The organism is Metasolibacillus sp. FSL K6-0083 (genome assembly GCF_038630865.1).
GTDB classification, from domain to species: domain Bacteria; phylum Bacillota; class Bacilli; order Bacillales_A; family Planococcaceae; genus Metasolibacillus; species Metasolibacillus fluoroglycofenilyticus.
The window spans coordinates 2,855,343-2,913,013 of sequence record NZ_CP152046.1 but is presented as its reverse complement, the minus strand read 5'-3'; the positions used below and the strand labels follow the sequence as shown (position 1 = coordinate 2,913,013).

Below are 57,671 nucleotides of genomic sequence, written 5' to 3'. Positions count from 1 at the left end.
TTTCTACGATAAAATTAACACCTTGTTCCAAATATTGGTCAAGCTCAATTTTCTCAATTGTCGGTGCTAAATATTTTGTGATTTCATTTTCATTTGGATTAATATTGAAATTCATAATTAAGTTGAAAAGCTGTGTCAGTTGCTGTGACACCATCGGTAAATATTTATAAACAACACCAACAACCCCTGCTACAAATAGCAAGTAAATAATAATAGTAATAACCGCCTCTTTTATCGGCACATATTTTTTTATTACACTTGTTAGCTTTGTGCTTAATCGATTCATTAAATATGTAATAATAAACGTAAACAAAATGAGGTTAATCATACTGCGCATTAAATACAATGCCACCCCAATACCTATTAAAATCATAAAGCGTTTAAAGCCATGACTTTTAAAAAAATCCCACACGAGCATTCTACTACTCAAAATATGGACAAAGCCCTATATGCAATTATAGGTGGCTTGTCTAGTAGCAGCGACCTCCCCTTTTGTTTTTAAGTTTTTTTCAGCTATCGTATTTCCTCGGTAGCTATGACACTTATGATTTTAGTATTACTTAACGTATTCATGATTCAAAAATTTATTCCACTTCCAATATGTTAATTACCCATTTATCGAAAATCCAATATTTGTATAATAAATAGACCTGATTTCACCTCTATCTATTCATTATTATAACGTGCATAACTATGATATCCAAAGCATTATTAGCATAAATTTATTTTTAGTTTTATTTAGAGAAAAAGAGGCTTTTAGTTTAGGTGTTACATTTCATTATTGACGTGAAATTCATCTTTATACCTAGCACACAAAAAGATACATCCAATTTCAACTGAATGCTGTAAAATATGTGTAACATAGTAGTCTATTATCAGTTTAAAATTTAGGGGGCATTGAGATGGGCAAAAAATTGCGTGAACATGGTATTATTGTTGGAAAATTACGAACAGGCGATAAAAACTGCATTACAGATGTCGATGGTGTCCAAGTTGGACATATTACGCTGGATTATCCTTTAAATGAGCAAGGAGATTATGCTTGTACAGGTGTGACGGCTATCCTGCCTCATTCTGGTAACCTATTTGAACAAAAAGTAACAGCAGCAAGCTATGTTCTAAATGGCTTTGGAAAAACAACAGGACTTGTACAAGTAAATGAACTTGGTATATTAGAGTCGCCTATTATGTTAACAAATACATTGAGCGTCCCTGCTGTAACGCAAGGGACGCTACAATATATGCTTGAGGCAAATGAAGCTATTGGTAAAACGACTGGCACAATTAATATCGTAGTTGGCGAATGCAATGATAGTCATTTAAACTCAATTCGTCATTGTGCTGTTACACCGAAGCATGCGATTGAAGCTATTCACACCGCTTCGACAGACACTGCTGCCGAAGGGGCTGTTGGAGCTGGCAAAGGCATGGTTTGTTTCGGCTATAAAGGTGGTATAGGTTCAGCATCACGCATCATCACAGTGAACGAGGCAATACAATATACAGTCGGTTGTTTAGTACTAAGCAATTTTGGGAGCAAGGATGATTTTTTAGCTACGCATTACATACCTAAACAACAGCAGGCTGCCAATACTGTTGCCCCAACAGATGGCTCCATTATCATCGTTTTAGCAACAAATGCACCGTTGAGTAGCAGACAATTGCTACGTGTTATTAAACGCTGCGGTATCGGTCTTGGCAGAACAGGCAGCCATTTTTCACATGGTAGTGGAGATATTGTTATTGGCTTTACAACAGCCCGAACTATTGCACACAAAACAGATGGGTTATTTGAAACACGCACCCAGCTACGTGAAGATCACCCTGTGATGAATCATTTATTTGCCGCAGCAGCAGAAGCGACTGAAGAAGCCATTTTAAACTCTTTATCACAGGCAGAAACAACTTCGGGACGCAATGGACATGTCGTACACGCTTATCGATTTGATTAGGGTGCTGATTTTTGCGGGTAAAATAGGTGAGTATTCGGGCGAATCCATTCATTTTTCGGGTGAACTTACCTACTAATTGGGCAAATCGCTACTTAAGACTTATAAAAATATCGAAATATAATCGAACTATTGTGAATCTTTAAATCAGAGCGTATGATAATAAAGTGAAACTTCAATCATTAAGGGTATACATCCTTAATGATTGGAAGCTTACATTTACTTGGCTAGTACGGGTTTTTCTTGTTCATTGCTAGTAAATACACAGACATAGGAGGATATTAAATGACTGTTATTCGAGTTGGTATAGTAGGTTACGGAAATTTAGGTCGCGGTGTAGAGCACGCAATATCTCAAAATTCTGATATGGAGCTGGTGGCTGTTTTTACACGTCGCGATCCAGCAACAGTGAAGATTGCTAGCAATGCGAAAGTATGTTTAATAGATGAGGCGAAAGAATATAAGGATGACATTGATGTCATGATTTTATGCGGCGGTTCTGCGACGGATTTACCCGATCAAAGCCCATATTTTGCACAATGGTTTAATATCGTGGACAGCTACGATACACATGCAAAAATTCCACAGTTTTTTGATGCTGTAGATGCTGTTGCACAAAAATCCGAAAAAATAGGCATTATTTCTGTTGGCTGGGATCCGGGTTTATTTTCATTAAATCGTTTAATCGGGGAGGCAGTTTTACCTGTAGGCTCCACATATACTTTTTGGGGAGATGGCTTAAGTCAAGGCCATTCAGATGCCGTGCGCCGCATTAAGGGTGTGAAATATGCTGCACAATATACATTGCCAATCAAAGATGCAGTGGAGCGTGTACGTAATGGGGAAAATCCCGAGCTAACGACACGTGAAAAGCATGCCCGTGAATGCTGGGTCGTATTAGAACAAGGGGCTGATGCTGCAAAAATAGAACAAGAAATTGTCACAATGCCAAACTATTTTGATGAATATGACACAACAGTTCATTTTATTTCGGAAGAGGACTTCAAATCGAATCATACGGGGATGCCACATGGTGGATTTGTTATTCGCAGTGGAGAAAGCGGTGCAAATGACAAACAAATTTTTGAGTTTTCTTTGAAGCTTGAAAGCAACCCAAACTTTACATCAAGTGTTATCGTTGCATATGCACGTGCAGCCTACCGCTTAAATAAAGCTGGTGACAAAGGAGCAAAAACTGTTTTTGACATTCCGTTTGGCTTATTATCACCAAAATCCGCTGCACAATTACGCAAAGAATTATTATAATTAAAAGCTGTCTAAAAGCATGTACTATCGCTATTACATGTCTTTTCAGACAGCTATTTTTTATTGCAGTATTCATTTATTAATTACACGTTGGCTAACTAATCTGCAACATCCGTCGAAGACTTAGGCTAACATCGCAAGATGCGATGTGCCTAGACTAGACTCCTCTTTGCCAGCCGGTGTTTGGACACCCACTGAAAGAAGTTAAAATCTAAATACGTGCAACAAGGAAATTTGAAGTATTCTTATACTTCTGATAATATTCTTGTCAAAATCTATGAAGCGAGGTATAAGCGATGTCATTATTCACAAAAGCATCTACAATTTCAGAAGAGATGATTTCGGTTCGTCAACATCTTCATCAGCATCCTGAATTAAGTAATAAGGAATTTGAGACGACGAAGCTAGTTGCTAGCTATTTATCAAAATGGGGTATTCCATATACAATTGCAGAAAGTGGCACTGGGGTTGTTGGCTTTATTGAGGCACCCAATGCAACAAAAACTTTAGCGCTACGGGCAGATATGGATGCTCTACCTATTTCCGAGGAAACAAACTTACCTTATAAATCTATACACTCAGGTATTATGCATGCCTGCGGACATGATTTACATACATCTGTATTACTTGGAACAGCGAAAATGCTTATCGATAATCAGCATTTACTGAAGGCGAATATTAAGCTACTGTTCCAACCTGCTGAGGAAATTATGAGCGGAGCAAAAGAGATGCTACAAGCAGGAGTATTAGAAAATCCAAAAGTTGACGCAGCCATAGCGCTTCATACTTCTCCAGACTTATCAGTAGGGGAGATTGGCATTCGTTATGGAGCAATGCTCGCTGCCTGTGATAATATTACCATCACAATTAGAGGTACAGGTGGCCATGCTGCACATCCACACAAATCAGTTGACCCTATTTTGATTGCAGGTCATGTACTTACATCCTTACAAACAATTGTAGCAAGGGAAATCCCACCAACAGAGCAAGCTGTTGTTACAATTGGGCATATTCAAGGTGGTGAGGCTCACAATATTATTCCAGAAAGCGTTATAATGAAAGGCACAGTTCGTACAACAAACCCAGCCATCAGAGAACAAATGCCAGCCATTATTGAACGCATTATTCAACATACTGCTGAAAGCATGCGTGGTAATGCGTCCCTACATTATGAACATGGCTGCCCTGCACTTCTATCAGATGCATCGTTATTGCAATTGTTTGAACAAGTTACGACAGAGCTGTTAGGCGAGAAGCAGGTCGTACATATGCCTGCCCCATCAATGGGAGGCGAGGATTTTTCTTATATTTTAGAGCAAGTACCTGGCTTCATGTTCAGAATGGGCACAGGCAGCGATAACGAAAATACACGCCGCGCACTGCATAATCATAAAGTAGAATTCGAGAATGAAGCCATCCAATACGGCATTGCCGCAATGGTTAATTTTGCGCTAACATACGGAGAGTAATCCATTAGGCCTCTAGCAAACTCACATCCTAATTTTTAAAGTTTGCCAGAGGCTCTTCTACTGAAGTTCCATTAAAATTCGTTTCATCTAAGCCTTCCTTTCGCATATTTTTCAAAATAATAAAAACAGTCACCCCACAATGTGATACGCTCTCAAGTGACGAGCCCTAAATTAACTACAAAAAGGAACTTTTTAAAGCTGTTATATAAATTGATTTTTTTACATAAATGGTATAATAGGTTAGGGCGGGAGGTATTTTATGAAACAGCTTTTAATTTTTATATTTGGAATATCATTTTTAGTTATTGCGGGATGTTCTTACGATGAAAACCAAATTTATAGCGGGGAAACATTAAAAATAGGTATCGTCGGGAATGCACCAGATGTCCAAGAAAAAAATATTATTTTTGATGAAATTGAAATTGAACAACTAACACAAAAAAATAGAATTTCATCATATGATGCTATTTTTATTACTGAAGAAAATTTGGAAGAGGCGTCTGAGCCCCAATATGCTGATATTTACGAAAAAGCAGAAATTCCTTTTTTATTTATCAAATCTAAAAAGTCCTATTTTCCATTTATATCGCGTGAACTAAGCTACAAGGATGCAAAAGAAGTAGAAACACAAGCATACGCTATACTTTATTTAAAACTACCTAACGGAGAACAATATACCTCTAAATTTAGTTTATATAATGATAAAGAAAGTGCAAAGAATATAGAAATAATGTATTCAAGTGTATTTCTTAAAATTGAAGAATTAAAAAAACCGAACTATGACTGAAAGACTAAAGAAATTAGTATTTCGTAACATAGTTCGGTTTTTCTTGAACCGCAATTTCTAGGTTCTGCCGTTTTATTATTTCAATGTTAAAATATAATCCGCTACAGCTTCTTCGTCGCCTTGCGCTGTATTAGCAGGCATTGCGCCTTTACCATTTTTTAAAATATCCACAATTTCTTCTTTAGACAATGCGAGACCGTGTAAATTTGGACCCATTCCACCTGTTAAATCGCCACCATGACAGCCAATACATTTTGATTTAGCAATACTTTCTCCAGCTGCTACAGTATCTCCTGCTGGCTCATTTGTAGAAGTAGATGGCTCTTCCTTCGCCTTATCTCCCCCACATGCTGCAAGGCCAAATACCGCTAACCCTCCTGCTAACAATACGTGCATTAAACGCTTTGTCATAATAACACCTCATTTTATTTTTTTACCCTACATTAAAACCATAGCATGGCTACAGAAACTACTTCAAGTATAACCCTGTAGAAAAGCTTCTATACATTGTGAACTATGGCAAAATTGTGCCTAGACTTCCTTTACATCTAACTCTTCCCATTTCTACTTACTATTAAACTTATAATAGAAACTCCTTGTTATTTTCATTAATATCGACCCTATCTTCCAATAATGAATGGCTATTGCTTTTCACATAAGAGAAAACCCTTTATCATAAAAATAGAAGTATAGAGAGGAGTAGGAATGAAATGAAGAAAAAACATTTTGCAGCAATCATTGCAGCAACAGCTATTACACCCGCTATTGTCCTACCGACAATGACGTATGCCGAGCAGCCAAACTTTAGTGATATTGTACCTTCAAGCCCTTATGCGAGCGCTATCAATCTACTGCATGATAAAGGCGCTATTACAGGTTTTTCTGACAACACATTTCGACCTCAAGAAACTATTACGCGCCAGCATGTATTAGTGGTATTAGAGCGCTTAATTGAGCTTCCTTCAATTAGAGAAGGAAAAGAATTTACTGATGTATCAGAGAAGCATTCTTATTATGAAACAATCCAAAATGCTTATAAGGCTGGCTTAATTGATGGACAACCTGATGGTAACTTCAATCCAAACACACCTATTACTCGTGGGCAAATTGCAAAAATTTTAGTACAAGCATTTGATTTACAAGCAACCGAAACAACATCTTTTTCAGATGTTCCGAAATCCCATTGGAGCTATCCGTATGTACAGGCATTAAGCAGCAATAATATTACGACCACTTCCAATCAGTTTCTCTTAAACGAGCCGTTAACACGTGGACAATTCGCTCTGTTTTTAGAAAGAATATTAGCATTAAATGAAATGGAGGAAAGCATATTGCCAATCGGTCAATGGGCAGGGAAAATTGATATTCCACAAAGCCCACTATCGGTTATTTTACAAATTGATGCAGATGGAAAAGCATATTTTTCTGTACCAGCTCAAGGTTTAACAAACTATCCCGTTAGCTCACTCACAACTAATAAAGAGCAATTACAGGCGGTTGTCGATATTGCAGGAACGACTATGACCATTGAAGGGAAAATCGAAGAAGACCGCATTACAGCGAATTTTTCACAAAACGGAATGACCTTCCCTCTTATTTTAACGCCTTATGAGCCGCCTGCTGTCACATACGAGGAACTAGCAGTCCCTGTTGAAAATGGACGATTAAAAGTTGCATTAGAAATGCCTAAAAATGCGACTGCACAAGTGCCTGTAGCCGTTATTATTGCAGGCTCTGGTCCAACAACTAAGGACGGCAACACCGTTATAGGTGAAAACAACAGCTTAAAAATGCTAGCTGAAGGTTTAGCACAGCAAGGCATCGCATCTATTCGCTTTGATAAACGCGGTGTTGGAGATAATATGGAATTACTTAAAGATGAGGGCGATTTACGCTTTACAAATTACTCACAGGATGTCGAGCAAATTATTGAATTTGTTCAACAAGACCCTCGTTTCTCATCGGTCCATTTAATTGGTCATAGTGAAGGTTCATTAGTTGGCATTATCGCTGCGCATACAGCCACAGTTGAATCGCTGACATCAATTGCCGGCGCTGGTCGACCAATTGACGAAATTTTGTTTGAACAGCTAACTGCACAATTGCCAGAGCCATTATTAGAAACGGCTTCAACTATTTTGGAGCAATTGAAAAAAGGTGAAACGGTAGATAATGTGCCAGAGGATTTATATGCTTTATTCCGCCCATCTGTACAGCCATATTTAATTTCTTGGTTAAAATACGACCCAGCAGCTAAACTAGCTGAATTAAAAGTGCCGACATTAATTATTCAAGGAAATAACGATTTACAAATAACAAAAGTAGACGCAGAGCGTTTACACACAGCAAAATCCGATGCAGAGGTTCTCTATTTTGAAACGATGAACCACGTATTAAAGGATGCACCAGCTGACCGCGAAAGTAATCTTGCAACATATGCAAACCCTACATTGCCATTAACTGAAGGGCTTGTAGAAAAAATCGCTACATTTATTTTAAAATAATAACTAATTATATTGGGGAGGGGCGTCCAAAAAGCCGTGCATAGCCGGCATTTTGGACGTTGGTGATGATGTTTTGGTAAAATGTTTGCTCCTTTAAAATAGAGAGAGCTTTCTTTGAAAATGTTAGAAACACAGGGTTTAGCGGTGCTTCTCCAAATGAAAGAGAAGAAGCAAAAATCCCCCTTAACATGCGATTTCTAGACAAAACCCTCTTTTTAGACAGCCCCCTGTGACGAATAACCGCAAGAACATTTTTTTAATGGGTATTTAATATTTCAATTTCTATATTAAATATTTGTTAAAAAATCAAACTATATACGCTACTCGCATCAAATATTTCATGGCATTTTTTGTGAAAATATATTGGCAGTAATAATAAAGGAAGTGTCTTGAAATAACCGCAGACAGTTCCTTTTTTCTATGTTTTTTGTTTCCGTTGCGTGCGCAACGCTTGCTGTTGCTGTATTTTTAGGATATGGAAATATACGATGAAAACGTACAAAAAGGAGGTACAACATGAAGCTAGGAGAAAAAATTCGCTTCAGACGAACGGAATTACAGCTAACACAACAACAATTAGCAGACAAAGTATTTGTCACAAGGCAAACAATTTCTAAATGGGAATTAGAAAAAAGTATACCTGACACCATCTCATTAAAGCTATTAGAAAATGCCTTAGACACGAAGCTAAGTTCTGTTGATGTTATTACTCAAACGAAAGGAGTGCTGAAAATGAAATGGCTACAAAATATAATCGGGGTATTTCTTTTTGGTCTTTTATTTTTACCATTTAGAATGGGCGCTGTCTTTATACGAAAAGGATGGTCTAACCCTTTTATAAGATTTGCCGTCATGCCATTATTTATTGTTATTTATCTACTCTATATTCATTCGCTCAATATGAAAGCTTTTTACCTTATTGTAGGGCTTTCTATTGTGATTTATTTGATGACGAGTGCTTATTTTTATTCCAATAGTAAAAATGCCAACGCCTATGAAGAAAATTAATTATAGCAACAGTATGTCTCTGCTTATTTATTGATTAGTATTATCTTTTTACTAATTGGCTTAAATGAAAATTTCACTTTCCTTTTAATCGGGGTTTTATTTATTAGGCTAGGGCTAAAGGAAAGCAATAAAGTGAAGCTTCAATCAGTGGAGGTTTTCCTTATCCCCCACTGATTATTGCGAGATAAATAATATCAATGATACCTCGGCTAACTTTAGACCAGATTTTTTTGAGCTGTTTGTTGGAATTTAACCTAAAACCGACATGTTCTGTGACAACGGTTAATCGACCTGCATCTCGCAAGCCTTTCTGCCAAGCTTGCGATATTCACCACCACGCTATCGGTACAAAAAACATCTGCTCCTACGGTTACTCGTCGCAGTAAACATTGCTGAAAGAAGTTAAAGGAGTTATCCGAAAAGTCCATTTTGTTTTGCCATCGCATTGAAATCAAGGTTTTCATCGCTTCCCTTTTACTGAAGGAGTACACTGCTAAAGCCAATGTTCATCCCATTTTTAAAAGTGGCGTTTTCTGTTTAGATGAATCAACATTTTGTGAAACATCCTCGCTACTGTCCAAAATGCCGGCTATGCTCGGCTTTTTGGACAGCCCCTCGCCTATATGAATATTTACATAATCTAAACGCTAGCTTTACACATGAGTAAATCAAAAGAACTGCTTTTTAGACATAATATTCTTTTTTTCGACACTATCTATATTGACAATGTCCTATTATTACATGATACTAACTTTAAGTTTCAAAGTTTGTCTATGCTTTTATTTGTCGACAAACCTCTATAATACTGAAATATAAAGGGGGATATTATCATGAAAAGCATTAAGAAAAGACTACTTTTTTTCACTTTAGGCCTATTATTAGTTTCCTCAGTTCTCAATGCTAGCCTAGCCGTCTGGATAGTAAACACAAAGAGTCAGGAAGTATTGATTGAGAAAGCACAAGAACAAGTTTTTGAAATAGCTAAGCAAGCCGAAACGATTCTAAATTCTGAAGTTGATCCTATTCCCGCATTACAAAAATTTGTAGATACTAAAGTACAGCAGGACAATGTAACATATGCAATTATTATTGATAAAAATGTTCAAGCTGTCGCGCATAGTGACCTTGAAAAACTAGGAAAAATATATGAAGACGAATATACAATCAACGGTGCTACCAAAGGTGTAAAGCAATTTACAAGGTGGTATGCAGAAGTTCAAGGTATATGGACTTATGATATTATGGAGCCCATTTACAAAAATGGAGAACTGTACGGTGTGATGGATATCGCTGTTCCTGAAAGCGGAATCAAATCTATCGTAGATACAGTTTTAATTTTTCAAATAATTATCGGTAGTGTTAGCTTTTTAGTTATTGGGGGGCTAATGTGGTGGATTATTGACCGCATCGTTCGAGCATTGAAAAACCTCGAAGCCACTTTACAGCAAACTGCTAACTTAGATTTCTATGAAAATGCAGAGTTAAATAGACTAGCAAATTATAGAGATGAAATTGGACATATGGCTAAGGGGATTTCAACAATGCGTTCGGCATTGAGAGATATAACGGTTAATATCCAAGGTACAAGTAATGAGCTAGTTGAATCATCGACTGCACTTTTACAAATTGCAGACGACACTATGCAAACAACCAATGAAATTAACCTAGCGATTAACGAAATTGCCAACTCTACAGAAGAGCAGGCACATGACACTGAAAAGGGCGCAGAGCAATTAGACCAACTTTCAAGTAATATTGATCGTGTGATTGAGCATACAGAGAAAATTGCCACAATGACAGCGCATATCGATGACTTAAGCAACCAAGGTGTAGGCACAGTTCAGCAGCTTTCTATATGGTCAGAAAAAAATCGAGACTCCTCACAGCAAGTTAGTGCTATCGTCCAAGAGGTGGATAAAACATCGTCAGACATTTCAAGTATAGTCAATACGATTACAGAAATTGCCTCGCAAACGAATTTACTTGCACTGAATGCATCAATTGAATCTGCTCGTGTCGGTGAAGCAGGAAAGGGATTTGCGGTTGTTGCAGATGAAATTCGAAAGCTGTCAGAACAAACCTCTAATGCAACTGAGGATATTAAAAATAAAATTACAGCAATTCAAGCTATTTCGAAAAGCGCTGTACAAGAAATTAAAACAAGTATTGAAGTCGTTGAGCAAAATGCGAAAGCTGCAACAGATACAAGCGATATTTTCAATACGATTAAAGCTGCATTAGACGAAACAATTGAGGTCGCTCATGAAGTTCAACATCTTTCAACAGAAATGACTCAAAGCAAGGAGCAAATCATTAGCGTCATTCATAATATTTCTGCCTCTGCCGCTGAAACATCTGCTGGCACAGAACAGGTTTCCGCTTCTGCTCAAGAACAACTAAAAAGCATTGAAACGGTATCCGAAAGGGCTCGCAACTTAAATATAATAGCTGATCAGCTAAGAAAAGAGGTAGAAAAGTTCACATTATAGCAATTCAAGTTGACGGAAACTGTTTATTATGAAAATATTAATTACAAAGGTATTAAATTATAGAAATACTAATCAAACTATTGATATGGAGGAGATTTCAATGAAGAAATTTAAAATGCTATGTATGAGTGTTATTGCAGTTTTTACTTTAGGAATGCCAGCAACTTTCTCAAATGTTTATGCCTCTGAAAATACAGAGCTGGTAAATGCTCAAGCAATGGACGAAATTTACGTCACAAGAACAGTACCTAAAACTCATACATCTGCTATGTGGGTGACTGAGACTAGGTATGGAAAAACATACTCAGGCTATATTTATAATGGAGGATTAACAGCTGACGGGAACTATTCCGTTTTCGCTGGATATATTAAAGCAGGCCCTATCGTAGAGCCATACATTTTTGAAAATAAATAAAACTCTCCCCCTTCAGTTGAAATCGCGATTAATTACGCAAAAAGACATGTCTGAAAATAATTTTCAGACATGTCTTTTACTTAAATATAAACTCTAATATCCACATAGAAGCGGTATAAAAAATAACAAGCAAAGCCAAACAACAATACGCCTGCAATAATCGACGTCCATTGAATCATTTTACGGTTCATCACCTTACGTGTTAGAGCAACGATTGATAGTAGGCCAATATCGTGTAATAAAATACCTACCAATATTCCTATAGCCGCAATTAAAAAGCTACTAGAATCCGCCGCATAAGAATCTGCTAGTACAACACCAAAAACAGATACCCAAAATACTAAATTACCTGGGGATAACGCCACGAGAAAGCCATTGCGATACGTTTTCCATAATGATTTATTGACCTTTTCTCCTGCCAATGAAATATCTTGGTCAGCATTTTTAATCGAATCATAGGCCAATAAAAATAAAAACCCTGCGCCAACAATCCATAATGGCATTTGTACATATGGTAGTGCCAATACTTGCGCAAAGCCTAAATAGAGCGCTACGATTAACATTAAGTCAATCGTCATACCGCCTAAGCCAACTGCCCAGCCGTGGAAAAAGCCATTTTTCAATCCTTGTTTTGTCATTTCGACAGTAATAGCACCAACAGGCATAGCAATTGCTAGACCAACAAGTAAAAACTTTAAAAATTGCTCCAAATGCATAACTTCCTAACTTCAGTAAACTGCACTTCTTTTCCATCCGTTTCAATTAATTATACGTAAACCTAAATTTTTATACAACATTTTTTATAAGGGTTTTAGTAGTAACTTCCGATTAATTTTTCCTAATTCGTTATAGGGAAGTGCTTCCACAAAATAAATTTTCTTCGGGCATTCATAATTTGCTAGATTCTGTTTACAAAAGGCTTGAATATCACGCTCACCGACACCATCTGCTACAACATAAGCAATAACTCGCTCGCCAAAATGCGAGTCTGCCTCACTTGTAATTACAGCATCCTTTATTTTCGGGTGCGTCTTTATTATTTGCTCAATATGCTGTGGAAAAACATTTTCTCCACCTGAAATAATCCTTTCATCTAGCCGTCCTTTTATGAATAATAACCCCTCTCTTTCTTCTACGATATCCCCTGTTCGTTTATTATTAACAATTAGTTCACCCTTATTAAACCTAATGCTTAGCCCATTGATAGGCGAGCCAATTGTTGTAGGATATAGGGCGCGTTCTTCTGGCGTTGCAATACTAATTAAGCCTACTTCAGATGTGCCGTATAAATTATATAAAATCGACTCAAAGCCCTCGCTATTTTGCAACGGTGCGCTACCACTTGCAATACAGCGCAATGATGGTGTTTTGCTAAAGCGAGTTAACAAAGTTGGAACAACCGTGATTGCTTCAATTGGATATGCTTCTAATAAGGAAGCATCAAAGCGTCTGCTTAAGACGACTGTATGTCCAGCAGCTACTGTTGCAGTTAGAAAGGCAAGTCCGTAACCGTGAAAAAAAGGCGTGGCGACATAAACATAACGATATGTATGAAAATGCATACGCTCTAGCAAAGCGCAAAATGGGGCAAGCAATGTATGCACTGCTGTATGTACAGCTTTAGGTTCACCAGTTGTGCCACTTGTTTGTAAAACAATTTTTCCTTGTCTACGTGGAAAATATACAGCCGCCGCCCTTGTTGGTAAAGCTTCAAGCTGCTGCTCTGTAAATAAAAAATCAAAATACCCCTTCACAGGACGCCCTGTATGTAATAACACAGCCGTCGCCCCTATTCGCTCTGTCGCAAACACGGCTCGTAATAACGAGATACTATTATCACACTGAAAACCAACCCGCTGTCCTGCACGAATACCATATTCACTTAAAGCATAACTCATATAAATAACCTCGTCATAAAATTGACCATATGTAGTTGTACAATGCTTTTCAATAAAAATAGGACAATGCGGCTGTTTTTTAGCATAAAAAGCGAGCAATGCATTAATGGAGAAGCCTTCCTTACTAATAGCTCTCATCAACTTGCTGAAGGGCATCCGTAAAAGGGCTTTAATTTTTAAGGTCTCAAATAGCGTAGAAATGGTAGCCACCACGGTTTATCCTCCTTCTTTTTCGTGTACAATAAACGAGCGATACGCTGAGCCGCCACCTCACTAGCCATTGCTGGTACATGCTTATATTTTTTCGTCGGTGCAATCATCGGTGTACGAACAAGCGGTAAATAGATTGTAGAAACCGTATGCTTTACCTCTGGTGCAACAGCTCGTAGCCATGTATCAAAGGCAGCCTTTGACGCTTGATAAGCAGACCATTTTGCCATAGGGCGAAATTTTGTATTAATCGTAGAAACATTTACAACCTGCCCCTTTGCTGCATCTAATAACGGAATAAAATGTAACATTAGCTCCACAGGTGCAAAATAATTAATGGCCATTGTCCGCGAAAAATCATGCGAGCGCTCTAAGGAATCATATATCGAGCGGTGAATGGACAAGCCTGCATTATTGATAAAAATATCAAGCTGACCAATTTCCTTGCATAGCTGGCGACGATTTTCTTCCTCACGCAAATCCATCCTATACATCCGAGCACCTGTCTTTACAGCAACATCACGCAAACGCTCCTCATCACGTCCAACAATTATTAAATTTGCCTCATAGCGAGCCAATAACAAGGCGACATCTCGCCCAATACCTGAGCTAGCTCCTGTAATTAATATACTTTTGCCTTGCACTGCCTGCCGAAGTCGTTGCTCCTGTAAACGCATACGAAATCCCCCCTTTCCTTTGACTGTAACGAAGCACTATGATAACTCATAAGACATTCTACTTGATAGTCTATTACACCTTTCTTCAAAACCTGTGACATCCGCTGCAAGTTTGGTCAACATGATTTATCTTAAAAAGCGATTTAGTTCTTATGATTTCAGCGTGCGTCTCGCCACCTATAGAGGTGGGAGACGCACGCTGAAAGAAGTTAAAGGTGCAACCAAATTTCCCCATAATCATCTCTTTTTGATTATTTCCGCCTCATATAAGGCTTCTGCTCCTCACTTGCTTTAAAATTATAAACAGGCTTAATTGCCTTGATAATATCAACGGTTTCGCCAATGACCGATGTAATTTCCTCCATCGGCTTGTAAGCCATTGGTGCTTCGTCAAGCGTATCCTCCGTTACTGATGTCGTCCATACACCTTGCATCGTTTCCTTGAAATCGACCATGCTCAGCTCTTTTTTCGCTGCGCGACGTGAATAAACTCGCCCTGCTCCATGTGGCGCTGAATAATTCCACTCCGCATTGCCCTTCCCAATACAAATAAGCGAACCATCACGCATATTCATTGGAATAACAAGTTTTTCTCCTTTATTCGCTCGCACAGCGCCTTTGCGTAATGTCATCGTATCTGTATCAATGTAGTTGTGAATTGTATCAAAGGTCTCTGTATATATCCACCCCATATGCTGTGCAATTGTTTCAGCAATCGTCCATCTATTCATTACTGCATAGCGCTGCGCAATTTTCATATCGTGAATATAATCGTGGAATGGCTGACCCTCTAAATAAGCTAATTCCTTTGGTATAACAGGGTTTTCCCCCTTGTATGCTTCGATTGCTGCTTGTATTTCCTGTTCGCGTCCCTCATTTTTAAGCTGCTCAATAATTTTAGAAACATCGTGATGACGCAATGCTTCAAAAGCTCTTTTTTGATGCCAGTTCGCCACTTTCGAACCGATATAGCGTGAGCCTGTATGAATTAATAAATAATATTTATCTTCGTTGTCTTTCGCAAGCTCGATAAAATGATTACCCCCGCCTAATGTGCCAAGCGATAAATTTGTATAATCGTCTTTTATACCTGCTGCGATAAAATTATCCCTTTCAAATTCCTTAAATTGCCTAGCTGGCGATAGCTCCATATGTAAGTCCTGACCACTCGGTACATGCGCTCGAATGGTTGCATCTAGCTTGGCATAATCAATCGCAGAAGTATTAAGCTCAGCAACGAAAACGCCACAGCCAACATCTACACCAACTAAATTCGGTACAACACGCTCCTGCAATTGTATCGTTGTGCCAATGACACAGCCCTTCCCAGCATGATAATCAGGCATAATACGAATTTTTGCCCCTTCCATAAATGCTTGGTCTGTCAGCTCTTTAATTTGCTCAATTGCTGCTGGCTGTGCTGTATTCGTATATATTTTTGCGTCAGTAAAACGCCCATTAACTTCAATCACCTAGCTCACTCCTTTTCACTTTAAACGATGGCGAAGTCTGTTTTGTTCCATATTGCAATTTGCTCAGGAACCGGATAATAACAAGTAGGCTGTAGGGAAGTGCAGACGACAACCCGCTTTCCCTACAGCCTTCGTTTAATTAAAGTTTAAACCTTTCCATATACTCGTGTAGCTCGTCTGCCATCTCCTGTAGAGCATGTGCTGCGGCTGCCATTTCATGCATGGATGCCAACGTTTGCTCTGTCGATGCTGCGACTTCCTCAGATGCAGCGGCATTTGATTTTGCGTGGTCTGATAATTCTAACGCTGTCGCCGATACTTCTTGCACTACGGCTGAAATTTCCTCAGAGGCTGCGGAAATGCCTTCGATTTTTGGTGCGATATTTTGCAAGCTCTCTACGATAGTTGCAAACTTTTCACTCGTTTGCTCTGTTAGCTTCAACCCTTCTTCAACATCTATTGATGCTTTATCCATCGCCTGAACAGACTGTGCTGTATCTTGTTGAATAGCAGCAATAAGTGTAGAAATTTGACTTGTCGATTGCAGTGATTGCTCTGCTAGCTTCCGCACCTCATCGGCAACAACTGCAAAGCCTTTGCCATGCTCCCCAGCTCTTGCTGCTTCAATAGCAGCATTCAATGCTAATAAATTTGTTTGGTCTGAAATCGCAGTAATGATTTCCAAAATAGAGCCTATCTGTTTTGTACGCTCATACAGTGATTGGATTGTTTCATCTGATTGTACAACAGATGCGTGAATCGATTGCATTTGATTGACTGTTTGTTGTACAGCCTCTCCACCTTCATCCGCTAGCTGCATCGCAAAGCCTGATAAGTCAGACACTTGCATCGTACTATCTGTCACCTCAACAATGCCCTTCGCCACTTCTTCGATGGAAATTGCATTTTGCTCAATGCTAGTTGTTTGCTTTTCAGTGCTGCTTGCAACCTCCTGCATTGCATCTGTTACTTGCTCAGAAGCAGCTATATTTTGCTCTGCGCTTGCCGCTAAATTTTGTGCCGAACTTTGTACTTGCTGCGCGCTTTGCCCCATATGTTGAAGTAATTTTTTCAAGCTAATTTTCATCGCTACGAACGCTTCACCAAGTTGGCCGATTTCATCCTTCGTATAAATATCAATGTATGTCGTTAAGTCCCCTTCACTAATTTTTAATGCATTTACTTGCAGCTCCTTGATTGGGCGAACAATTGAACGAACCATGAAAAGTATGAAGCCAATACCTGCAATAATAGCGAGCACAACGACGATAACAATTGTCATCAATATGCCTGATGCTGCTTGCTTAGCCTCTACTGTAAACATTGTGCCGAGCACTTTCCAGCCCGTTAGTTCATTTGTCGTATAACGAATATGTCGGTCTTTCATAATAATCGTCCCGTTTTCGTTATTATAAATTTCATTAACATATGATTCCGTTACTTCTGTGCCACTTTCTTTTCCATTTTGCGTAATATAATATTGGCGGTCATCGTACAATGCCGCAAAACCTGTTTCACCAATCTTAATATCATTTGCTACATTATCAAGCAGTGAAATATTCAAATCCATTGCGAAGACACCTGATTGGTCTGGTAAAGTTTTTGTTATTGTCACAACAATGCTATTTTCACCTGATGCTGAAACATAGGGTGTTGTTAGCACTACATCACCATTATTATTTACTGCATCTGTATACCACGGTCTTTCACGTGGGTCGTAATCACTGGGTAAATCAAGCTCCGGTGCGTTAATCATCTCCCCTTGTTTTGTACCTATATAAATCGCTTCTACTTCGGGATGTGTGTTAATATATTCCGTCAATAAATTAACTACTTCAGCTCGCTCCTCTTGTCGTAACGATTGTTGATTAAACTTTCCCGCAAAATATTCAATATCATATACTTTCGGTGCAATCATATTTGTAATGTTCATATCAAGCATTCGAACGCTTTCATTAGCACTTGCCTGCTGCTCTTCTATCACTTGTTTTTTGGCACTTTGATATGCAATTAACCCTATCAAAGCTGCTGGGATTAGCAGAATAAGTAAAAAAGAAAAAATTAATTTCTTTCTAATAGTAATTCGCTTCATTCCCCATTCCCCCCTCTACTCACTGTACTACTTTCTCTACAAGCAATCTCATAGGCTTTATTGATAAATGACAGATTTTAATAATAAAGTCCTATTATACTAATAATATACTTAATCTCTTTCTTTGTAAATGCAACTAAACTGAAGATTCTGAATATCCGGGTCTGTGTATAAAATTAATATTTCTAAAGCTTTTGTAGGAAAGATTAAGTCTGTTGGGGGGTTCATTTTATCATTTTTAGTATTATAGTAAATTTTTGAAACTTTTTAGCTGGTTTTTCGGTATACTAGGTAGGGAAATACATATTTTATTTTGGAGGGATATTATGGATAACAATACGCTAAACCCATTTTTATCTGTTTGGTTACATCCGAAGCAAACTGCTCGATATATGATTGACCATAAAACAATGGGCTTCGCTATGATTATTCTTACAATTTGTTCGATTATCGCGTTGCCTATCAATTTCTTTGACTATGGTGGACCATTATCTTGGGGCTTCATTATTGCAACAATTATTTTTTCACCTATTGTAACCATTGTTGTCATGTTTATTTCAGCGCTTATAGCATGGGGAGTTGGAAAGCTTTTCAAAGGTGTCGCAACATACACGGAAATGTATAGAGCAACGAGCATTGCCTCGATTCCTTCAGCAATGCTTGGACCAATTTATCTTATTTGGTTTGTTGTATCACCAGATTTTCTGTTAACTCCTGATTTTGAGGGGCCAATCCCTGCTATCTTTTGGATTGCCATTTTGCTATCAATTGTATTAGGGATTTGGTCATTTGTTGTATCAATTGGTGCAGTCGCAGAAGCACATCAGTTTTCAAATTGGAAGGCTTTCTTCACTTTAGTCATTCCAGCGATTATAATTTTCATTATTCTCTTTGCATTTGGAGCAGTTTTAATCTGGGCTATGTTCAGTAGCTTTTAAAAAAGGGATTTTGCAGCGCGCTGCAAAATCCCCTTTTTTATTCAGGATATGTTGCCCGTAAAAATGCTACAGACTGTCCAATCAATTCTTTTAAAATAGTTACGTCAATATCCGAAAGCTTATTAATATATACACATGCCTTTCCGGTCGTATGTTTTCCGAAATTTTCAAGCAATGTTTCGCGCTCTGGGTCTTCTGGGGCAAAGTATAGGCTAATTTTTGCCTTGCGTGGTGAGAAACCTACTAACGGTGCGTCTCCTTCATGACCAGAAGCATATTTATAGTGATATTTGCCAAAGCCGATTATGCTCGGTCCCCACATCTTTGCTTCATAGCCTGTTACTTCCGTGAAAATATCTACTAATGCATAAGCATCCTCACGCTTTTTAACACTGTCTACACCTTCAATAAACTCAATAACGCTGCTATCTGTTTCCTTTGTTTTCGGCTCGTACATATTATCCGCTCCTTTTGTTTACAACAATAGTAACGTATTTAGTATCATTTTTGCACTATAAAATTGCCGCGTTATTTTGCCTTTTCATTAATGGAATTGACGGCCATCTGTTACTGCTTCTACATAGCCTTGGCGAATCACAAAATCGCCAAAATGCTCCTGTTCCTCACGCTCTTTTGCATATCGCTCCAATATTGGTCGCAATGTGGATAAAATCTCCTCTTCGCCTATATTCTCTCGATAAATTTTATTTAAGCGTTGACCGGTAAAATCGCCTCCTAAATATAAATTATATTTACCTGGCCCTTTTCCGATAAAACCGATTTCTCCCATTGCAGCTCTTGAACAACCATTTGGACAGCCCGACATTCTAATGCCTATTTCTGTTTCAAGTAAACCGAACTCCTCTAATATGCCATCAATTTTTGTTATTAATGTTGGTAAATAACGTTCTGCCTCCGCCATTGCTAAACCGCATGTTGGTAACGACACGCAAGCAATTGAATTGCGACGAAGAGCTGAATAATGAGCACCGTCTGTAATTTTATATTTATTCAATAAAGCATCAATTACTCGCTTTTTTTGAGGTGTTACATCAGCGATAAGCAGATTTTGATTTGGAGTTAAGCGGAATAAACCAGTATGCACTTTAGCAATCTCTCGTAGCCCCGTCATTAACTGATAGTCTTCAAAATCACGAACGCGCCCATTTTGGATAAATAGCGTAAAATGCCATTTTCCGTTTTCCCCTTTAATCCATCCATATTCATCTCCTGTGCGCTTAAATGTATATGGACGGATATCACCGAGCTTCCAGCCTAAGCGTTGATGAAGCTCCTCCTTAAACCAATCTAGCCCGCGCGCATCAATTGTATATTTAAAACGAGCATTTTTACGCACCGAGCGGTTTCCGTAATCGCGTTGAATCGTCAAAATTTTCTCTGCTGTTTCTAGTAAACGCTCTTTCGGAATATAGCCGACTAATCGTCCTAGTTGCGGATAAGTAGCTGTATCGCCATGTGTCATCCCCATACCACCACCGACAGCGACATTAAAGCCGATTAACTGATTGTTTTCTACAATAGCAATAAAGCCGATATCTTGTGAAAAAACATCAATATCATTACTTGGAGGGATGGCAATACCAATTTTAAATTTACGCGGTAAATAAAGTGCGCCGTACACTGGCTCTACTTCTTTTTCTTGCCCGTCATAAACCTTTTCACCATCTAGCCATAGCTCGTGGTAGGCATTTGTTTTCGGCAATAGATGCTCACTTAATTTAGCAGACCATGTATACACTTCCTCATGCAGCTGTGATTGATTCGGGTTGACATTACACATCACATTACGATTAACATCACCACATGCCGCAATACAGTCTAATAATGCCTCATGAATTTCCTGCATATAGTTTTTCATATTCCATTTTAAAATGCCATGTACTTGAAAAGCCTGTCGTGTCGTCAGCTTTAATGAACCATTGCCATATTTTCTGCCCATCTCATCCATTATAAGCCATTGTGCTGGTGTCGCAGCTCCTCCCGGTGTACGCACACGTGCCATAAATTGATAGGCTGGCTCGAGCTTCTGCTTCTGACGCTCATTGCGTACATCACGGTCATCCTGCAAATAGCTACCATGAAATTTCATTAAACGATTATCATCATCTGGAATACCTGAGCTTAAAGGATTTTGCATTGTCGCTTCCAATGTGCCGCGCAAATAATTACTTTCACTCTTTATACGCTCCACATCACTTGGCTTACCAGGCTGTGGCGGTAATACTATTTTCTCAGTCATTATTTCAACCTCATTTCCTTTTAATAAACATCTCGTTGATAGCGCTGCTGTTGCTTTAGCTCGTTTACATACTGTACTGCCTGCTCAGCCGTTTTACCGCCCTGTTCAGCAATAATTGCATGAATCGTTTGGTCAACATCTGCTGCCATTGTCTTTTCATCACCACATACATAAATAACAGCGCCTTGCTCAATCCACTCAAATAGCTCCTTCGCATGCTCCTGTAAACGATGCTGCACATAAATTTTCCTATCACTATCACGTGAAAATGCTGCTGTTAAATTAGTTAATGCCTGTTCCTGTAGCCAGCGCTGCCAATCTGTTTGGTATAAGAAATCTGTAACAAAATGCTGCTCACCGAAAAACAGCCATGCCTTGCCCTGTGCCTCACGCGTTGCACGCTCCTCTATAAATGAGCGAAACGGTGCAATTCCTGTACCAGCACCAATCATAATAATCGGTGTTGCATCATTCTGTGGCAGTTTAAAATTAGGATTGGAATGGATATAGATAGGTAGCTTTTGACCAACCTCAACGCGCTCTGCAATCTGACCTGAGCACACGCCAAGACGCTTACGCTCATCCTTGTCATAGCTTACTTTCCCAATTGTCAAATGTACTTCCTCTTCATTGGCTGCTTGACTAGAGGCAATGGAATATAAACGTGCTGGAATTTTGCGTAGCAGCTCAATAAATTGCTGTGCATTCCATGAAAACGGCCCGAAGCTTTGTACTACGTCTAATAAATCACGTCCATACACATAATCCTTCCATTTATCATCTTGCACAAGCGCTGCAAAATCTCGATTTAGCGTATAGTTTTGAATTTTTTGCAGCAATGGCTTTGATAATACAGTGATTTCAAGCTTTTTTTGTAGTGCCTCGGCTAAAGTTATAGATTGCTGTTCAACCGTTACAATTTCAGTTTGCTTGAAGCCAAGTGCTTCGATTAATATTCCGACAAGCTGCTCATCGTTTTCAGGTAAAATACCTATGCTATCTCCAGGTGCATAGGTCAAACCTGACTCTTCTAGCGAAAGTTCGATATGGTACGTCGCTTTATTTGAGCCACGCCCATTCAAATTAATTTTCTCAAGCACCTCGGCATAAAACGGATTACTTTTTGAATACTTCGAACTCTTAACTTCTTTTGTCTCCGTATTTGCCTGTATTGAAGCAGTTTGTGGACTTGTCGTAATTAGTGCTTTTTTCACATCCTCAATCCACTGTGCTGCTAGGCTGTCATAGTCAAGGTCACAGTCAACCCGAGGTATAATTCGCTTCGCACCGAGCTTTTCTAATTGCTCATCAAAGTCAGCACCTGTCTTGCAAAAAAATTCATAGGAGCTGTCACCAAGTGCCAATACGGAAAACTGTGCATGCTCTAAATTCGGCGCTCGCTTACTGTGTAAAAATTCATGCAATTGAATCGCATTGTCTGGTGGCGTTCCCTCACCATGCGTACTTGTGACAATCAATAAATTATTTAGCTTCTTTAACTGATTTGGCTTAAAGGCTGACATCGATTCAATTTTCACATCTACTCCTACCTCTTTTAACTCCGCCCCGAGCTTTTCGGCTAAAGCTTGTGCATTGCCGGTTTGAGAGCCGTATAAAATGGTTGCTGATTGCGGCTCTGCTGCAATCGCTTTTACCTCTTCTGCTACTGCAACGGCTACACCTGTAGCGGGTGCAACGCTTAAATAACCTGTTAGCCAAATTTTTTGGTAGTCATTTAATGTAGGTAATAGCGTATTTAATTGTTTTACTTGCTCCTCATTAAAAGGGCTGTTCAATACTTGTAAAGTCAAGTTTCCCACCTCACGAATTATCATTACGGTTAATTAATTATTTCAAACGAATCTTCTCATTTTTTTCAATTTGAACAACATGTCCGTCCTGAATAATGAGTGTAATTGTTCCAAACTTTATCGTTTCGAGCATTTCTTTAATGCTTTCAAATGTAGCCTCACTATTGCTTTTTTGCTTTGACATAGATGTCCCCTCCTCACACATTCAATAGCTCCCGTACCCGTTCTAGCAGCACTTGACGAACATTTTCGTCGTAGCCTAAGCTAGCACATAAAATCACATGCGAACTATCGACTTGTAGCTCCTTTATATTTTTTTCAATCCCCTTGCTTAACAAACCTGAAAACAATAAATAAGGAACGATGAATAGCTGCTTCGCATCCCTTTTCTTTATCATTTCTAGCGCATCTTGAAAGCTCGGACCTGCTCCGTATAAAAAACAGGAGCTAACGGATTGAAAGTTAAATCTCCGTTGTACAAGCTCACTTATTTCAGACATATTATGCACAACTGCCATATCGCTGCTACCACGTCCGATTAAAAGCACCTCCGCCTCTTGGGAAATCTCCTTTTGCTGCTCCATAATACGTTTATAAATCGTATCAACTAGCTTGTCGTGAATTCCGAATGGTCGACCAATCGTAAAATGTACATGTGGATACATTGAATGCGCCTTTTCTATCTCTGCCGGAATATCCTCCTTTGCGTGATGCGCTGTTAATAACAATAGTGGAACGATTGCAATCCTCGTCGCACCTCGCTCTACGCAATTTTTTATGCCTTGCACAATGTCTGGCTCAACTAGCTCCAAAAATGAAATCTCCTGAATATCTACATTTACTTCATGCTCTATTTGTTTAATAAATTGAATTGCCTCTTCTACACCTTGCCTCACTCTTGTGCCATGACCGACATATAATATTGCTTGCATTGTATCACCTACTTTTTACACGACGCTTTCTTTCAATAATCCTTGCGCCTCCATTTTTTGTTCAAACCATTGAATTTTTTCCCTTAGTGAGACAACCTCACCTACGATAATAATGCTAGGATTTTTCACTTCGCTCGCCAGCGCGATTTCCTCAATCGTTTCAAGTGTCCCTGTAACGGTTTGCTGTTCCTCGAAAGTTCCCATATGAACGAGTGCAACAGGTGTTGTAGCAGGACGTCCATATTTTAATAGCTGCCCGCAAATATACGGTAAATTGCCTACTCCCATATAAATAGCTAATGTATCTACTCCGTTAGCAAGGCTTTCCCATTTTATTGAATCATCCTTCCCTTCTCTCATATGCCCCGTTACAATAGCGAAGCTGGATCCAAAATCTCGATGTGTCACAGGAATACCTGCATAGGCTGGCGCTGCAATACCTGATGTAATGCCTGGAACAATTTCATATGGAATTTGATGCGCTGCTAGCACCTCTGCCTCCTCCGCACCCCGCCCAAATACAAAGGGGTCTCCCCCTTTTAAACGCGTGACAATCTTCCCTTGCTTTGCATACTGCACAAGCGAATGGTTAATATGCTCCTGTATCATCGCATGACGATTTGGCAACTTACCGCAAAAAATCAACTGCGCACTTGGCTTTGCATAGCTCAGTAGCTCATGATTTATTAAGCGGTCATATAAAATAACATCCGCTTCTTTTATACAACGAAGCCCCTTTAATGTGATAAGCTCCACATCTCCAGGGCCTGCACCAACAATATAAACTTTTCCCACTCCATTCCCCTCCATAACATTACTCAATACCAATAATATCAATGAGCAAACTACAATTTTAAAATAAACAATTCCAATAAGTTTACTTTACTATATGGTCATTGATTGGTAAAATAACAATTAATAATCATCGCTATTAGCAAAAATGATTGAGTGGAAGAGGAGGGGAGTTTGATGAATATTGAGGAGCTACATACTTTTATTAAATTATGTGAAATTAAAAATTTTACGAAAACAGCAGATACATTATGTATGTCACAGCCAACGGTCAGCCTACATATTAAAAATCTAGAAAAAGAATTTCAAACACAGCTTTTTCAACGTTCACCTAAGCTACTTTGCATTACGCCTACTGGAGAAATATTGCTAGAGCGCGCAAAACAGATGATACAGCTTTATGAGCAAACAAAACAGGAGATGTTAGATTATCACCATGCAGTGCAAGGTCATTTGAAAATTGGCGCAAGCTTTACTATTGGTGAATACATTCTGCCTCCATTGCTTGTTGAATTAAAAGAAAAATATCCAGAGCTTTCCTTTCAAATTATTATTGGCAACACGGATGAAATTGTTCAATATGCTAAGCTTTTTCAAGTCGATATTGGCTTAGTAGAAGGCAAAACGAATGAAAAAGAAATAATCGTAGAGCCTTTTAAAGATGATGAATTAGTTATTGTGTCCTCTGTGCAACATCCATTAGCAGCAAAGGAAAAAGTAACAATTGCTGATCTTCAAAATGAGGATTGGATTACACGTGAAATCGGCTCTGGAACTGGTGAATATTTAAAGCATTTTTTGCAGACAAATGAGCTGAAGGTTAAAACCTTACTCTCCATCAGCAGCATACAAGGAATAAAGGAAACGGTTATCAATAATTTAGGTCTTTCCTTGCTATCGAAAAGCGTCATTGAGCGAGATTTGAAAATGGGTGAGATTCATGTAGTACAACTTGAAAACACTCCTTTTTGGCGAACATTTTCTTATATTTATAGCCCCTCAATGAAGGAAAAAAGAAATGTAAAGATATTTATTGAAGAATTGTGCCAGCTTAAAACGTCATAGATTGGAGCGTATTTAATGGAAACTGTTATACGAATTTTAGAGCCTATTCACATCGCATTTAAAGCAGGTCAAGAAATTTTAAAGGTGTATAACACCGAAACAGTAAATGTCGAATTTAAAGGCGATGAATCTCCTTTAACAATCGCCGATAAAAGGTCACATCATTTAATTGAAACGGAACTTGTGCGCTGCTACCCTCGCATTCCCGTTATTAGTGAGGAAGGGGAAATAGTAGATTATGCGCAGCGCAGCAAGTGGCATACTGCATGGCTAGTCGACCCACTCGATGGTACAAAAGAATTTATTAAACGCAACGGGGAATTTACCGTCAATATTGGACTTATTGAAAATGGCACTCCTGTGCTCGGCATTATTTATTGCCCTGTACAAGATACAATGTATTTTGCATCTAGCGTAATTGGTTCTTATAAATTAATAAATTGCACGCAAAATCTCCAGAAAATTGATACGGAAAATATTTTACTTACCCTTTCTCAAAAGCTACCTATTGCTACAAATAGAGAAATCTTTGCTATCGCTGTTAGCCGCTCCCATTTTTCAAGTGATACGGAGGACTATATTCAAAAAATGCAGGAGCTGCACCACAATATTGAGCTTGTTACATCTGGTAGCTCCATTAAAATGTGCCTTGTCGCTGAAGGCCGAGTAGACGTCTATCCACGCCTTAGCTACTCAATGGAATGGGATACTGCTGCAGGTGAAGCAATCGTGAAGTATAGCGGTGGTAAAGTGCTAGATTCCACAACTAACGAGCCTTTGCATTATAATAAGGAGCAGCTAAAAAATCCCTTTCATATTGCAACTAAAGCGTAAGAAGCCAAGCTTTCTTACGCTTTAACATTGCTGAATGAAGTTAAGCTAGCACCTTCAATACTTCCTTCACAATATAATCAGTTGCTTCCTCTAAGGAAATATTGCTCGTATCAATTTTAATATGAGGATTTTTTGGTTCCTCGTACGGGCTTGAAATCCCAGTAAAATTAGTGATTTCCTGTGCATGTGCTTTTTGATAAAGCCCTTTGACATCACGTTTTTCGCATACGTCTAGAGGCGTGCTAATGTATATTTCGATATAGGATTGCCCTATTATTTGCTGCGCTTTTCGACGTTCCTGCTCAAAAGGTGAAATAAACGACGTTAATGTAATTAACCCCGCATCGTTCATCAGCTTCGCCACTTCAGCAATGCGACGAATATTTTCAATACGTCCAACCTCATCAAAGCCCAAATCTTTGTTTAATCCTAATCGCACATTATCGCCATCGAGTAGCATCGTGTGGTGACCAAATGCTACAAGGCGCTTTTCCACCTCGTTTGCAAGTGTCGACTTGCCGGAACCAGAAAGACCTGTAAACCATAATGTCAGTGGCTTTTGCCCTTTTTGCTCAGCACGTGCCTCTCGTGTCACATCTGTTTGCTGCCCAAAAATATGCTTCTCTTGTAAGGCAATTTCCTTAATTACACCACATGCCGCAGTCATATTCGTAATTCGGTCAATTAAAATAAAGTTACCTAATGCCTCATTTCTATCAAATGAATCAAAGACAATCTTTTCTGTTAATGCAATATCGCAGGTTGCTAGCTCGTTTTTCGTTATTTTATTCGCCGCTATATGCTGTCCTGTATTAATATCCACTTTGTGATGAATCGCTACGATTGTGCTCGGAATAATTTTTGTTCCTACTTTAATTAAATAGTTTTTCCCTGCTGCAAGCTCCGTATCATCCATCCATAAAATTTGGGCAGTGAATAAATCAGCGACCGCTATTTGTCGGTCTGTCGTTAGTACACAGCCGCGCGAAACATCTACCTCTCTATGCAGTTGAATCGTAACAGGTTGCCCTGCATATGCAGTTTGCACTTCACGGTCCGTTACTAAAATACTTTTAACCTTCACCTTTTCATTACTAGGTAAAGTTGTTATTTCATCACCTACGGCAATTGTCCCTGCCTCAATTTGCCCCTGAAAGCCGCGGAATGTGTGATTCGGTCTACTTACACGCTGAACAGGCATAACAAAATAATTTTGCTGCTCCTCCTGTTGTGTATCTACCTCCTCTAAATATGGTAGTAACGCCAATCCGTCGTACCATGGCGTATTTGCGGATTTTTTCGTAATATTATCTCCATTCGTTGCTGAAACTGGGATTACCTGCACACTTTCAAGACGAAATTCTTCGATAAGTTGTAAAAAGTCACTTTTAATTTTAGTAAATCGCACTTCATTAAAGTTAACTAAATCCATCTTGTTTACAGCCAGCACCAGATTTTTTACACCCATTAGTGCACATATACGTGCATGGCGCTTCGTCTGTGTAACGACACCCTTCGTTGCATCTACCAAAATAATAGCGAGGTCTGCAAATGAAGCACCTACAGCCATATTACGTGTATACTCCTCATGCCCCGGTGTATCAGCAACGATAAAGGAGCGATGAGCCGTCGTAAAATAACGATAGGCCACATCAATTGTAATTCCTTGCTCCCTCTCTGCTAAAAGCCCATCTAATAGAAGGGAATAATCAATTTCCCCCCCGCGACTTCCTAGTCGACTATCTAACTCTAATGCTCTTTCTTGGTCAGCGAATAATAGCTTTGCGTCATACAGCATATGACCAATTAACGTCGATTTACCGTCATCGACACTGCCGCATGTAATAAATCTCAATAAACTTTTCATCTAGAAATACCCCTCCCGCTTACGTCTCTCCATACTCCCAACAGCCTCTTGGTCGATAACGCGTGTTGTACGTTCAGATGTAACTGCCCCTAATGTTTCCTCTATAATTTCATCCAAAGTCACTGCATTTGATTCGACCCCACCTGTTAGCGGGTAACAGCCCAATGTACGAAAGCGAACCTTTTTCATGAACACTTCCTCATCTGGCTGTAAACGCATGCGCTCATCATCTACCATGACATAATTGCCTTCACGGTAAATAACGGGTCTTTCCTTTGCAAAATAGAGCGGTACAATATCAATATTTTCCCGATGAATATATTGCCAAATATCCTTCTCTGTCCAATTGGAAATAGGAAAAACGCGTATGCTTTCACCTTTATGAATTCTTGTATTAAACTGCTTCCACATTTCAGGGCGTTGATTTTTAGGGTCCCATGCATGGTTTTTATTGCGGAATGAAAAGATACGCTCCTTCGCACGAGATTTTTCTTCGTCGCGCCTGCCTCCGCCAAAGGCAGCGGTGAAGCCATATTTATTTAAGCCATCCTTTAAAGCCTGTGTTTTCATAATATCCGTATAGGCTGAGCCGTGGTCGAATGGATTAATGTTTTGTGCAAGCCCCTCCTCATTCGAATGAACAATCATTTCAATGCCTAATTCCTTTGCTCGGCGGTCACGAAACTCTATCATTTCTTTAAACTTCCATGTCGTATCGATATGCATAAATGGAAATGGTGGCTTTTCAGGATAGAAAGCCTTCATTGCTAAATGCAGCATGACAGAGCTATCCTTTCCAATTGAATAGAGCATAACAGGATTTTCACATTCTGCTGCCACTTCTCTAATAATATAAATTGCTTCTGCCTCCAATTGGTCGAGGTGAGTAAGTTCCTTCATTTGCGCTTCTCCTTTTCATTAAAATGACTACATCTCACTGGCTATGAAGCCCACATTCAGTTTTCCCTTGCCCCTGCCATCTGCCTGAACGTAAATCGTCTAACGTAAAGGCTGGCTTTGTACAATGCGAACAGCCGATACTTGGATAGCCTTGGTCGTGCAACACATTATAGGTAAGCTCATGCTTTGATACATAGCGCCACACATCCTTCCACGTCCAATGAATGAGCGGGCAAATTTTTACCGACTTAAATCTATTATCCTTATTGATAAACTCGACATTTTTGCGTGTTTCAGACTGCTCACGGCGCAAGCCAGAAATCCATGCTTTCGCACCTGATAGTACCTCGTTTAATGGCTCTAGTTTTCGAATATTACAGCACTGGTTTGGATTCGTTTCCCACAGCTTATCACCAAACTGCTGTGCTTGGTGCTCCAATGTGAGCGCAGGTTTTTTTAGTACGATATGAAGCTTTGGATATTTCTCACGTACACGCTCAATCGTTTCATATGTTTCCTTAAAATGTACATCTGTGTCTAAAAAGACAATTTGCGCATCTGGTTGTACCTTAGCAATTAAATCAATGAGAACAATCCCCTCAATACCAAAGCTACACGCATAGACAATCTCTTTTCCATACTCCCCATAGCTCCACTTAATGACCTCTAAAGCACCTTTATATTGCTCATCAATTGCAAACTCAATATTGGGGTTTTCCCATTTACTATATGTTAACAAGCTACCCCCTCCTTAAATGATGAAATCTTCCGGGATAAATACTTTCATTTCCTTTGGGCTGACATAGACAATTTCCCCCACTTTTAAATCTAGTTGTAGAAATTCTTCTTTACTCAGCTCCACTTCAACATAGGCATCGCTATCCTCACGTTTCATCTCAATATGCCAAGTTGGTCCAATTGAATGCATAAAGGTAATTTTTGCTGCGATTTCATCCTCACTTAGCCTTACGCGCTCCACCTTTAAATGATGTGGTCGCACATAGCCTACTGCATCGGTATCGTCTTTATCGAAGTAGTCTGACGCATCAAGCTGAACGCTTCCAAATTTTAATTTTCCTTGCTGCAATCGACCGTGAAATAAATTGACATTGCCTAAAAAATCATATACAAACGGGCTTACTGGCTTATCATAAACTTCGGAAGGTGTTCCTACCTGCTCAATCTTCCCCTTATTCATAATGACAATGCGGTCTGCAACATCAAGCGCTTCTTCTTGGTCATGTGTTACAAATACACTTGTAATATGCATTTCATTATGCAATTTACGCAACCAGCGACGCAATTCCTTGCGAACCTTCGCATCAAGCGCCCCAAATGGCTCATCTAGTAGTAGCATTTTTGGCTCTACCGCTAATGCTCTCGCTAGTGCAACACGTTGACGTTGCCCACCTGATAGCTGTGACGGATAGCGCTGTGCAAAGCCACTTAGCTTCACTAGCTCTAAAAGCTCATGCACCTTTTGCTCGACCGCCTTTTTAGATGGTCGTAAGCTTTTCTTTCGAATCGTTAAACCAAATGCCACATTATCAAATACTGTCATATGCTTAAAGAGCGCATAATGTTGAAAGACGAAGCCGACATCTCGCTGATTGACATGTACTGTACTTAAATCTGTTCCATCAAATGAAATGCTTCCTTCCTCAATTGACTCCAACCCTGCAATCATTCGTAAAAGCGTTGTTTTACCTGAACCAGATGGTCCTAAAAGTGCAACGAGCTCCCCCTTTGAAATCGTTAAATTAATCTCTTTTAATGCTTGAAATGAGCCATAATGCTTTGTTACACCATGTATTTCAATAGACATCCTATTCACCTACTTGTTGTTTCTCTGACTTATATTCAATAAACGTTTTAATCATTAACGTCACTAAAGCCAATAGCGACATGAGCGATGCTACAGCAAAGGCAGCAGAAAACTGATATTCGTTATATAAAATCTCTACGTGTAGGGGCATCGTGTTTGTCATTCCCCGAATCCTTCCTGACACGACCGACACAGCGCCAAACTCACCAATCGCCCTTGCGCTACATAAAATCATCCCATACAATAAGCTCCACTTAATCGTTGGCAATGTGACACGGATAAACATTTTCCAGCCACTTGCCCCAAGGGAGATAGCTGCCTCCTCCTCTGCCCTTCCTTGTGCCTGCATAATTGGAATGAGCTCCCGCGCAATAAATGGCATTGTCACAAACATCGTTACAATAACGATTCCCGGTACGGAAAAAATAACTTTGACACCAAAATCCATTAACAGCGAACCTAAAGCGCTTCTCGGGCTAAACAGTAAGATAAAAATAAGCCCCGCAATGACTGGTGAGATGGCAAACGGTAATTCGATTAAGGATAATAATAGCTGCTTGCCTTTAAAATGAAATTTCGTAATACACCATGCTGCCGCCACCCCGAAAATCGTATTCAATGGAACCGTTATGATAGCAACAAGTAATGTTAACTTAATAGCGGATAAAGCATCACTCTCTGTAATGGCTGCAAAATAAACTGCTGCGCCCTGCTCAAATGCTTTGACAAAAATGAATGCGAGCGGCACAAGTAGAAACAATGCTAAATATAAAAGCATTAATGTGATTAATACTCTTCTAATCACACTTTTTTGCTCTTTCGTATGCTTCACTTTGTTCCCTCCTACTCCTCTTGTAATACATGCTTTTGACTCCACTTTTGCAGTAAATTAATAAAAACTAAACAAATAAACGAAATAATCAACATGACAACCGCAATTGCTGTCGCTCCAGCATAATCAAACTGCTCCAGCTTCGTCATAATCATCAGTGGCGCAATTTCCGTTTTCATCGGCATATTGCCTGCGATAAAAACCACAGACCCATATTCCCCAAGCCCCCTTGCAAATGCAAGAGAAAATCCTGCTAATAAAGCTGGTAATATTTCAGGGAAGATAATTTTTCTAAAAATTTGCCCCTTCCTCGCCCCTAAGCTAGATGCAGCCTCCTCGACCTCACGCTCAAAGCTTTCAAGCACAGGCTGAACCATTCGAACAACGAACGGTAAGCCGATGAATATAAGCGCCAATGTAATGCCAATAGGGGTAAACGATATTTTAACCCCTATAGCACTAAACCATTGACCAATCCAGCCATCCTGCGCATATAAAGTAGTTAATGTAATACCTGCAACCGCTGTCGGCAAAGCAAAGGGCAAATCAATAAGCCCATCGATTAATCGTTTTCCGGGGAAGCTGTAGCGAACGAGCACCCATGCAATCAATAAGCCAAATACACCGTTAAAAAGAGCTGCCACAAAGGCTGTAATAAACGACACTTTATAGGCATGAACAACGCGCTCACTCGTCACAACTTTCCAAAAATCTACTAAGCCAAGTTTAGATGATTCGATAAATATCATAGATAATGGGATTAAAATAAATAAGCTTAAATACAGCATTGTAATACCCATTGATAAGCCGAAGCCTGGCAATACATTTTTCCTTTTTCTCATTATCTAAACCACCTTCTAGAAATCTTCCTGTTGTGCAAACGTAATGATATAGGCTGCAAATTACTCATAAATGGAATCAAAAACGCCGCCATCGCTGAAATGAGTTTCTTGCGCCTCTTTCCAGCTACCAAATTTTTCGTCAATCGTGAATAATTTGATGCTAGGGAATTGACTATCATACTTTTCAGCGATTTCCTCTGTTCTTGGACGATAATAGTTCTTAGCTGCGATTTCTTGCCCAATATCTGTATACAAAAACTTCAAATAAGCTTCAGCAATCTCTCGTGTCCCTTTTCTATCCACATTCTTATCCACTACAGCTACAGACGGCTCTGCTAAAATGCTAATAGAGGGCGCTACAATTTCAAATTCAGCCTTTTTCAACTCGTTTAATGCGAGGAGTGCTTCATTTTCCCAAGTAATTAATACGTCCCCAATACCCTTCTCTACAAATGTTGTTGTCGAGCCTCGTGCACCAGAGTCAAGTACTTCTACATTTTTATAAATACTAGAAACAAAATCTTTCGCTTTCGCATTATTGCCTTCGAAATTTTCTAGAGCATATCCCCAAGCAGCTAAGTAATTCCAACGAGCTCCGCCAGATGCCTTCGGATTAGGTGTAATAACTGAAACATCAGCCTTTGCTAAATCATCCCAATCCTTAATACCTTTTGGATTACCCTCCCGTACTAAAAATACAATTGTAGATGTATACGGTGCAGAGTTATGCTCTAAGCGATTAAGCCAGCCCTCAGCAATCAATTGTTGCTCCGCAATCGCATCGACATCGTAGGCTAAAGCAAGCGTTACTACATCCGCATCCAATCCATCAATAACGGAACGTGCTTGGCTTCCCGAGCCGCCATGCGATTGTTTAATCACCACTTCTTGCCCTTTCTCTACCTGCCAATATGCAGCAAACTCCTTATTAAATTCCTCATACAATTCGCGTGTTGGATCATATGAAGTATTTAAAATTTCAACTTTCCCCCCTGTTGCTGCCTCCTTACTAGCACAAGCAGCTAATAAAAGGAAAGTGGAAAAAAGTATTATTAGACGAGTTCTCATGAAAACATTCTCCTTTTCTAACTATTTATTGATATCCCCTGAAAATAGCTACTTTCACACCTAGCCACTCCAAATGCTTTTTCATCTTGAAGCAAAAAGGCCACTCCATAGAAAAGAAATACTTCTTTCCTAAAGAGTGGCCTCTAGTTTGTCTAGTGAGCTACTGCAATATGTTGCGCTTTTGCTTTGCTGCAAAAGCATTTTTAGATTCGATTTTTAAAAACCAACTAATCTTATAGAATTAATTTAACATGAAAAAACAAAATGTCAATACAATTTTTAGGTTTTCTTCAAAAATAGTGGAGGCATCCATAAAGTGGGCTAAAGCACTGCTTTTCAGACATTTCCTTGCTAGAATAGCGACTTTTCAAAAATAATTTTATGTCTGCCTTTTGCGTCAACAAACGTCGAGATAATATCAAAATCGTGCTTAATATTTGTTATCAGCATCGCCTTGCGATTATTGCGCCCATATGTACGAACTTTTTGAAAGCCGCGTTTTTGTACTTCCTCATGCTGTCGTATCATTAATTTACTAGCAATACCACGTCCTCGCTGACCTTCATGCACACCACCTAACCAGCTATAAAAGACTCGGTCCGGATGGATATAACCGAGTTTAAAGCCAATCATTTGGGCATCTTCCATCATAAATAAACACAATAATCCTTCCTTACCTTCCAATTTCGCTAACGGCAACGCTGCTCCTTCAAAAACATGGGCATGAAGCGTCTGTAATTGCTTTAAATACTTATATGGTACACCTTCAATGATTTCAATCTGCATATGCTTCACCTCTATTTTCATCTTAAAAACAACTATGCTACAATAAAGTGAATATTCAATCAGTAGGGTTTTTACGGGCAGTTGATGCGGGATAAATCTAAATTTAAAGAAGGTCTTATTTGTGCTAGAAAAATTAAATATATTTCTTCAACGCTATATCGCTATTTTAACACCACTTAGCCTAGTAATTGGTGTATTGCTTGAAAATATTTTACATCATCTACTTTTTCTTGTTGTTTGGCTTTTTGCTTTTATGACGTTTGCAGGTAGTTTACGAATGAAATATAAAGATTTCACCATTTTCATAAAACACCCTGTTGTCATCCTAACAGCCATTGCTTTTTTACATATTTTGATGCCTTTATGGGCTTATTTTTTATCTTCGATTCTATTTAATGACCATTTGTTAATTATTGGCTTTGTATTGTCTGTCGCAGTGCCCACAGGTGTCACAAGCATGATTTGGATTACTATTTGCAAAGGCAATGTCCCTTTAGGCTTATCAATTGTTCTTATTGATACATTGCTTGCACCTATTATTATGCCATTCTTATTATTCGCCGTATCGGGAGAAAAAGTGGAGCTCCAGTTATCATCATTAATGACGAGCCTATCCTTTATGATTGTGCTTCCGACAGTGCTCGGTATTATAGTAAACGAGCTATCAAAAGGACAAATTCCGCGAAAAATATCAGGTAAATTAGCACCTTTTACTAAGCTCGCTTTATTTGCAGTAATTATGATTAATAGCAGCACGATTGCCCCTTATTTAAAAAATATCAATATGGAACTAGCTCTTGTGATAAGCTTGGTGCTAATTATCGCTATATGTGGCTATATTTTCACACTGCTTATCGGGCGTTATTTTTTAAAAAACAGTGAGCAAATAACGACCTTCGTCTTTACAGGCGGCATGCGCAATATTTCTTTAGGTGTCGTGATTGCAACAACTTACTTCCCAGCTAAAGTAGCAATGCCTGTTGTATTCGGCATGCTATTTCAGCAAGTTTTAGCATCTGTTGTAAGTAAAATTGTTCCTAAGCCTTCCTCATAATACTTCAAAAGAAGTTGTCCGAAAAGTCCATTTTGTTTTGCTACCACATTGAAATCAATGTTTTCATCGCTTTCCTTTTACTGAAGGATAACGCTGCTAAAGCCCATGTTCATTCCATTTTTAAAAGAGGCGTTCTCTGCTTATATGAATCAACATTTTACGAAACATCATCGCGCCTGTCCAAAATGCCGGCTATGCACAGCTTTTTGGACAGCCCCAATATTAGTCGATAATTCTAAGCAATTATTCTCCTACGTTGCACTAACCATACACATATATTCAATACAATCGTTACAATTAACAATGACTTCGTCGCAAAAGCGACTGCATCCATCGTATCCATTAAGGCAGCCCAATCCTCTACCTGTACTACATGCTGTGTATAGAAAATTTGAAAAGCAATAGCTATGGCACACGCAACAAAACTAAAAATTATCCATATGGCTGGATTCGTTTGAGGTCGTAACAATACACCAAACGGAAGCAGCCAAGCAGCTAAACCAAGTAAAAGACTTCCTATATTTAAAAGCTCTATCATCCCTTCCATCTCCTCCCTTTACTTACGAATAGTGACGCCCATTAGTGGCAAGAGTTCCATAATCAATTTTGCAGCGACAGGGTTTCCGTATAAAATTACATTTATCACCATTGCATGTCGCAGAAAACTCAACCGAACCTAGATTAGTTATTTGATTTTAGAGCTCTAATTATAATTGATTGACTTTTCATTTAGCTAATGTTATTTTTACTAAGCAAGTAATTTAGTAAATTACTAAATAAAAACCGAAAGGAAGTAATAACAATGAAAATTCCTACACATTTGAAACATAAACCTGTTCTTGTTGCTGAAAACTATGCAAATATCGATGGACGTACAGCCTATAAAACGGATGCGCAAGGCTTGTCACTCGGTTTAGCACAATGGAATGACCGCGGGAAAGTGGATATTTCAGCAAAGGTATGGCGTCACACAGGTGGCAAATGGTCACGTCAGTCAGAGGAATTGCCTTTACACCGCGTGCTCGACCTCGCTATTTTAGTTTGTGAGGCTCAGCTCCATTTTAAAGATGCTTATCGCTATGAAAATTTATACGATGAGACCAACCCAGTTATTAAGCGTGTTGGCCTTCAAGGTGACGCGATGACCGTAGAAGTATGCACAGAGAATGAACAAATTAATGAAGATATTAAGCTTTTCAATCAAGCTTTAAGTGATGATGGGGAGCTTATTGGCGAGCGTTTACGAACGCTGTCGCGTATTTTAAAAGAAATGGGCTATTAGTGCCTTATGAGGATATTGAAATGAACGAACAATTATTACAAAATGACCAACAGCTTAGAAAAGCATTTTTAAAATTCTTAATTCCTGTCATGCTAGCGAATGTGCTGCAATCACTAGGTCAGGTCGCTGCAATGTTTATCGTTGGACGCAATTTAGGTGATGATGCATTAGCGGCAATTGCAGCCTTCTTTCCATTTTTCTTCTTTTTAATGGCCTTCGCCATCGGCATCGGCTCAGGTAGCTCTATTTTAGTTGGGCAAACATTCGGTGCGGGCAATCATGAAAAAATGAAAGAGGTTGTCGGCGTTACACTAGCCTTTACAACGATTTTGTCAATTGCAGTAGCTCTTTTTGGCGCCTTTTTCATCGAATGGATTTTGCGCTTTATGCAAACACCTGCAAATATTTTAGATATGAGTGTTAGCTATGCGAAAATTTTATTCTTTACACTGCCAATTATGTTTTGGTATATGACCTATACAACATTTATTCGTGGTGTTGGCGACTCCAAAACGCCCTTTGTCTTTTTAGTAACGAGCGTTGTATTTAACATTGCCTTCCTGCCACCACTTATTTTTGGTTGGTTTGGTTTACCTGCTTTCGGCTTGAATGGTGCTGCATATGCCGCAGTACTATCAAATTTAGTAACGATGATTTTGCTACTTGCTTATTTGCATAAAAAGAATCATATTTTACGTTTAGATAAGTCTGTTTTACAGCATTTTAAATTGAAAAAGGATATTTTAATTTCACTGTTTAAGCTAGCAATTCCAGCAAGTATTAGCATGGTTGCTATTTCAGTTGCTGAAATTGCCGTTATCGGCTTCGTGAATGCCTACGGCTCAAGTGCAACTGCAGCCTATGGTGTTGTCAATCAAATAGCAGGCTATGCCCAAGTCCCAGCTATGAGTATCGCCATTGCTACATCAGTTTTCGTTGCTCAAGCATTAGGTGCGAGCTCTACTGAAATGATAAAAAAAATCCGCAGTATTAGTGTGAAAATTAACTATATTTTAGGTGGAGCTGTAATTTTACTAACCTATATATTTGCAGAGCCAATTTTATCACTCTTTATCACTTCAACGGATACGGTCGATATTGCGAAAAACTATTTAATGATTACATTTTGGAGCTATTTAATATTCGGTCATACCCAAACGGTTTCCGCAACGATGCGCGCAACAGGTGTCGTCTTATGGCCGACGATTTTCCTCGTACTAACAATTTGGTTAGTGGAAGTGCCTGTAGCATTCTATTTATCGCATTACACAGTGTTTGAATTGAATGGCGTATGGATTGCCTACCCTATTACATTCTGCGTCCATTTCATCCTGCAATATGCTTATTTCAAATTAGGATGGCAAAAGCGTACACTGAAGGCGATGCTTGGTGAATAAAGAATGTCTCCTTTGAATTAAGGACGAAAGAAGCCTACTTTAAAAAACGAGTAACAAATGCTATACTGACATTAGCTAAAAGGATACAGTACCGAGTGAAACCCCGATAGATTAGACTGTCGGGGTTTCCGTATTGTTGAAAAAATTAGTGGAAATTGAACCCGAGATAACAGCAAATGCCAATAAACACACGGCAATCATGCTAAAATAACCATATAGACAAAACAAAGGGGATACATACTATGGCAAACACAAAAAAGTGGAAAACAGGGGCTGAAGGACAGAAGTTTGTCGCCTCTTTTAGTGGGGGAAAAGATAGTACATTAGCTTTGTATGAGGCTATGAAAACAGGACAAGCGATAGGCTTAATCATCGTGCTTGAGGAAGATGGCACTCGCTCTCGCTCACACGCGATGACGGTTGATTTCATAAAAGCACAGGCGGAAGCAATCGGCTTACCGATTCATTTTGCTGCTGCAAGCTGGACACAATATGAGGCAATCTTTATTGACATGCTGAAAAAAATGAAAACTTTAGGAGCGGAAGCCCTTGTAACTGGCGACCTTGATATGCCTGAGCATGGCTGTTGGCACGAAAAAGTCGCAAATATCGCAGGCTTAAAGCTTGGAATGCCTTTATGGGAAACCGACCATTCAGAAGTAGTCGAACGCTTTATTGACTTAGGCTTTAAAACAATTATTACAACAGTTAATATATCTCTCGGTATGCAAGAGAATGATTTAGGGAAAGTTTTAACATATGAGTATGTACAAGAATTAAAGGAACGCGGCATTGACCCTTGTGGAGAAGGTGGGGAATTTCATACAACTGTTATTGATGGACCAATTTTTAAACAGCCGCTTGCAATTAAACAAGGAAAAGTTGTGCATGATGGTGATTATTGCTTCCTCCCTCTACAATTACTTGAGTGATACTTTCGAAAAATTGTTATAGTATGTAAGAAAGAAAAATTATACCCGCAAACGGTGGTGCAAAAATGAAAAAATTAGTAATTGATATTTTAATTATGATGTTCGGAGCGTTTCTATTTGCGCTTGCAATCAATTTATTTGTCATTCCAAACGAATTAGGGGAAGGTGGCGTAACAGGTGTTACGATTATCCTGTATTATTTATTTCAATGGTCTCCTAGTATCGTCAGCTTTGTACTTAATGGGATTTTATTGCTTGTTGGATACAAATTTCTGAGCAGACAAACAACGATTTATACAGTTATCGCTGTTACGTTTATTTCACTATTTTTACATCTTACAGAGTCATGGACAATTCAATCCGATGAAATTATTATCAACGCGATATTCGGTGGCGTATTTGTAGGTGTCGGAATTGGTTTAATTATTCGTGTTGGTGGGACAACGGCTGGTACAACTATTTTAGCGAGAATAACGAATAAATTTTTAGGCTGGAATATTAGCTATGGGCTGTTATTTTTTGATTTAATTGTCGCATTCTCTTCTTACTTTATTATCGGTGCTGAAGCACTTATGATGACAATTATGATGCTCTATATCGGGACAAAGGTGATGGAATTTGTGATTGAGGGAACAAACACGAAAAAAGCAGTAACGATTATCTCCAAAAATCCCCATGCAATCGCGGATAAAGTCACTTATAAAATGAATCGTGGTGTAACCGTCCTATCTGGGCACGGTTATTACACAAAAGAGCAAAAGGAAGTGCTCTATATTATTATTAGCAGACAGGAAATTATTAAGCTGAAAAACATCGTAAAAGAAGCTGACAAAGATGCATTTATCGCCATTCATGATGTACGAGATGTGTTTGGAGAAGGCTTTATCGAGCTCTCCAAGTCTTGAATTGGCGCCCAACAAGCCGTGCAATTAGCCGGCTTATTGGGCGCTTTTGTTGTTTTTTTAAGTTGCTTTGAAGATTTGAAAACATAGATTAAATTCATTACACTATACAGGTAGATAGTTATTTATCATTTTTAGGAAAAGGAGGATTTTCATGAGGGAAAACGAAAAGAGTAGGAGAGAAAAAGAAGAAATACATTGGGTTCCAGAGAAAAATATGGTTACGGGTTTTACCTTTAAGGGTTTTTTCTATCTCCTTATACTTTTAATTATTGGTAGCGTTATTAAGTATCTATTTTTTTAAGTAAGACGTACAGTGAAGGAACAAGGATTTAAAGATATGATAAAGAACAAAAAGTACAAAGAAGCTAGGTCAAAAGATTTTCAGTCCTTAGAAAAACCGAACTATTAATTGAAACCTTCAATTTGGCTTCATTTATAGTTCGGCTTTTTATCGTTCTTATTCAGTAGGAAAATATCTTATCGTTCAACTTTTGGTACTGCTGTGTTTTTTATTTGCTCCTTTGTCATATCCTCTTTATTGCGGGTATCTAAATCATCAGGGCTTAAGTCTTGCCCGAATTCCTCTCGCTGTGCTTTTTTATTTTCGTGCTTTTTCTCCATTGTCATCACCTCCATTACTAGCGTTTCCCATTTGTTGTACTTTATAACCTCTGTATGGCACTTATAAAAATAGTATTTGGAGGAACTCAGAAATAGTAACAAATAATTAGTAGAAATAGAGGAGATTTTTATGCTACATTAAAGACCACATATGATATTACGTTATAATTTTATCGTACTTTCTATATTCGCAGTGTTGATATGCGTTTATTGCCATTATCAATGCAGCTTATCTACACCTGATTTCAGCACTTATAGAAGGGAATACGAAATATGGCAAAAAACATTATTATTTTTTTCCTTGGAATGTTAACATTCTTCATTATCTCAAGTATTTTTAGATATTTCTTTTAAAGAAAGTGATTTGACATTATTTTAAAAATCCATTAAAGTAACACGTAATAAAAGCATACAAATTCGTTGACGAGAAAGAGTAATGTTTCGTATTGTTCTACAGAAAGCTGACGCCTTGATGAAAGTCAGTGTTCAATTGTTACATGAAAATCCTCTCTGAGAAGGCACGCTGAAATGAGTAAGCAAGCCCGGGTGTCTACCGTTAAAAAGAACACGTATGATTGTACGTTGCTAAGTGCTATTGGATTGTTCAATAGAATTAGGGTGGTATCGCGAGTTAACTCGTCCCTTTACTTAGGGACGAGTTTTTTGTATGCCTTTTATACAAAAATAGGTATAGGAGGAATTGGAATGGGAAAAGAAACATTGCAGCAAAGAGAAGAAAGAATTCGCCTCCATTGGCAAGCTGAACATGTTTTTGAAAAGTCTATTGAAAACCGCAAAAATCGCGATTCCTTCGTATTTTACGAAGGACCCCCTACAGCCAATGGACTACCACATGTAGGGCATGCGCTAGGTCGCACAGTAAAAGATGTAGTCGCGCGCTATAAAACAATGCAAGGTTTTTTAGTCGAGCGTAAAGCAGGCTGGGACACACATGGTCTCCCTGTAGAATTGGGTGTGGAAAAGCAGCTCGCTATTTCAGGCAAGCAAGAAATCGAAGCATATGGTATCGAACCGTTTGTACAAAAATGTAGAGAGAGTGTCTTTACGTATGAGAAAATTTGGCGCTCCTTTACAGAGCAATTAGGTTATTGGGTTGATATGGATGAACCTTATGTGACATTAGATAATCGCTATATCGAAAGCGTTTGGCATATACTGAGCAAAGTTCATCAAGATAATTTACTTTATAAAGGACATCGTGTATCGCCATACTGCCCTAGCTGTCAAACATCTTTGAGCTCCCATGAGGTTGCACAAGGCTATAAAGATGTGAAAGATTTATCTGCAACCGTTAAATTTCAATGTGTTGATTCAAATGAAATTTTTTTAGGTTGGACGACAACTCCTTGGACATTGCCAGCCAATGTTGTGCTTGCAATGAATCCTTCTTTAACATATGTGAAGGCACGGCTTGATGGAGATATTTTCATCGTAGCAAAATCACTTGCACTCACTGTACTAGGCGAAAATGCAACGATTGTAAGCGAACATAAAGGGACTGAATTCGAAGGTGTAGCCTACAAACCACCCTTTGACTATGTTTCCGTTGAGCATGGGCATATTGTTGTAATGGCTGATTATGTAACAGAAACGAGCGGTACAGGTGTTGTGCATATCGCTCCAGCGCATGGTGAGGATGATTACCAAACAGTGAAGCTAAATGACTTATCCTTTATCAATATAGTGGACTTACAAGGCTGCTATACAAACGAAATAACAGATTTAGCAGGTCGCTTTGTCAAAGATTGTGATGTCGACATAATCAAGCTGTTAGCTGCTAAGGATTTATTATTCCATAAAGAAAAATACGACCATAGCTACCCGCATTGCTGGCGCTGTGATTCGCCGTTGCTCTATTACGCAACAGATAGCTGGTTCATTCAAATGTCTGCACTAAAAGAGCAATTGCTTGCTAACAATGCAACAGTGACTTGGTATCCTGACCATATTAAAGAGGGTCGCTTCGGTAAATTTCTCGAAAATGTAGTGGACTGGAATATTAGCCGCAATCGTTATTGGGGCACACCTTTAAACGTTTGGATTTGTACAGCATGCGGGCATGAGGAAGCGCCTGAAAGTGTTGCAGCATTAGAAAAACTAGCACAACAGCCGTTGCCTGAAGATTTGCATAAGCCGTATATCGACAATGTTCTTTGTCATTGTCCAAAATGCCATGAAACAATGCAACGTACACCAGAGGTTATTGATGTATGGTTCGATAGTGGCTCGATGCCTTTTGCGCAACATCATTATCCTTTTGAGCAAGAGGAGTTCCAGCAGCAATTCCCTGCGGATGTCGTAATAGAGGGCATCGACCAAACACGCGGCTTTTTCTATAGCTTACTTGCTGTATCTGCACTGTACAAAGGGCAAGCACCATATAAAAATGTTCTTTCATTAGGGCATGTATTAGATGAGCATGGACAAAAAATGTCGAAAAGCAAAGGCAATGCACTAGACCCGATAGACCTAATGAACATTTATGGTGCAGATGCATTACGCTGGGCATTATTAGTAGATAGCTCACCGTGGAATCCAAAGCGCTTTTCTACAAAAATTGTGCAGGAGGCAAAATCTAAACTATTAGATACGCTAGAAAATACGTTTAACTTTTATCAGCTTTATACAAGTATTGACCAGTTTATATTTGATGCCTCACAAAAAGGTACACCGACATTATTAGATGAATGGATTATGTCCCGACTGCATACGACAATTGCAAAAGTTACGATATCTATGGATGATTATCAATTTACGCAAGGTTGTCGGGAAATAGCTAAATTGATGGACGACGTGAGTAATTGGTATGTACGCAGGTCGCGCCAACGCTTTTGGGCTTCTGGTTTTTCTGACGATAAAAGAGCTGCTTTCAATACATTGCACACGGTGTTAAGTGAAGTGTGTAAACTGCTCGCACCTTTCACGCCATTTATCGCAGAGCATATTTATATGCAAATGCACAACAATGCAAGTGTGCATTTACAGGACTATCCAGCTGTCACAGAAGCCTATATCAATGTAGTGCTTGAAAAGGAAATGGCTACTATCGTTCAAATCGTTGAACTAGGACGCAGTATCCGCAATGCCAAAAACTTAAAGGTAAAACAACCTTTAGCTGAAATCATCATTTGCTCGCCAGAAAATCTAAGTAAGTATAACACCATCATTCAAGATGAGCTTAATATTAAAAAAGTGCAATGGCTATATTCTACAGAAGCATTCGTGGAAAAAACCTTGAAGCTGAATTTTAAAACAGCCGGTGCTGCATTTGGCATGCAGGTCAATGCAGTGAAGTCCTATGTAGAAACAATGCCAGTCGAAGAAAAAAATAGTTTACTATGTAATGGACATTTAACGGTTCAACTTGCTGACGAAGCAGTTAAATTGGAGCAGTCGCATCTTTTAATCGAGTCCGTTGTCAAAGATGACTATGTTTTAGCAGAAGATGGCACGTTACAAGTGTTGCTCTATACACATTTGACGAAGGATTTAATTGCCGAAGGATATGTTCGCGACTTTATTCGTTATATTCAAGACCAACGCAAAAAGCTAAACTATCCAATTGAACAATATATTTATTTAACAATTGCCTGTTCATCTGAGCAGCAAGAAATGCTCCAGCAATTTGAAGCATTGCTCAGAGCAAACATATTAGTAATGGATATTCAATTCGAGAGAGCTTTAAATAATTCATCTGCATTTAATTATATGTTTGCACAAGAGGAACTGCACTTCAGTATGAAATTGATTTAAACAACTGAAGGTGTAAGTTTAAGATTGAATTAAAAGGCTTTAAAATCAGTGTTTACAACCTTTTAAAATGACACTTTTCTTTCTGTTAATATATGAGAGCGTCCCCAAGGCAGAGATTACCTGCTTTTGGGACGCTTTAGGTGATGTTTCATCAAAGGTTACTCCACCTTAAATCTCTCAGTTAATTCATTTAACTGTGCTGCGATTTTCGTTAGCTCCTTAGAGTTGTGAACTATCTCTTGCATTGCGGCTGTTGATTTTTGTACGAGATTTGATGTATCCTCAATGCCAGCTTGGGCTTCCTCTGTGACAGCTGCCACATTGCCAATAGCATCGTGGACGCTATTGCTGCGCTCCGAAATTCGCTCTAATTCTACTGTAATATCCTGTATTTGCAGCTGCATTTGCTTTACTGCTAAATGTATATTCGTAAAGATTTCCCCTGTTTCTCTCAAAGTCGTTGTGCCTTTACTTGCCTGCTCATAGCCTAACTCTAACTCTTTTGCAACTTCGCTTGATTCCTGCTGAATTCCCCCAACAATACCGACGATGTCACCGACCGATTTTTTCACTTCCTCCGCCAATTTGCGCACTTCATCTGCGACAATGGCAAAGCCTTTTCCATGCTCACCAGCACGTGCTGCTTCAATAGCCGCATTTAAAGCTAATAAATTCGTTTGTTCTGCAATTCTCTCAATGACAAGTACTAAGCTGGAAATATCTTTAGCATGATGGTCTAACATCTTTACTTGCTGTACTGATTTCTCTACACCTTTATATAAAAGGGAAACATATTGCTCGGTCTCAGTAATTTGCCCAAGCCCTTCATTTGTTAAAGCCATAATACTTTCTGATTTCTTATTTAAAGCATTTCCTTGATAACTCGTTTGCTCAATTTGCCTTGCAAAATCTTGCATCGTCTCGGCTATTTTCACAGTAGCTACCGCCTTCTCCTCCGAGCCTGATGCTAATTCAATCATCGTTTTCGCCACTATATCATTTCCTTGTTTAATTTCCTCTGTGCTACTTAATTGCTCGTTCGACATTTTAACAAGTGCTGAAGAGTGCTGGGAAATACCTTGAATTACTTGCTTCAAGCTATCCGTTGACTTTTGAAATGCTCCTGTCAATATTCCGATTTCATCCGAGCGATTTGTGGAAAAGGTTGTAGACAAATCGCCCTCCCCCACTTTATGTACTTGCATCAAAAGTTTTTTTAGTGGCGATACAAGATAAGTACTTAATACGGAAATAATCGCTATGCTTATTAAGAGTGCAACAATAGCAAAAAGAATTAAGCTCCTTTTTTGCTTCTCCATTTCTGAATAAACGGTTGTGGCATCTAAATCTGCTCCCACAACACCAATGATTTCACCTGAATTTGATTTAATTGGAACATACGCGGAAACGAGCGCACCATAATTTTCTTCATTCGTCATTTCTACTTGTATTTCTCCCGTATTAAAAGCTTGCTCAAGCTGTGGAAGTATTTCTGGACTCTCTTCTTTTTCACCTAGCCAAGATTCGTTTTCATCTCCTACTGGTAAGCCATCTACTACATAAAAATAATCATATCCCCCATTTGTCTGTTGACGCCCCATTGTGTATAAATATTCTAGACCAGTAGATAGGCGATAATGATTAAATTCTTCTCGTAACTCATAGTAGTAGACTAAATCCTGTTCTGCTGCCCCCACTTTAATTTCCCGTTCATATTTTTCAATATCCATTTGACCTAATGACTGCTGAGCAATGGTCATTGCCACATTGCTTAAAGATTGCTCAATTAATTGCATAGAGGACTTATGCACCGTCCACGAAATTACTATAGCTAAAATTAGCACAATAATAGAAAAATAGAATGTTATCTTTTTTTGAATAGTCCCTAACATAGCATCACCCCTTATATGTACTTCAATATTGTGAGCTTCGAGTTTGAAGCTGAAAATAATTCAGATATCCCTCCAATAATTAGCCTATCACTTACCAGACTTTACGACCAGCTATTTTCCCTATTTTAGTTAAATTATATGAGTCTTTTGAATTAAAAAAAGAATAGTGTCATAAAGACACCATTCTTCTTTTCTTATCATTTTCTCCAAAATGTAGCACAATCTGCTTTATCTGCAATATTATAATCAATTATTTTTTCTAATAGCGCATAATCTACCGGCTGCTCCCACTTAATGCGCCATAAATTATCTGTATGCGTATAGCCCGCCTCTTTAATCGCAGCAGAAAATTGAATAATCCCCTCTTTTTCAGGGCTAATTGCCATATGATGCTTTGCGATACTAAAGCCAAGAATAAATGTATCATGGTCTGTAAACATCGGCTGATTCCAAGCAATTTTCTTCCCTAGATTCGGAAATGTTGTTGCTACCCATGACAATACTTCCTTCACCCGATGGCGCTGCTGTGCATCTTCGATTTTCTCCAAATATGGTGCAAAAGTTTCCATCCTATTTTCCTCCTCTAAAAAGTTTATATTTATTTTAACAATATTCATATCGAAAATACATTCCACCGATTTGTTTTACAGTATAATATAGGAAATACCATTTACGTAGGTGATTAAATGCCTTTAGGAATGATTGGCTCTAGGTTAAAAACATTCGCATTGCAAAAAAAAAGCTATTGTTGCTCGCTATGGCGGGGACGAATTTTTACTCATTTGTTCAAATAAAAACAAAAACGACTTGAAGGTTTTGCTGAAACACTGCATAGAGATTTAAGCGCTCTTACTGTAGAAAATGATAACGATATGATTCATTTAAGCTTCAGCATTGGTTTAACGCTTGTGAATGAAGTAGATTCCTTAAAATCCTTATTACAGCAAGCAGATGAAGCATTATATATCGTGAAGAAAAACGGTCGAGGTCATTTCACTTTTTATCCCGCATTAACGGGCAGTAAGCCTCCCATTTCATGACGTAAGTGAAAATACGCATAGGATAAGTCGGAGATTGAACTGCCCGTAAAAGCCCGATTAGTTCAACTAACAATCCGTGGGGATGAGAAAAACCCACACGGATTGAAGTTTCACTTTATCATAACTAGCGCTGTTGCATAGGAAATGGTGATTAGGCTGTCCGAAAAGTCCATTTTGTTTTGACAAAGCATTGAAATCAAGATTTTCATCGCTTCTCTTTTACTAAAGGATAACATCGCTAAAGCCAGTGTTCATCACACTTTCAAAAGATATTATCTCTATTTTTTTTGAGTAAATATTTTGGTGAAACACAATCGCGACTGTCCAAAACGCCTGCTATGCACGGCTTTTTGGACAGTCCCATAACTATTTGATTATTTACGTATATAAGCCATTGCAATTGATTTTGGCGCTGTTTCCACAAAACCAAACTTTTCATAAAGCTTATGCGCCGGTACATCCGCAATTAATGAAACAAAGGCCTGCTTGCTAATTTCAGTATCTAAATAATGCTTAATTTCCGTCATAATCATCTTCCCAAGCCCTTTTCCTTGTTCGTCTGGATGAACGGCGATATCTACAACTACATAGGCTGTACCTCCATCTCCAATAACTCGCCCCATACCTATCAATTCACCATCATCCTTACGAAGAATAACAGAAAAACAGCTATTATTTAAACCCGCTTGCACATGCTCTCGGTCACGTGGTCCCATTCCCGCTAGCTTCCGCAATGTTAAAAACTCATCAACAGTAGGTGTAGTATGTAAAATTTGCATCGTCTCATCCCCTATTTTTTTATTAATATATATCAGGCGTGTTGATTATGCCTTATTTTACAGGTATTGCTCAATAACCTGTTAATTTCCATTGCGAGGGACGCCTTCCCTCCGGGTGCAGCTTCAACTAATTTATTTCGGCATTCGCCGAAATAAATGGATTTTCAACCCGAGACCAACACGATTTTAGCCTCCCTACCTTTAATCTCGATGGAGTCGCCCCCTCCACTTCAATCAACAGGTGTAAGCCCAATAAAAGGAATTTCCCCTAATAGAACACGCTGACTAATAAACAGCATTTCCATACTCAATACGCCTGAGTATATATTATACTACTAGAGCTTGGCATTCTCTAATATGGCACTTCATTCATTTTAATAGGAGTTACTAGTTCTGCTTTCCAGTCCTCATAGATTGCCCCATATAAAACTGTATCTGAGATTGTACCATCCGCATTTTCCCAAGCATTGCGTAAATAGCCTTCCTTCACAAAGCCCGCTTTTGTGAAGCTTTTTCGCATTGCGATATTATCCGCTCGTGTATAACCTTCGATGCGGATTTTACTTTTTTCACCGAATAGGTAGTTTTGTAACCATTTTAACGCTTTCACACCAAGCCCTTTACCACGCGCTTTTGCAGCCAAACGAATATCGAATAACGGAATAGTATCATTAATATCATTAATAATAAGAATACCCATTTTTTCTCCAGCTTCAATAATCCAAAATGTTTCACGCCGGTCTGCATAATAGCCCTTTTTAATAGCTTTTCTCACTGCGTTCGCATCAACCTCTAAATCTGCATGATAGGGCCATTCATTTCCAGTTAGCAACTGAACTAAGTCTTCTGTCTCTCCGTTAAATATTGTTAATTCCATTCAGCTTTCCTCGCCTCTCCTGGCTAAAATAGACCTTACAAAATCCTCTTTATAATCCGTGTAAGCTGCAATGCCTTGTAAACCCGTCACAAAAAAAGATTGCTTTAGCTCTTCATAATGCTTTTTTGCCTCTTCGTTTGCTCTTAAATAATTTCTGAAAAATAAGAGCTCTTGCCATTTCTCTCCCTCATATTGGACAATATGAATAAAATGTGTCTTTATTTGAAATGTATCATCCATAAACTTCGCACATACAATTTCGTCGGGTCGCTCTACACGCAATCTATAAAAGCCTGCCTGCATTAAAGCTTTGAAAAATGGCTTTTCTAGATATGCCAAATCACCTACGCCAACTAAAAGGTCAATGATTGGCTTTGCTCGTATCCCTTCAATTGACGTACTGCCAATATGCTCAATCTGATGGCTCTTTAAATTGGTCAATGCTACTAATTCTTCTCTTGTTTTCTCAAATTCTGTTCGCCATATTTCCTCATAAGGAACGAGTATGACTTCATCATTTCGCAAACCTATATTCATCCTACACCCCTCCCTATTAATAAAGCTAAAGCATTTTTGAAAATATACTAGTCTATTAATATATGGAGATTTATGGTATAATAAAATTATAGAAATTAAAATGCTTCTACCCCAAAATACGTAGTTAACGGAACCTTTCGTCCTACTTTATCCCACACATGATATAGCTCAAAAACCTTTCGTATATCTCCATTATGACAATCCTCTACAATGTATTTCACAGCCTTAGAACTGCGCCAATAATTCAGCATAATAGCAGCTAAGCTTGTTGTTTCATAACTACCTATGCCAAATTCGTCTAAAGAATGCTGCCCATATTTCTCTTTAAATAACTTAATCAATTCACTCTCAATAGCGACTAATTCTTTATACTGCTCAGCCGATAATGTCAGCTTTTGCGACAAATATTCACACATGCCTTCCTCAAACCAAATGCTATTTTCGCGTTCACTATCAAAATCCTCTATAAATAGTTCGAGATGATGTGTTAATTCATGTGCTAACACACAAAACACATGGTCTAATGTTATCTCATTATAATATTTTTCAATACGCTCATTGTGCTGCCCCTCTAGTTGAGTAAGATAAAGCTCACGCCATTCCTGCACACTTGGTGACATACAAATTCTCACCTCATTCGTAAAGGCAGGTACAGGGAAATTTGAAAAAATCGTTGTTGCAGTCTCTTTTGAAGTCCAAACGATTGCCTGCGGTACATCCTCTAAGCCAAATTCTTTTTCCAAAAGTGCTTGATAGGCATTTAGTTTTTCATTCAACTGCTCTATATCAGCAGAGTATGACTGTATTTCCTCAATACTTTCGAACGCAAAAATATTTTTCATTATTTGTAAAGCCCCCTATCTAAATAAGCATTTTCAAATACTTTTCAAAATGAACACCCATATTACGTGGAATTTGCTGCGCATATGTTTCTCCAATAGCGGCTGTCAAAAATTGCGCTGCTAGCTCAATCGCCTCAGGCAGACTATGTCCTCGTAAAACGCCTCCCATAACAGTAGCTGCAAATAAATCACCTGTACCAGAATAACCTGTACCGTTAAAAGGTTGTTGGTTGAAAACAACGGTTCCATCTGCAACGAGCAAATTGCCAATCATCGGCTTTTCTGTAGGAGGTACAATGCCAGTCAACACTACTTTGGCATTTGTTTCTGTAGCCAATTGATGCGCTGCCTCTTGCAATGCTAGCAAATAATCATCCATCGTCGAATAACTATGTAACTTTTCATACGACAACCCTGTTAGCATACAGCATTCCGTTATATTTGGTGTGATAATATCTGCTCGTTTGACAAGCTCCTTCATACGTTCTAATAAGCGACCTGTGAACAATGGATAGCCCTCACCTTGGTCACCCATGACCGGGTCAACAAGCACAATTGTTTCCTCACGCTGAAAAGTATCTAGAAATTCAAAAATATGCTGAATTTGCTCTTCTCCCATAACAAAGCCTGTTAAAACACCATCAAAGCTTTCATTCATTTTTCTCCATTCTTCTGTAAAATGCCCCATTTTTGAAGTCAAATCCTCACAAAAAAAGCTTGGAAACTCTGTTTGTGCTGTCAAAATTGCTGTTGGCAGTGGACAAACTTGTACACCCATCACCGATAAAACTGGCAACGCAGCAGTTAAAGAGCATTTACCAAAAGAGGACATATCTTGTATAACAGCTACCTTTTTCATCCCTATCATCCACCAATCAAATTCTAATATGTTCATCTTAACAAACCATAGCTATACTGGACAATTGTTTTAGTCACAAACTGACCACTACATTTTAAACAGAATTGGTACTTTTATAACAATCAGATATTTGCTAAAGTAATTGATAATTTCAATAATAGTAAGGAGAATGACAATGCAACAAGCACACAATATACAAAAACAACAAAGTAAAACATTTGATTTGGTTATTACAGCTATTCTGATTGCCCTTGTTTTCATTGCAACTTTTATTAATATTAAGCTGCCTATTATGGCGAAAGGGGGGCTTGTTCACTTAGGTACAGCAATGCTCTTTACCATTGCCATTTTGTTTGGACCAAAAAAAGGAGCGATTGCTGGCGCTTTTGGTATGGGGCTTTTTGATATTTTCGGTGGCTGGCTGATTTGGGCCCCAATTACAATTGTAGCGCGCTTTTTCCAAGGTTTTATTGTAGGAAAAATTGCGTATATGAGTGGAAAAAAAGGAACAAGCATGGTTATGAACATCGTCGCAGCGGTTGCTTCTGTTCCTGTAATGCTGGCAATTTATTATATCGGTGAAGTTATTTTATATAGCAACTGGATTGCACCTCTAGCATCAATCCCTGGTGATTTACTACAAAATGCTTTAGGTTTAGCTATCGCGATTCCACTTTGTGCAGTATTGAAAAAAGCGCCTTACTTTAAAAATACGTGAAACTTAATTCAACACAGACTTAAAGTTGTAAAAAGCGCATGAAACCAAGTTATGATTTGGGTTTCATGCGCTTTATTCATGCTAATTATTTTTTCGCGAAATAGTCTAATGTTGCCTGCCCTAAAACATTTGCTGCAATTCGTAATGAGCGTTCATCGATATCGAACTTAGGATGATGGTGTGGATATACTTCCTCCCATTCAGGGTTTTTTGCCCCTGTGAAGAAGAATGCTCCCGGGATTTTCTCTAAGAAATATGCGAAATCCTCTCCCCCCATATTCGGGTCTACGATTTCAACAGCTTCCACCTCTGCAACTTTTTCTGCTGACGCCATCACATGTTCTGTCTCTGCCTCATGGTTCACTACAGGTGGATAGCCTCGAACATACTCATACTCATAGTTTGCCTTTGTTAAATAACATGTCGCCTTTAACAGCTCCTCGATTTCATGTTCTAACAAAGCACGCTCTTCTTCATGGAAAGTACGCACAGTACCCTTCATATATACTTGGTCAGCGATAACATTGAAAGGGTTTAATGCTTCAATATGTCCAATCGACACAACAGCTGGACGTAATGGATTGACGCGACGTGCAACAAGCTGCTGTAAATTCGTAATAAACTGTGCTGCAAGAACAATCGAATCCTTCGTGTCACTTGGGTTTGAACCATGACCACCCTTTCCTTTAATCGTAATATAAACACCATCTGCTGCAGCCATTAATGGACCTACTGCAGTTTGCACTTTGCCAAGCTCAGCTGGTGCCCATAAATGCGTACCAAAAATCACGTCTACACCTTCTAAACAGCCATCCTCAATCATTGCAATCGCTCCACCCGGGGCAAGCTCCTCCGCATGCTGATGAATGAACACGATTGTCCCCTCTAAATCATCCTTCATTTGATTGAAGGCTTTCGCTAAGATTAATAGTGAAGCTGTATGCCCATCATGCCCACATGCATGCATACGCCCTTTTACTTTGGACTGGAAAGGTAGACCCGTCTCCTCCGTAATTGCTAGAGCGTCAAAATCCGCGCGCAATGCAACTGTTTTCCCAGGTTTGCCACCTACTAGCTTTGCAACAACTCCATTGCCACCAACTCCCTCACGCACTTCATGACCTAGTGCTCGATGAAATGCAGCAATCGTTTTCGGCGTTTCTACCTCTTCAAAAGAGAGCTCGGGATTTTCATGGAAATGACGACGAAGCTGAATCGTTTCCTCTTCATATTGCTTTAATAAATCTGCTAGTTGTTGCTGTAAAGCTGTCATAAATAACACTCCTTATTATGTAAGTCAATTTATCTAGTCCGAAACTGATTAGAACTATAATGCAAATATTATAACATAATTGCATCACTATTCTGTTAATTTGGGATTTCATTTCTCAATGTAAACCGGATAGAATTGTTTCATCCTACTCTTTAATAATATGTAAAATATCATTAAAATCATTGACAATATAATCTGCTCGCTCTAATTCGCTTTCTTGTGCAAAATCGAAGCGAACGCCGATAGACTTTAATTGATTATCAAGTGCCGCATGGATATCCGATGAGCGGTCTCCTACAACATACCCTGTCTCAATATTATTTTCCACTTTGACTAGTTGCACTAATTCCGCTTTATTTCCAGAGGCAATCAAATCAATACTATAAACCCCCTGAATAAATCTCTTTAGCTGATATTGCTCTACAATAGCTTGTAAATAAGCTGTTTGCCCATTACTTGCTATATATAATGGGTAGCTCCCCGCTAATTGCTTTAATGTTTCTTCCACCCCCATGTATAAAGCGCCTCTACCTTTTTTTATTTGCTCAATTAACGCCTCTTGAAATAGGTGATTGCTTTCTATATGCTGGGCTGCGCTATGTTTTGGACATAAAGTTGCCCAGACAACCGGCAAAGGCACCCCCATAATATCACGGTATTTTTCAATAGGTGTTGTACCTACCCATTTCCCATTTGAACGCAATATTTCAAAGGTAGCTTCTAAAGCAGGCTCCAAAATCAAATTTGTTTGAAATAACGTACCATCCATATCAAAAATAATTGAGGTGTTCATATTTTCCCCTCCTTCATTTATATGTTTAACGACTAGCTGAATCACACAATAATAATTGAAAGGCTCTAAAACAAATCAATTGCGCGTATCGTCCAGATTTTTTGAATTTCCTGTTATGTCAGAGCTACTTTGTCCTTCTGAATAGCCTTGTGACTTTACTATTTCTTCAATCGCACAACGATAATCTCGCAATCCTCTACCGCTTCAAGGCTATGCTTTTCGCTCGGCTCAAGCATTAGTAATGCGTTCGCATCAAGCTCCGTTTCTTGCCCTTCAACATGAAATTTTACACGCCCTTTTCGGCACACAATTAATACCTCTCCAGGCGCTGAATGCTCCGCTACTGATTCACCAGCTCTTAACTGAATATTCATTACATCATAGCCAGTGCCTGCTCCCACTTTACCTGCATGTTTAACCTTGTCTTGTAATAACTGCTCCACTTGAATACGTTGCATTTGAAATACCCCTCCATATTAATATTCGATATCTATACTCACTTCACAAGCGTGTTGGATATTTGAAACACACTCTTTCCCTCATCATATCATTCTTTTTTCCATCGTTACAGTTGACACAATTTCTCCTGCTTTATTCACTGTGTTTTTTTCTTCAATATTCATCCGTATCAATTAAGAAATAATCGTAAATAAGGGAGTGACAACTATGTAGGTGCTTGGTGTTTTTTCGTTCTAGGAATCGTTAATGATAATTGGACATTTATCCCGCATTAACAGGCAGTAAGACACCCACTTTAAGATTTGAGTGAAAATATGCTAAAGGATAAGTGGGCAATCAACTGTCCGTAAAAGCCCGATTGGTTCAACAAACAATCAGTGGAGGATGAGGAAAACCCCCACTGATTGAAGTTTCACTTTAATATTAGGTATTGCATTATCTATTGTTTTTTATGTTACGAAAAGCAAATCATCTAATGATGAATACACTTGAAGCCCGACACTATCTAATTGCGAGATAGTGTCGGGCTTCATATTTATCATATAGTTTTAGGTTTATTCCATGTTGTTATTTAATAAGCCTTTTTCAGCCTTTCTTGACGCTTCATTGGGTCAAGACGACGTTCTAGCCAGCCGAGACCAACGTCAACAATGATAGCCATTAATGCTGTTGGAATTGCGCCTGCTAAAATAATAGCTGTTCCATCTGTTGCGTTTGTTCCGCGAATAATAATATCGCCTAGTCCACCTGCACCAATAAAGGCTCCAATTGCTGTAATACCTATAGCGATGACGAGGGCAATACGGATACCTGTAATAATAATTGATAGAGCTAGTGGCAGCTCAATCATATATAGTACTTGCTGACGCGTCATGCCCATTCCTCGCCCTGCATCTGTTAAGCTTTTGTCAATTGTCGTAATGCCTGTGTAAGTATTTTTAATAATCGGTAGCAATGAATATAAAAACACCGTAACAATTACGGTCGTCTTACCTAATCCAAGCACAAGCATAATCATAGCCATTAGCGCAAGAGCTGGAATCGTTTGAATAATGTTTGCTAATGTAATAATAGGTCCTGCTAGCCTCATGTTTTTCGCAATGAAAATACCAATAGGGATGCCAAAAAGTGTCGCAAGTAAAACGCCATATATTGAAATTAAAAAATGCGTCATAAACTGTCCTAGCACATAAAAGCCGTTTTCCTGAAAATAGTAAATGAACTGCTCAAAGGTGCTTAATTGCGATAAATCCTGCATTACTCCTCACCTCCCTCTTCACTAAAATAATTATTTTCCATTAAGAAGTTTTTCGCTACTACAGCAGGCTCCAATAAATTATTATCACATAAATAATTGAGCTCCTGCATTTGTGCTGTTGAAATTTTGCCAACTAGTCGATTAATAACAGCCTCTAGCTCAGGTTTTGCTGCCAATATTTCATTCGTAGCGAGTGCGCTTGTTTCATATGGGGGGAAGAAATGCAAATCGTCCTCTAGCACCTTTAAATTGTAGGAGGCAATTCTACCATCTGTTGTATAGCCTAGCACAACTTCTACTTCACCAGCCTGCACCGCATCATACACTAAGCCAATTTGCATCGGATATGTACGCTTAAATTCAAAGCCATATTCTTGTACAAATGCCTTAAAGCCATCACCTTCACGGTTTAGCCACGATGTATCGACACCCGCCTCAATATCCTTAGCAATTGCAGCTAAATCACTCACTTTATTTAAGTTATACTTCTCTGCTGTTTCCTGAGAAACCATAAATGCATAGGTATTTTCAAAGCCATACGTATCAAAAAACTTTTGATTAAATTGCTCAGCAAATGCTTTTTGTACATATTTCATTGCTTCTTTTGGGTCTTTAATAGGCTCTGCCTGTAGTGCGCCTGTCAAATCAGTTCCTGTATAACGAGCAGCTGAAACATTCGCATCACCATTTACCATCGCTTGATGTGCCACAGTGCTTGAGCCAAGATTATTAATTAATTCTACTTCTTCATCTGTGTAATGCTCAATCATTTCCTTAAGCATATGACCCATAATTTGTGATTCAGTAGTAACCATTGTCGCTACTTTTATTTTTTCTATGCTATTCTTTTGTCCACCTGACAAAGAACACCCAGTTAAAATTGTCAGCGCAAGTAATATACTACCGAAAACTGTTATCGTTTTTTTCATCATCTTACGCCTCATTTCTCTACTTTTAATCCTCTTGGTGTAACCCAAATTTCCACCTTTGACAAAATAAAATCTGTTAATAATGCTAAAATCGTAACGAGTACAGCCCCGCCAATAATTAAATCAGTTTGATATAAATTCAAGCCATTAAATACAAAATCCCCTAAGCCACCTGCACCTATGTAAGAGGCTAATGTTGCCCATGCGATAACATATACTGCGGATAACCGAATGCCCGCCATAATAACGGGGATTGCTAAAGGGAGTTCAATCATCCAAATAGACTGCACTTGTGTCATTCCCATACTAATGCCGGCTTTTTTTACATCGCCATTAACAGATTTCATGCCGATAAACGTATTATTTAAAATTGGTAATAGTGTATAAATAAATAGCGCAACGATAGCTGGTACTTTACCAACGCCTAAAAAAGGAATCATAATTGCTAAAATAGCAAGTGAA

55 protein-coding genes, 1 pseudogene and 1 other annotated feature (2 of these 57 cut by a window edge) are annotated in these 57,671 nt (G+C 38.7%); of the genes and pseudogenes, 20 read left to right on the top strand and 36 right to left on the bottom strand.

Annotated elements, in window-relative coordinates; genetic code table 11:
* A protein-coding gene (locus tag MHB51_RS13680) for an AI-2E family transporter (protein ID WP_342559488.1) crosses the window boundary here: on the bottom strand, positions 1–418 show its start. Its footprint begins 617 nt before the window's first position; 418 of the gene's 1,035 nt are visible here — the first part of the coding sequence; its start codon is at positions 416–418; its stop codon lies off the left edge, out of view.
* A 484-nt stretch (positions 419–902) separates the two neighbouring features.
* On the opposite strand from MHB51_RS13680, the gene MHB51_RS13675 reads away from it, so the two are divergent.
* The 4 genes from MHB51_RS13675 (at position 903) to MHB51_RS13660 (ending at position 5,471) form a co-directional block, all read left to right on the top strand.
* Entirely contained in the window at positions 903–1,952 is a 1,050-nt protein-coding gene (locus MHB51_RS13675; RefSeq protein WP_342558380.1) for a P1 family peptidase, read from the top strand.
* A gap of 282 nt (positions 1,953–2,234) precedes the next feature.
* Positions 2,235–3,215, top strand: a complete 981-nt coding sequence (locus tag MHB51_RS13670) for a diaminopimelate dehydrogenase (RefSeq protein ID WP_342558379.1) — start codon at positions 2,235–2,237, stop codon at positions 3,213–3,215.
* A 296-nt stretch (positions 3,216–3,511) separates the two neighbouring features.
* A complete protein-coding gene (locus tag MHB51_RS13665; RefSeq protein WP_342558378.1) occupies positions 3,512–4,684 on the top strand; it encodes a M20 family metallopeptidase in 1,173 nt (390 codons plus the stop codon).
* A gap of 259 nt (positions 4,685–4,943) precedes the next feature.
* A complete protein-coding gene (locus MHB51_RS13660; protein ID WP_342558377.1) occupies positions 4,944–5,471 on the top strand; it encodes a hypothetical protein in 528 nt (175 codons plus the stop codon).
* Between the two features lie 75 nt (positions 5,472–5,546).
* Here the strand turns inward: MHB51_RS13660 and MHB51_RS13655 are convergent, their stop codons facing one another.
* Complete coding sequence (locus tag MHB51_RS13655; RefSeq protein WP_066169377.1) at positions 5,547–5,882, bottom strand: cytochrome c; 336 nt, start codon at positions 5,880–5,882, stop codon at positions 5,547–5,549.
* A 299-nt stretch (positions 5,883–6,181) separates the two neighbouring features.
* Here MHB51_RS13655 and MHB51_RS13650 point away from each other — a divergent pair, with 299 nt between their 5' ends.
* From MHB51_RS13650 to MHB51_RS13635, 4 genes are all read left to right on the top strand, one after another.
* Positions 6,182–7,975: an alpha/beta fold hydrolase gene (locus MHB51_RS13650; protein WP_342558376.1), complete on the top strand. Its 1,794-nt coding sequence runs from the start codon at positions 6,182–6,184 to the stop codon at positions 7,973–7,975.
* Positions 7,976–8,491: 516 nt separating this feature from the next.
* Complete coding sequence (locus MHB51_RS13645; RefSeq protein WP_066169379.1) at positions 8,492–8,983, top strand: helix-turn-helix transcriptional regulator; 492 nt, start codon at positions 8,492–8,494, stop codon at positions 8,981–8,983.
* A 944-nt stretch (positions 8,984–9,927) separates the two neighbouring features.
* Positions 9,928–11,472 (top strand): methyl-accepting chemotaxis protein, encoded by a 1,545-nt coding sequence (locus tag MHB51_RS13640; protein ID WP_342558375.1) that lies wholly within the window; start codon positions 9,928–9,930, stop codon positions 11,470–11,472.
* A gap of 100 nt (positions 11,473–11,572) precedes the next feature.
* Positions 11,573–11,887 (top strand): hypothetical protein, encoded by a 315-nt coding sequence (locus MHB51_RS13635; protein WP_153061606.1) that lies wholly within the window; start codon positions 11,573–11,575, stop codon positions 11,885–11,887.
* A gap of 80 nt (positions 11,888–11,967) precedes the next feature.
* Here MHB51_RS13635 and MHB51_RS13630 read toward each other — a convergent pair whose 3' ends face one another.
* From MHB51_RS13630 to MHB51_RS13610, 5 genes are all read right to left on the bottom strand, one after another.
* The gene (locus MHB51_RS13630) at positions 11,968–12,597 is read right to left on the bottom strand and encodes a LysE family transporter (protein WP_107943404.1); all 630 of its coding nucleotides are present in this window, start codon (positions 12,595–12,597) and stop codon (positions 11,968–11,970) included.
* Between the two features lie 90 nt (positions 12,598–12,687).
* Positions 12,688–13,923 (bottom strand): AMP-binding protein, encoded by a 1,236-nt coding sequence (locus MHB51_RS13625; RefSeq protein WP_342558374.1) that lies wholly within the window; start codon positions 13,921–13,923, stop codon positions 12,688–12,690.
* A 38-nt stretch (positions 13,924–13,961) separates the two neighbouring features.
* On the bottom strand, positions 13,962–14,672 hold the full coding sequence (locus tag MHB51_RS13620; protein WP_342558373.1) for an SDR family NAD(P)-dependent oxidoreductase: 711 nt from the start codon (positions 14,670–14,672) through the stop codon (positions 13,962–13,964).
* 251 nt (positions 14,673–14,923) lie between these two features.
* On the bottom strand, positions 14,924–16,144 hold the full coding sequence (locus MHB51_RS13615; RefSeq protein WP_342558372.1) for an RtcB family protein: 1,221 nt from the start codon (positions 16,142–16,144) through the stop codon (positions 14,924–14,926).
* Between the two features lie 139 nt (positions 16,145–16,283).
* The gene (locus tag MHB51_RS13610) at positions 16,284–18,236 is read right to left on the bottom strand and encodes a methyl-accepting chemotaxis protein (RefSeq protein ID WP_342558371.1); all 1,953 of its coding nucleotides are present in this window, start codon (positions 18,234–18,236) and stop codon (positions 16,284–16,286) included.
* A 326-nt stretch (positions 18,237–18,562) separates the two neighbouring features.
* On the opposite strand from MHB51_RS13610, the gene MHB51_RS13605 reads away from it, so the two are divergent.
* Positions 18,563–19,174, top strand: a complete 612-nt coding sequence (locus MHB51_RS13605; protein WP_342558370.1) for a Yip1 family protein — start codon at positions 18,563–18,565, stop codon at positions 19,172–19,174.
* A gap of 37 nt (positions 19,175–19,211) precedes the next feature.
* On the opposite strand, the gene MHB51_RS13600 is transcribed toward MHB51_RS13605, so the two are convergent.
* The 6 genes from MHB51_RS13600 to cobA all read right to left on the bottom strand — a co-directional run bounded on the left by MHB51_RS13600 (position 19,212) and on the right by cobA (position 24,972).
* The gene (locus tag MHB51_RS13600) at positions 19,212–19,631 is read right to left on the bottom strand and encodes a DUF1801 domain-containing protein (RefSeq protein WP_342558369.1); all 420 of its coding nucleotides are present in this window, start codon (positions 19,629–19,631) and stop codon (positions 19,212–19,214) included.
* An 87-nt stretch (positions 19,632–19,718) separates the two neighbouring features.
* Positions 19,719–21,434, bottom strand: a complete 1,716-nt coding sequence (cysI, locus tag MHB51_RS13595) for an assimilatory sulfite reductase (NADPH) hemoprotein subunit (protein ID WP_342558368.1) — start codon at positions 21,432–21,434, stop codon at positions 19,719–19,721.
* A 20-nt stretch (positions 21,435–21,454) separates the two neighbouring features.
* A complete protein-coding gene (locus MHB51_RS13590; RefSeq protein WP_066169397.1) occupies positions 21,455–23,245 on the bottom strand; it encodes an assimilatory sulfite reductase (NADPH) flavoprotein subunit in 1,791 nt (596 codons plus the stop codon).
* Between the two features lie 37 nt (positions 23,246–23,282).
* The gene (locus MHB51_RS13585; RefSeq protein WP_066169398.1) at positions 23,283–23,429 is read right to left on the bottom strand and encodes a YezD family protein; all 147 of its coding nucleotides are present in this window, start codon (positions 23,427–23,429) and stop codon (positions 23,283–23,285) included.
* Positions 23,430–23,442: 13 nt separating this feature from the next.
* Positions 23,443–24,177 (bottom strand): sirohydrochlorin chelatase, encoded by a 735-nt coding sequence (locus tag MHB51_RS13580; protein WP_342558367.1) that lies wholly within the window; start codon positions 24,175–24,177, stop codon positions 23,443–23,445.
* A gap of 15 nt (positions 24,178–24,192) precedes the next feature.
* A complete protein-coding gene (cobA, locus tag MHB51_RS13575) occupies positions 24,193–24,972 on the bottom strand; it encodes a uroporphyrinogen-III C-methyltransferase (RefSeq protein ID WP_066169402.1) in 780 nt (259 codons plus the stop codon).
* Positions 24,973–25,146: 174 nt separating this feature from the next.
* On the opposite strand from cobA, the gene MHB51_RS13570 reads away from it, so the two are divergent.
* On the top strand, positions 25,147–26,034 hold the full coding sequence (locus MHB51_RS13570) for a LysR substrate-binding domain-containing protein (protein ID WP_066169404.1): 888 nt from the start codon (positions 25,147–25,149) through the stop codon (positions 26,032–26,034).
* 15 nt (positions 26,035–26,049) lie between these two features.
* On the top strand, positions 26,050–26,868 hold the full coding sequence (cysQ, locus tag MHB51_RS13565) for a 3'(2'),5'-bisphosphate nucleotidase CysQ (RefSeq protein ID WP_342558366.1): 819 nt from the start codon (positions 26,050–26,052) through the stop codon (positions 26,866–26,868).
* Positions 26,869–26,908: 40 nt separating this feature from the next.
* Here the strand turns inward: cysQ and cysC are convergent, their stop codons facing one another.
* The 8 genes from cysC to MHB51_RS13525 form a co-directional block, all read right to left on the bottom strand.
* Positions 26,909–28,735, bottom strand: coding sequence for an adenylyl-sulfate kinase (gene cysC / locus MHB51_RS13560; RefSeq protein ID WP_342558365.1), 1,827 nt, complete (start codon positions 28,733–28,735; stop codon positions 26,909–26,911).
* Complete coding sequence (gene cysD / locus MHB51_RS13555) at positions 28,736–29,635, bottom strand: sulfate adenylyltransferase subunit CysD (protein ID WP_066169410.1); 900 nt, start codon at positions 29,633–29,635, stop codon at positions 28,736–28,738. It abuts the gene before it with no gap.
* A gap of 34 nt (positions 29,636–29,669) precedes the next feature.
* Positions 29,670–30,374 (bottom strand): phosphoadenylyl-sulfate reductase, encoded by a 705-nt coding sequence (locus MHB51_RS13550; protein WP_342471724.1) that lies wholly within the window; start codon positions 30,372–30,374, stop codon positions 29,670–29,672.
* Positions 30,375–30,386: 12 nt separating this feature from the next.
* Positions 30,387–31,460, bottom strand: coding sequence for a sulfate/molybdate ABC transporter ATP-binding protein (locus MHB51_RS13545; RefSeq protein ID WP_107943412.1), 1,074 nt, complete (start codon positions 31,458–31,460; stop codon positions 30,387–30,389).
* Between the two features lies 1 nt (position 31,461).
* Positions 31,462–32,292 carry a sulfate ABC transporter permease subunit CysW gene (gene cysW / locus MHB51_RS13540; RefSeq protein ID WP_066169416.1) on the bottom strand — a complete coding sequence of 277 codons (831 nt, stop codon included), beginning with the start codon at positions 32,290–32,292 and terminating at the stop codon, positions 31,462–31,464.
* Between the two features lie 11 nt (positions 32,293–32,303).
* The gene (gene cysT, locus MHB51_RS13535) at positions 32,304–33,134 is read right to left on the bottom strand and encodes a sulfate ABC transporter permease subunit CysT (protein WP_066169418.1); all 831 of its coding nucleotides are present in this window, start codon (positions 33,132–33,134) and stop codon (positions 32,304–32,306) included.
* A 60-nt stretch (positions 33,135–33,194) separates the two neighbouring features.
* Positions 33,195–34,202, bottom strand: coding sequence for a sulfate ABC transporter substrate-binding protein (locus tag MHB51_RS13530; RefSeq protein WP_107943414.1), 1,008 nt, complete (start codon positions 34,200–34,202; stop codon positions 33,195–33,197).
* A gap of 351 nt (positions 34,203–34,553) precedes the next feature.
* Positions 34,554–35,009 (bottom strand): GNAT family N-acetyltransferase, encoded by a 456-nt coding sequence (locus MHB51_RS13525; protein WP_342558364.1) that lies wholly within the window; start codon positions 35,007–35,009, stop codon positions 34,554–34,556.
* A 100-nt stretch (positions 35,010–35,109) separates the two neighbouring features.
* On the opposite strand from MHB51_RS13525, the gene MHB51_RS13520 reads away from it, so the two are divergent.
* Positions 35,110–36,042, top strand: coding sequence for a bile acid:sodium symporter family protein (locus MHB51_RS13520; protein ID WP_066169424.1), 933 nt, complete (start codon positions 35,110–35,112; stop codon positions 36,040–36,042).
* Between the two features lie 235 nt (positions 36,043–36,277).
* Here the strand turns inward: MHB51_RS13520 and MHB51_RS13515 are convergent, their stop codons facing one another.
* On the bottom strand, positions 36,278–36,580 hold the full coding sequence (locus tag MHB51_RS13515; RefSeq protein WP_342558363.1) for a hypothetical protein: 303 nt from the start codon (positions 36,578–36,580) through the stop codon (positions 36,278–36,280).
* 264 nt (positions 36,581–36,844) lie between these two features.
* On the opposite strand from MHB51_RS13515, the gene MHB51_RS13510 reads away from it, so the two are divergent.
* The 5 genes from MHB51_RS13510 to MHB51_RS13490 all read left to right on the top strand — a co-directional run bounded on the left by MHB51_RS13510 (position 36,845) and on the right by MHB51_RS13490 (position 40,859).
* Complete coding sequence (locus MHB51_RS13510; protein WP_066169428.1) at positions 36,845–37,324, top strand: DUF6530 family protein; 480 nt, start codon at positions 36,845–36,847, stop codon at positions 37,322–37,324.
* A gap of 20 nt (positions 37,325–37,344) precedes the next feature.
* Positions 37,345–38,721, top strand: a complete 1,377-nt coding sequence (locus MHB51_RS13505; protein ID WP_066169430.1) for an MATE family efflux transporter — start codon at positions 37,345–37,347, stop codon at positions 38,719–38,721.
* A 242-nt stretch (positions 38,722–38,963) separates the two neighbouring features.
* On the top strand, positions 38,964–39,653 hold the full coding sequence (locus MHB51_RS13500) for a diphthine--ammonia ligase (protein WP_107943419.1): 690 nt from the start codon (positions 38,964–38,966) through the stop codon (positions 39,651–39,653).
* A 65-nt stretch (positions 39,654–39,718) separates the two neighbouring features.
* Positions 39,719–40,558: a YitT family protein gene (locus tag MHB51_RS13495; protein WP_066169434.1), complete on the top strand. Its 840-nt coding sequence runs from the start codon at positions 39,719–39,721 to the stop codon at positions 40,556–40,558.
* Positions 40,559–40,709: 151 nt separating this feature from the next.
* Entirely contained in the window at positions 40,710–40,859 is a 150-nt protein-coding gene (locus MHB51_RS13490; protein ID WP_342558362.1) for a hypothetical protein, read from the top strand.
* A 176-nt stretch (positions 40,860–41,035) separates the two neighbouring features.
* Here the strand turns inward: MHB51_RS13490 and MHB51_RS13485 are convergent, their stop codons facing one another.
* A complete protein-coding gene (locus MHB51_RS13485) occupies positions 41,036–41,179 on the bottom strand; it encodes a hypothetical protein (protein WP_161485106.1) in 144 nt (47 codons plus the stop codon).
* A 411-nt stretch (positions 41,180–41,590) separates the two neighbouring features.
* Positions 41,591–41,826: a binding site (T-box leader), on the top strand.
* A gap of 58 nt (positions 41,827–41,884) precedes the next feature.
* On the opposite strand from MHB51_RS13485, the gene ileS reads away from it, so the two are divergent.
* Positions 41,885–44,953, top strand: a complete 3,069-nt coding sequence (ileS, locus tag MHB51_RS13480) for an isoleucine--tRNA ligase (RefSeq protein WP_342558361.1) — start codon at positions 41,885–41,887, stop codon at positions 44,951–44,953.
* Positions 44,954–45,111: 158 nt separating this feature from the next.
* On the opposite strand, the gene MHB51_RS13475 is transcribed toward ileS, so the two are convergent.
* Both MHB51_RS13475 and MHB51_RS13470 read right to left on the bottom strand, forming a co-directional pair.
* The gene (locus tag MHB51_RS13475; protein ID WP_342558360.1) at positions 45,112–46,845 is read right to left on the bottom strand and encodes a methyl-accepting chemotaxis protein; all 1,734 of its coding nucleotides are present in this window, start codon (positions 46,843–46,845) and stop codon (positions 45,112–45,114) included.
* Positions 46,846–47,042: 197 nt separating this feature from the next.
* Positions 47,043–47,414, bottom strand: a complete 372-nt coding sequence (locus tag MHB51_RS13470) for an iron chaperone (RefSeq protein WP_342558359.1) — start codon at positions 47,412–47,414, stop codon at positions 47,043–47,045.
* A 243-nt stretch (positions 47,415–47,657) separates the two neighbouring features.
* Here MHB51_RS13470 and MHB51_RS13465 point away from each other — a divergent pair.
* Positions 47,658–47,885: pseudogene (locus MHB51_RS13465) on the top strand (diguanylate cyclase); the annotation flags it as partial.
* A gap of 374 nt (positions 47,886–48,259) precedes the next feature.
* On the opposite strand, the gene MHB51_RS13460 reads toward MHB51_RS13465, so the two are convergent.
* The 5 genes from MHB51_RS13460 to MHB51_RS13440 all read right to left on the bottom strand — a co-directional run bounded on the left by MHB51_RS13460 (position 48,260) and on the right by MHB51_RS13440 (position 51,779).
* Positions 48,260–48,664 (bottom strand): GNAT family N-acetyltransferase, encoded by a 405-nt coding sequence (locus tag MHB51_RS13460; RefSeq protein WP_066165441.1) that lies wholly within the window; start codon positions 48,662–48,664, stop codon positions 48,260–48,262.
* 352 nt (positions 48,665–49,016) lie between these two features.
* Positions 49,017–49,541, bottom strand: a complete 525-nt coding sequence (locus MHB51_RS13455) for a GNAT family protein (protein WP_342558358.1) — start codon at positions 49,539–49,541, stop codon at positions 49,017–49,019.
* On the bottom strand, positions 49,542–50,078 hold the full coding sequence (locus MHB51_RS13450; protein ID WP_342558357.1) for a GrpB family protein: 537 nt from the start codon (positions 50,076–50,078) through the stop codon (positions 49,542–49,544).
* 95 nt (positions 50,079–50,173) lie between these two features.
* On the bottom strand, positions 50,174–50,920 hold the full coding sequence (locus MHB51_RS13445; RefSeq protein ID WP_342558356.1) for a hypothetical protein: 747 nt from the start codon (positions 50,918–50,920) through the stop codon (positions 50,174–50,176).
* 19 nt (positions 50,921–50,939) lie between these two features.
* Positions 50,940–51,779: a pyridoxamine kinase gene (locus MHB51_RS13440; RefSeq protein ID WP_066165426.1), complete on the bottom strand. Its 840-nt coding sequence runs from the start codon at positions 51,777–51,779 to the stop codon at positions 50,940–50,942.
* Positions 51,780–51,954: 175 nt separating this feature from the next.
* Between MHB51_RS13440 and MHB51_RS13435 the strand changes: the two genes are divergently transcribed.
* Positions 51,955–52,497 carry an ECF transporter S component gene (locus MHB51_RS13435; RefSeq protein ID WP_342558355.1) on the top strand — a complete coding sequence of 181 codons (543 nt, stop codon included), beginning with the start codon at positions 51,955–51,957 and terminating at the stop codon, positions 52,495–52,497.
* 85 nt (positions 52,498–52,582) lie between these two features.
* On the opposite strand, the gene MHB51_RS13430 is transcribed toward MHB51_RS13435, so the two are convergent.
* The 6 genes from MHB51_RS13430 to MHB51_RS13405 all read right to left on the bottom strand — a co-directional run.
* Positions 52,583–53,770 (bottom strand): amidohydrolase, encoded by a 1,188-nt coding sequence (locus MHB51_RS13430; RefSeq protein WP_066165418.1) that lies wholly within the window; start codon positions 53,768–53,770, stop codon positions 52,583–52,585.
* Between the two features lie 145 nt (positions 53,771–53,915).
* Positions 53,916–54,563 carry an HAD hydrolase-like protein gene (locus MHB51_RS13425; RefSeq protein WP_066165416.1) on the bottom strand — a complete coding sequence of 216 codons (648 nt, stop codon included), beginning with the start codon at positions 54,561–54,563 and terminating at the stop codon, positions 53,916–53,918.
* Between the two features lie 158 nt (positions 54,564–54,721).
* A complete protein-coding gene (locus MHB51_RS13420) occupies positions 54,722–55,021 on the bottom strand; it encodes a cupin domain-containing protein (RefSeq protein ID WP_066165413.1) in 300 nt (99 codons plus the stop codon).
* A gap of 572 nt (positions 55,022–55,593) precedes the next feature.
* Positions 55,594–56,280: an ABC transporter permease gene (locus MHB51_RS13415; protein ID WP_342558354.1), complete on the bottom strand. Its 687-nt coding sequence runs from the start codon at positions 56,278–56,280 to the stop codon at positions 55,594–55,596.
* Positions 56,280–57,209, bottom strand: coding sequence for an osmoprotectant ABC transporter substrate-binding protein (locus MHB51_RS13410; protein WP_342473202.1), 930 nt, complete (start codon positions 57,207–57,209; stop codon positions 56,280–56,282). The genes MHB51_RS13415 and MHB51_RS13410 overlap by 1 nt, the downstream gene beginning before the upstream one ends.
* A gap of 11 nt (positions 57,210–57,220) precedes the next feature.
* Positions 57,221–57,671, bottom strand: the 3' portion of a protein-coding gene (locus MHB51_RS13405) for an ABC transporter permease (RefSeq protein WP_066165406.1). 185 nt of this gene lie beyond the right edge of the window; the window shows 451 of its 636 coding nt (coding positions 186–636); its start codon lies beyond the right edge, outside the window; its stop codon occupies positions 57,221–57,223.

Bases quoted from the DNA above. Each gene is read 5' to 3' on its own strand.
- MHB51_RS13675 (WP_342558380.1), top strand. From the start codon at position 903: ATGGGCAAAAAATTGCGTGAACATGGTATTATTGTTGGAAAATTACGA.
- MHB51_RS13670 (WP_342558379.1), top strand. From the start codon at position 2,235: ATGACTGTTATTCGAGTTGGTATAGTAGGTTACGGAAATTTAGGTCGC.
- MHB51_RS13665 (WP_342558378.1), top strand. From the start codon at position 3,512: ATGTCATTATTCACAAAAGCATCTACAATTTCAGAAGAGATGATTTCG.
- MHB51_RS13660 (WP_342558377.1), top strand. From the start codon at position 4,944: ATGAAACAGCTTTTAATTTTTATATTTGGAATATCATTTTTAGTTATT.
- MHB51_RS13655 (WP_066169377.1), bottom strand. From the start codon at position 5,882: ATGACAAAGCGTTTAATGCACGTATTGTTAGCAGGAGGGTTAGCGGTA.
- MHB51_RS13650 (WP_342558376.1), top strand. From the start codon at position 6,182: ATGAAGAAAAAACATTTTGCAGCAATCATTGCAGCAACAGCTATTACA.
- MHB51_RS13645 (WP_066169379.1), top strand. From the start codon at position 8,492: ATGAAGCTAGGAGAAAAAATTCGCTTCAGACGAACGGAATTACAGCTA.
- MHB51_RS13635 (WP_153061606.1), top strand. From the start codon at position 11,573: ATGAAGAAATTTAAAATGCTATGTATGAGTGTTATTGCAGTTTTTACT.
- MHB51_RS13625 (WP_342558374.1), bottom strand. From the start codon at position 13,923: ATGAGAGCTATTAGTAAGGAAGGCTTCTCCATTAATGCATTGCTCGCT.
- MHB51_RS13620 (WP_342558373.1), bottom strand. From the start codon at position 14,672: ATGCGTTTACAGGAGCAACGACTTCGGCAGGCAGTGCAAGGCAAAAGT.
- MHB51_RS13610 (WP_342558371.1), bottom strand. From the start codon at position 18,236: ATGAAGCGAATTACTATTAGAAAGAAATTAATTTTTTCTTTTTTACTT.
- MHB51_RS13605 (WP_342558370.1), top strand. From the start codon at position 18,563: ATGGATAACAATACGCTAAACCCATTTTTATCTGTTTGGTTACATCCG.
- MHB51_RS13600 (WP_342558369.1), bottom strand. From the start codon at position 19,631: ATGTACGAGCCGAAAACAAAGGAAACAGATAGCAGCGTTATTGAGTTT.
- cysI (WP_342558368.1), bottom strand. From the start codon at position 21,434: ATGACTGAGAAAATAGTATTACCGCCACAGCCTGGTAAGCCAAGTGAT.
- MHB51_RS13585 (WP_066169398.1), bottom strand. From the start codon at position 23,429: ATGTCAAAGCAAAAAAGCAATAGTGAGGCTACATTTGAAAGCATTAAA.
- MHB51_RS13580 (WP_342558367.1), bottom strand. From the start codon at position 24,177: ATGCAAGCAATATTATATGTCGGTCATGGCACAAGAGTGAGGCAAGGT.
- MHB51_RS13570 (WP_066169404.1), top strand. From the start codon at position 25,147: ATGAATATTGAGGAGCTACATACTTTTATTAAATTATGTGAAATTAAA.
- cysQ (WP_342558366.1), top strand. From the start codon at position 26,050: ATGGAAACTGTTATACGAATTTTAGAGCCTATTCACATCGCATTTAAA.
- cysC (WP_342558365.1), bottom strand. From the start codon at position 28,735: ATGAAAAGTTTATTGAGATTTATTACATGCGGCAGTGTCGATGACGGT.
- cysD (WP_066169410.1), bottom strand. From the start codon at position 29,635: ATGAAGGAACTTACTCACCTCGACCAATTGGAGGCAGAAGCAATTTAT.
- MHB51_RS13545 (WP_107943412.1), bottom strand. From the start codon at position 31,460: ATGTCTATTGAAATACATGGTGTAACAAAGCATTATGGCTCATTTCAA.
- cysT (WP_066169418.1), bottom strand. From the start codon at position 33,134: ATGAGAAAAAGGAAAAATGTATTGCCAGGCTTCGGCTTATCAATGGGT.
- MHB51_RS13530 (WP_107943414.1), bottom strand. From the start codon at position 34,202: ATGAGAACTCGTCTAATAATACTTTTTTCCACTTTCCTTTTATTAGCT.
- MHB51_RS13525 (WP_342558364.1), bottom strand. From the start codon at position 35,009: ATGAAAATAGAGGTGAAGCATATGCAGATTGAAATCATTGAAGGTGTA.
- MHB51_RS13515 (WP_342558363.1), bottom strand. From the start codon at position 36,580: ATGATAGAGCTTTTAAATATAGGAAGTCTTTTACTTGGTTTAGCTGCT.
- MHB51_RS13510 (WP_066169428.1), top strand. From the start codon at position 36,845: ATGAAAATTCCTACACATTTGAAACATAAACCTGTTCTTGTTGCTGAA.
- MHB51_RS13505 (WP_066169430.1), top strand. From the start codon at position 37,345: ATGAACGAACAATTATTACAAAATGACCAACAGCTTAGAAAAGCATTT.
- MHB51_RS13500 (WP_107943419.1), top strand. From the start codon at position 38,964: ATGGCAAACACAAAAAAGTGGAAAACAGGGGCTGAAGGACAGAAGTTT.
- MHB51_RS13495 (WP_066169434.1), top strand. From the start codon at position 39,719: ATGAAAAAATTAGTAATTGATATTTTAATTATGATGTTCGGAGCGTTT.
- MHB51_RS13490 (WP_342558362.1), top strand. From the start codon at position 40,710: ATGAGGGAAAACGAAAAGAGTAGGAGAGAAAAAGAAGAAATACATTGG.
- MHB51_RS13485 (WP_161485106.1), bottom strand. From the start codon at position 41,179: ATGGAGAAAAAGCACGAAAATAAAAAAGCACAGCGAGAGGAATTCGGG.
- ileS (WP_342558361.1), top strand. From the start codon at position 41,885: ATGGGAAAAGAAACATTGCAGCAAAGAGAAGAAAGAATTCGCCTCCAT.
- MHB51_RS13475 (WP_342558360.1), bottom strand. From the start codon at position 46,845: ATGTTAGGGACTATTCAAAAAAAGATAACATTCTATTTTTCTATTATT.
- MHB51_RS13470 (WP_342558359.1), bottom strand. From the start codon at position 47,414: ATGGAAACTTTTGCACCATATTTGGAGAAAATCGAAGATGCACAGCAG.
- MHB51_RS13460 (WP_066165441.1), bottom strand. From the start codon at position 48,664: ATGCAAATTTTACATACTACACCTACTGTTGATGAGTTTTTAACATTG.
- MHB51_RS13455 (WP_342558358.1), bottom strand. From the start codon at position 49,541: ATGGAATTAACAATATTTAACGGAGAGACAGAAGACTTAGTTCAGTTG.
- MHB51_RS13450 (WP_342558357.1), bottom strand. From the start codon at position 50,078: ATGAATATAGGTTTGCGAAATGATGAAGTCATACTCGTTCCTTATGAG.
- MHB51_RS13445 (WP_342558356.1), bottom strand. From the start codon at position 50,920: ATGAAAAATATTTTTGCGTTCGAAAGTATTGAGGAAATACAGTCATAC.
- MHB51_RS13440 (WP_066165426.1), bottom strand. From the start codon at position 51,779: ATGAAAAAGGTAGCTGTTATACAAGATATGTCCTCTTTTGGTAAATGC.
- MHB51_RS13435 (WP_342558355.1), top strand. From the start codon at position 51,955: ATGCAACAAGCACACAATATACAAAAACAACAAAGTAAAACATTTGAT.
- MHB51_RS13430 (WP_066165418.1), bottom strand. From the start codon at position 53,770: ATGACAGCTTTACAGCAACAACTAGCAGATTTATTAAAGCAATATGAA.
- MHB51_RS13425 (WP_066165416.1), bottom strand. From the start codon at position 54,563: ATGAACACCTCAATTATTTTTGATATGGATGGTACGTTATTTCAAACA.
- MHB51_RS13420 (WP_066165413.1), bottom strand. From the start codon at position 55,021: ATGCAACGTATTCAAGTGGAGCAGTTATTACAAGACAAGGTTAAACAT.
- MHB51_RS13415 (WP_342558354.1), bottom strand. From the start codon at position 56,280: ATGCAGGATTTATCGCAATTAAGCACCTTTGAGCAGTTCATTTACTAT.
- MHB51_RS13410 (WP_342473202.1), bottom strand. From the start codon at position 57,209: ATGAAAAAAACGATAACAGTTTTCGGTAGTATATTACTTGCGCTGACA.